This window comes from Lacinutrix sp. C3R15, assembly GCF_018860825.1.
Classification (GTDB): Bacteria; Bacteroidota; Bacteroidia; order Flavobacteriales; family Flavobacteriaceae; genus Oceanihabitans.
This window is the reverse complement of the sequence record NZ_JAHKPZ010000004.1, coordinates 57,672-115,342: the sequence shown is the minus strand read 5'-3', so window position 1 is coordinate 115,342 and position 57,671 is coordinate 57,672. Positions and strand designations below refer to the sequence as shown.

Below are 57,671 nucleotides of genomic sequence, written 5' to 3'. Positions count from 1 at the left end.
TTTTGAACAATTTTTAATAAATCAGGCCATTGATAGTGAAGGAACGCTTGACGGACAAGTATTAACAAGCGATGTAGCTATTGTTAATAGCTTAGATGTTTCTTATACCGATATATCGGATATGACGGGAATTCGAGATTTTACAACCTTAACTTCTTTAAGCTCTGTAAATAATACCAACTTAATACATTTAGATGTAAGCGGTTTAACTGCTTTACAAAATTTAGATCTCGCTTTAAATTATACTTTAGAAAGCTTAAATGTTACTGGTTGTAGCGGATTAGTAGATCTCGATATTAAAATTTCCGGACTGAATAGTTTAGATTTAAGTACTTGTACTTCCTTAGAAAACATAGATATGTATAAAAGTTATTTACCACATTTAGATGTTAGTGGTTTAACTTCCTTAACTACTATTAGAGCAAATGAATCTTATTTACAAACCTTAAATGTTGCGGGTTGTACTTCTTTAAGTAATATTAATATTAATGAAACTTTTATTCATAGTTTAGATTTAAGTAATAATCCAGCATTAATAAATTTTGGTGTATTTGATAGTAATCTACAAGATTTAAATGTAAGCAATTGTATCAATTTAGAAAGATTAACTTTTAGGTGGATTAGTAATTTAAATACTATTAATTTAACTAATTGTACTAAAATTAATACTATTATTTCCTATGATGGGAATACATTAACAAATTTAGACACAAGCAATTTAATAGATATAGAAAGTTTCTATTTAGAAGGTATTTCTGTTGATCATCTAGATCTTTCTAATAGTACCAATTTAACTACTGTTGCTTTTAATAATTCTACTATTGGTAGCCTAGATTTAAGAAATGGAAACAATACTAATATTACTAGTTTTAGTTTGTATAATGTAGATATAGATTGTGCTAGTGTAGATGATGAAGTATTTTCTACTGCTAATTGGACAAATTTTAATTATTCTTCTGTGGTTTTTAGTACGGATTGTGAAACTTTAAGTACTACTGAAAACCAATTGAATACCATTAGTATGTATCCAAATCCAGTGGTTAATAACTTGCATATTGGTTTAAAAAGCAATCAAATTTTACAAGAGGTTACTATTGTAAATCTGCAAGGAAAGCAGTTGTTAACAACTACAAATACTACTATTAATTTATCTAATCTTAGCGCTGGTTATTATTTTGCATTAGTATATACCGATCACGGAAAAACTATAAAAAAGATTATGAAAAAGTAAACGAAGCTATCCCATAAATTTTTTAAAAGTCTTGTTTCATTTTATAACAAGGCTTTTTTAATTTTAGTACCTTTATGCTGTTAAAAAAGAAACCCATTTAATTACTACAAAAATGACTATCTCCATAGGAAACGATCACGCAGGAACCGATTATAAATTTGCAATAATTAAACATTTAGAAGCAAAAGGACATACAGTAAAAAATTACGGTACAGATAGTAGTGAAAGTGTAGATTATCCAGATTTTGTACATCCAGTAGCAGAAGATGTAGAAAGTAAAAAAGCAGATTTTGGTATTTTAATTTGTGGAAGCGCAAATGGTGTAGCAATGACTGCTAATAAACATCAAAAAATACGCGCTGGTATTTGTTGGACCAAAGAAATTACTGTATTAACCAGACAACATAATAATGCTAATATTATTTGTATTCCTGCACGTTACACAGCAGTACAACAAGCTATTGCTATGGTAGATACTTTTTTAGAAACTCCTTTTGAAGGTGGTCGTCATCAAAACAGAGTAGATAAAATACCAGTTAGTTGTTAAAATGAACCATGCACATAACCACACACATAATCACAAAGACGTAAAAGGTCAAAAACTGTTAATTACTATATTTTTAAATATACTAATTACTACAGCCCAAGTGATTGGTGGTTTAATTTCTGGAAGTTTATCGTTACTAAGTGATGCTTTACATAATTTTAGCGATGTAATTTCTTTAATAGTAAGTTATGTTGCTGCAAAATTAGCCAAACAAAAAGCTTCTATTAATAGAACTTTTGGTTATAAAAGAGCAGAAATTCTTGCCGCTTTTATTAATGCTTCAACCTTAGTAATAGTAGCAATTTTATTAATTATTGAGGCTGTTAAACGTTTTCAAAATCCGCAAGAAGTAGCATCAGGATTAGTAATTTGGTTATCTATTATTGCTATTGTTGGTAACGGATTTAGTGTTTTATTACTTAAAAACGATTCCAAAAATAGTATCAATATGCGTTCTGCATATTTGCATTTACTTACAGATATGTTGGCTAGCGTTGCTGTGTTAATAGGTGGTTTGTTAATGAAATACTACCAAATTTTTTGGGTAGATAGTCTATTAACTTTATTAATTGCTTTGTATTTAATTTGGGTAGGTTATGATTTATTAAAAACATCTACCAGAATGTTGATGCTTTTTACTCCAGATGATATTAATATAAAAGAAGTAGTTCGTGTTGTTAATAAACTACCAAAAGTAAAAAAAATACACCATGTTCATATCTGGAACTTAAGTGATGATGAACTACATTTAGAAGCCCATTTAGACCTAAAAGAAGATATATCAACAACTGCATTTAATACTTTACTTTTAGATATAGAAAAGATATTACAGGAGAACTTTAATATAAACCATGTAACCATACAACCAGAATATAATAAAGAAGATCCTAAAGAAGTAATTGTGCAGGATTAATCTATTTTTTAAACTACCATTTAAAATTATGCTTAACATAGTAACTAAAACCTTTAATGAATTAACAATACAAGAGCTTTATAGTATTTTACAACTACGAAGCGAAGTTTTTGTGGTAGAACAAGATTGTGTATATCAGGATATTGATGGAAAAGATCAAAAAGCCTTACATGTTATAGGTTTTAAAGCAGATAAAATAGTTGCTTATACACGTATTTTTAAACCAGGATTATATTTTAAAGAAGCTAGTATTGGTAGAGTAGTAGTTGCAGAAAACCAAAGAAAACATAAATATGGTTTTGCTATTATGAAAGCTTCTATAGCAGCTATAAAAGAATATTATGGTGAAGAAACCATTAAAATTTCAGCGCAATGTTATTTAAAAAAATTCTATAATAGTTTAGGTTTTAAAGAAATAGGAGAGGAGTACCTTGAAGATGGTATACCACATATAGGTATGTTGAAAAACTAGCGTTTTTCGGCAACGTGAGTTATTAAAATTTCTACACGTCTATCATATTTAGGATCACCACCAAGCGGAAACTTTCTACGCATACCAATATAGCGCATACGTCTTTTACTTACTCCTTTTTTTAATAAATAGTCATAAATAAATTTGGCTCTGGCTAAAGATAAATCGCGCTTGTTTGTTTTTCTATTTACGGCATCTCTAGAGTTTTGTGTGCAACATACATGCCCTTCAATAGAAAAGTAAACATTGTCTTGTTCTACTAATATAGCAGCTATTTCTTTAAGGGTATTATTAGAGTCTTTTACAAGCGTTGGATAGCCTGTTTTAAAGTAAATATTATCTAATCGTATTTTATCTCCTTCTTGTACATTACCATTAGCAATATCTTGCGTAGTTTTTTCGTTTTTTGCTCTAGGTATGGTGTCTTTAGGCTTTTCTTCAATTTTCTTTTTTGGTAGTTGTTTGGTTACAATAATTTCTACTTTACGGTTTAAGCCTCTAATTTTATCTATCTGGTCTTCTTTTATTATTTTTAGTAAAACTTCTCCTTTACCATCTACATTACTTATTAAAGATTCGTCTATTTCGTTATTAGAAAACACTGTTTTTATGGCGTTTGCTCTTTTTTGTGATAAGGATAAATTATAATTTTGGCTTCCTCTATCATCACAAAAACCATAAATAGATATCTTTTCAATAGCAATACCATCTAATCCAGAAATGAATAATAACAATCTATTTTCTTCGGTAGATAAAACGTGAAAATCATCGGTTTCAAAATACACTTCATGTTTTAGTTTTTCTTGAGCCAAAGCACAAAAAGAACCTAAAAAAAGGAATAGGTAAATAACTGTTTTTTTCATTATAATATAAAGTTTCTAGAAGCTTTCTAGAAAATTGAGGTTTAAATATACAAGTTTTTATTTTAAATAACTTGCGTATTTTGAAGGGTTTGCTAAAATTTCAGTTGCTTTTTCAATTTCTAGATTATGTGTTTTATAGTATTCATATAATCCTTCTCTGTAAGTATAACGTTTTACAATTTCGTCTGTTAATAAGCCAAGAATTTGGTCTTTATTTTGGTCTATTGCTTTGCTTTTAGATTTGTTTAAATTAGTTAACAAGGTGTTGTAATCTTTACTAATAGCAGTATCTAATTCTTCTTTTTCTGCCTGCATTAAAACTTCAGAAAGGGCTTTTTCGGTTTCGGTTTCAAAATTAAAATTATTAGAATTTAAAAAGTTTTTAAAGCTTGAAAAATCTGCATCTGTTAATTTAAAACTTTGAATATCTTCAATATTATTTTTGTAATAATAGTCTGTTGCAAAATCAAAAATTAAAAATTCATTATTAACAGCTTTGGTTATTGGAGAGGTTTTAGTGAAAGCTAAATCTTCATCTGGAAAAACACCACCACCATCAAAAACCTTTCTACCATTTTTGGTTTTAAAGGCATGATAATTTTCTTGTTTTACACGTACTGCATTGCCATCTTCATCTCTATTCCAATAGTCTAAAGCTTGTATACATCTACCAGAAGGTGTATAATATCTAGAAATAGTTACCTTTAATTGGGTACCATAGGTTAAGCTTTTTGGTCTTTGTACCAAACCTTTACCAAAACTTCTGGAACCAACAATAACAGCTCTGTCTAAATCTTGTAAAGAACCAGAAACAATTTCACTTGCAGAAGCGCTAGAACCGTTTATTAAAACTACTAAAGGTATATCTGTATCTAAAGGATCATTTTTAGTATAATAGGTTTTGTTGTATTTTTTTACTTTAGATTTTGTGGTAACTACCAATTGGCCTTTTGGTACAAAAAGGTTAACAACACCTATAGCTTCACGTAGTAAACCTCCAGGATTGTTTCTTAAATCTAAAATAATGCGTTCTGCTCCTTGGGCTTTTAAATCTTTTAAAGCATAAGCCGTTTGGCTAGTTGTTTTGGTATTAAACTTACTTAATACAATATAGCCTGTTTTAGCATCAATCATAGAAAAATGAGGTACAGCATTAATTTCTATTTCAGAGCGCTTAATAGTTGCTGTATTTTCTTTTCCTTGGCGTAAATAGGTTACAGTTACAGTAGAGTTTGCTGCACCTTTTAATAAGTCTCCAGCTTCTTCTTTATAGTCTGTAATAGCTACATTGTTAATTTTTATTATTTGGTCACCAGCTTTTAAACCAGCCTTGTCTGCAGGATAGTCTTTATAAGGTTCTATAATAATTAATTTATCTTTTAATGTTCTAACATTTGCACCAATGCCTGTATAATCACCTGTACGTTTTATACGTTCTGCTTCTACATCTTGCTCATTGTAAAAACGTGTATAAGGGTCTAAATTAGTAAGCATACTTTTAATGGCAGCATCCATTAAATCTCCAGGATTGGTTTCATCTACATAATTCATGTTTATTTCTTTAAACAAGGTTGTAAAAATTTCAATCTGCTTAGCAATTTCAAAAAAATCATTTTTAAATGCAGATCCTGTAAAAAGTATGGTTGCTGCAAAAACAGGAATAAGTATTCTTTTTTTAAGTAATGTTTTCATGTGCATTATTTTTTGTTTTTCTTATTAAGCCATCTTTTAAAGAAAAATAGAGCAAAACCTAAAATAAGTAAAAAAGGCCAAATATGTAAAAGTCCTAGAAAAAATAAGGATATACTATTAAATCCAGATGTAATAGCATTACCCATTTTTGTTCCGTAAGAAACCCTTACACCACTTTCTGCGGTTTGTTTGTAAAATTCAATATTTAAAGTGCTTAATGCTACTTTATTTTGTAGGTATTTTAATCTTCCTTGTTTGGCTTCAATTTCTTCTCTAATGGAAGCGAGTTGGCGTTCAATTTCTAAAATTTCTTTTACATTTTTAGCTTGAGAAAGTAACTCTAAATATCTTGTTTCTAATGTTCTTTTTGCTTTTAAACGCGCTTCTATATCTATAAATTCTTCGGTTACATCTTTTGAAGAAATGCGTTTAGCATCAAAAAAAGCAACATGATTACTTATAGAATCTATGGTTTTTTGAAAACCATCAGCAGGCATTCTTATAATTAAATTTCTAGTGATTGTATTGTAAGATTTACTAGAGTTATCATCTTGTATAAACCCTTTATTTTGTTTTACAATTCCAATAATTTGTTGGTAGGTTTTATTTAAATCTTGGGTTTGAAAACGTAAATAAGATTCTTTTATAAGCTTTTGGTCTATGCTTTCTGGTACAGATTCAAAGCTTTGTGTTGGTGCTTTCATCTCTTCTAAAATCACTTCAGAAGATTCTATATAGTCATAATTAGCATCGCTACTTTTACTAGAATTAGAACATGCTAAAGGTAGTATAAGCAGTAAAAGCGATGTTAAAAATTTCATGATTTCTATATTTATTTGTTTTCCGTATGTTTAGCTAAAAACTTGTTGAACGCCTTTTTTGTAGCACTTTCTACCTGATTGTAAGAAGGTTTTTCTTTACCAATGTACAAAATCATAAACGCAAATTGTGTTGTAATGTTGTTAAAAACATTTTGTTTGTTAAGTCGGTATGCTTCACGCATGACACGTTTTATTCTAATTCTGTCTACTGCTTTTTTAAAATTTCTTTTAGGTACAGAAACACCAGTTTTTGCAGAAACGGCTTCTGTAAATGTAGTTTCTAAATATACAAGACGTAAAGGATATGCCGAAACCGATTTTCCTTCAGTAAAAAGTTTGGTAATCAGCTTTTCGCTTTTTAGTTTTTCAGATTTGTTATAGGTACATTTCATATAAGCTAGTAAGTATACAAAAATACCAATTACTAACCATAATACACCATAAATTAAAGTATGATATTACTCATATTTTTTATCTAGTATTTTTTGTAACTTAATGAATAATAAAGTTTTAAGTTACATATTATGGGAAATTTACACGTTACTAGATTAACTACAAAAAAAGATAAAGCAAATTACATTCATCAACTCACTAAAGATTTAGAAGCTTTAGACCTTATGATTTCTAGTGGTATGATTGAAAAATCACCTATTAGAATAGGAGCAGAGCAAGAGTTTTGTATTGTAGATAATGAATATTTACCCAAAGGAAATGCTTTAGCGTTATTAAAAGATATTAATGATGCACATTTTACTACCGAAATTGGCAACTTTAACTTAGAAATTAATTTAGATCCTTTTGAGTTAAAAGACAATTGTTTTTCTGCATTACACACGCAATTAAAAATGCTATTAAAAAAAGCAAAGACTGTTGCAGATAAACACAAGGCTAAAATTGTATTAACAGGTATTTTACCTACTCTTTCAACAAAACATATTGGTATAGAAAATATGACGCCAATACAGCGATATATGGTATTAAATGAAGCGGTTAAAGAATCTAGAAAACAAGATTTTCATATTCATATTAAAGGTGTAGATGAGTTAAATTTACTCCATGATTCTGTAATGTTAGAAGGCTGTAACACTAGTTTTCAAGCGCATCTACAAATTAATCCAGATGAATTTATAGACAGTTATAATTGGGCACAAGCCATTTCTGGACCTATTTTAAGTATTTGTACCAATGCTCCTCTTTTATTTGGAAAAGAATTATGGAGCGAAACTAGAATAGCCCTATTTACGCAAAGTGTAGATACTAGAGCAAATTCTTTTTTATTACATGAAAAACAATCTAGAGTAAGTTTTGGTAACCATTGGGAAACAGGAACAATTACAGATATTTTTAAAGATAATATTTCGCGATTTAGGAGTTTGGTTACCTGTACTTTTGAAAAAGATAGTGTAGAAATGTTGCAACATGGTGAAATTCCTAAACTAAAAGCATTAAGCCTGCATAACGGAACTGTGTATAGATGGAACAGGGTTTGTTATGGCGTTGGCGACGAAAAACCACACCTAAGAATTGAAAATAGATATATTCCTTCTGGTCCTACGACTACAGATGAAATTGCAAACATGATGTTTTGGGTTGGTGTTATGACTGGCAAACCTAAAAAGTATGAAAATATTCATGAAACTATGGATTTTAAAGATGCTAAAGCTAATTTTTTTAGTGCTGCTAGATACGGAATGGCCACGCAATTTAAATGGAATGGTAACATTATTTCTTGTCAAGATTTACTGTTAAATGAACTATTACCAATGGCTTATAAAGGACTTTATAGCATGGGAGTTTTACCTAAAGATGTAGAATATTACCTAACTATTATTGAAAATAGAATACAGTCTTTAAATGGATCTGATTGGATTACAAAAAGCTACAGAAACCTTTTACAGACTAAAAAACGTGCAGAAGCGCTTCAAATACTAACAGAAAACATGTACTTAAAACAAGAAAAAGAGTATCCTATTTCAACTTGGAATGTTTTAAATAAAGACATAAATGCTTCCTTTTCTATAAAACAACAAGTATCTCATATCATGAATACCGATATTTTTTCAGTAGATAAAAAAGATAGTTTAGAGCTAGTATTGCATATGATGCAATGGAAAAATATTCACCACATGCCAGTTATTAACAATCAAAAAGATTTAGTAGGATTGTTGAGTTGGTCTGATGTAAAAACACACTTAGATGAAATTGAAGAAAGTACCAAATCGGTTCAAAATTTTATGAAAGAAAATGTTATTACAACAACAAAAGATACAAGCATAGAAGAGGCTAAAAAGCTAATGCAAAAACATAATATAAGTTGCCTACCAGTAGTTTCAAACAAAACATTAATAGGCATTATAACCACAAAAGATTTTACTACTAATGACCCTAATTAAAAATAAATCAATAACAAAAACAACAATAATTAATAGAATTATTGGAAAAATTCAAGGTGTAAAAAAGGGACCAACTATTGTTTTTTTTGCTGGCATTCATGGTAATGAAAAAGCAGGTGTTATAGCGCTTAAAAAAGTGTTTAAAGAATTTTCAGAAGAAACTATTAACGGAACCGTCTATGGCATATTAGGAAACCTAAAAGCCTTAGAAAAAAACCAAAGATATTTAGACGAAGATTTAAATAGAATTTGGACAAGCGAACAACTTAAAAACATACCACATAAGGCAACTTTAAATGCCGAAGAAAAAGAACAAAAAGAATTGTTTGCAGTATTACATCGTATTATTGAAAATGATTCAGGACCATTTTATTTTATAGATTTTCATACAACCTCCAGTAAAACATTACCTTTTATAACCATTAATGATGCTATAATAAACAGAAAATTCTCCTCTCAATTTCCTGTTCCTATTGTGTTAGGTATTGAAGAGTATCTTAATGGTCCTATGTTAAGTTATATTAATGAACTAGGTTATGTTTCTTTAGGTTTTGAGTCTGGACAGCATGAAGAAAAAGAAGCTATCGTAAATTGTATTTCTTTTATTTATTTAACCTTGGCTTTTACAAATGCCATAGATAGTAGTAATAGTAAAGATTACACAAAATACTATAACCAACTAAAAGTTGTATCTAAAAAACAGGATAAGGTTTTTGAAATTGTTTATTTACATACTATAAAGCAAGATGAAATTTTTAAAATGAAAGAAGGTTTTAAAAGCTTTGAAGATATTAAAAAGAAAACCGTTTTAGCAACAAGTAATAACCAACTCATTTTTTCAAAATACAATGCAAAGATTTTCATGCCTTTATATCAAAAAAAAGGTAAGGAGGGTTATTTTATAATAAAAGAAATTGCGCCATTTTTTTTAAAACTATCTACAGTATTAAGAAGCATTAAAGCAGATAATGTATTAGTAATACTTCCTGGTATTTTTTGGGAAAACACAAACAAAAATGCGCTTATTGTAAATTTAAAAGTTACTCGTTTTTTTGCAAAATCTATATTTCATTTACTAGGTTACAGAAACAAACAAGCAGATGCAACACACTTAAAGCTTTATAACAGAGAGCGTGTTAGTAAAACAGAAATGTATAAAGATCAACAATGGTATTAAAAAAACCACTTAATAAAGTATTAAGTGGTTTTTTAAAAAAGGAAATAAAGATATAATTTACTTTTTATTATTTTCTTTATTAATATCTGCCATCATTTCTTTTGGGTCTATTTGTACGCTACTTACTTCTTTAGAAGTTTCAAAAGTATAGGTAGGATATGCCCAAGCCCAATCTGCTTTAATGGTAGCTGTTGTTGGTTTTTCACCACGCATCATTTGTAATGGTATATACATAGCTTCTGTAGTACCATCTGTATAAGTAACAGTAACATCTAAAGGCATTGGTATTAAACCAATTCTTTCAAGTGTTACTTTATTTCCTTCAATAGTACTCACAGCGTAATCTATGGTGTTTGTAGTTTGTGTCCAATCCATTAAATACCAGTCTAATTCTAACCCAGAAATCTTTTCTGCAGAACGAATAATATCTATAGGTCTTGGGTGTTTAAATGCAAAATCATTAAAATATTTTTTAATGGTTTTTTTTAAGTTTTCTTCACCAATAATATAGCCTAATTGCGCCATAAAAACTTCCCCTTTACTATATGCAGAAGCTCCGTAAGCAGCATTATAATTGTAACGGTCTGCATGTGTACTTTGTGGTTGTTCTTTACCAGACAAAGCCAAACCAAAATAGCTTCTATACGCTCCAGAAGCAGGGTTTTCTTTATTTGCATTCATAATAGCATTCATAGCATGATCACTAATATAGCTAGTAAAACCTTCGTCCATCCATTCGTGTTTAGACTCGTTTGAAGCTAATAAAAACTGAAACCACGTATGAGCTAATTCGTGCGCTGTTACACCAACAAGACTTCCAAAACTACGTTTACCAGTAATTAGTGTTGACATAGCATACTCCATACCTCCATCTCCACCTTGTATTACAGAGTATTGATCATAAGGGTATGTACCAATGTTTTCAGAAAAATACTGCATTAGCTCTACTGTTTTTGGCTGTAAATCTTTCCAAGATTGTAAGTTTTCTGCAGGTAAATCTTTTTTGTAATAGAAATTTAATAATGGTCCGTTAGGCACTTGCATAGTATCGTGAATATAATCAGGATCTGCAGCCCAAGTAAAATCATGTACATTTGGTGCTTTAAAACGAAGTGTTTTTTTGTTTCCTTTTATTTCTGGGTTTCCTTGTAAATACCCAGTACCACCAACTACATAATCTTTATCAATGGTTAGGTTTACATTAAAATTTCCCCAAACACCATGAAATTCTCTACCAATATAAGGGTCTGCATGCCAACCTTCAAAATCATATTCTGCAAGCTTTGGGTACCATTGTGTCATAGAAAGAGCAACACCTTCGGCATTATTTCTTCCAGAACGACGAATTTGAACAGGAACTTGTGCATTAAAAACCATGTCAAAAGTTACTTTTTCTCCTGGCTGAATAGGTTTTGCTAGATCTACTTCTAAAACTGTACCCACCGTTTGGTAGTTTAAAGCGGTTCCGTTTTGTGTTAATGATGAAACTTTAATATAACCAATTTCATCAGGGCTTAATTTGCTAATTCTGTCTCCAACTCTTCTATCAGGATCAGGAATAGTACGTGAGCGTACATCCATTTCACTTCCTGGTTGAAAGGCGTTAAAGAATAAGTGATAGTATACTCTTGTTAAAACATCTGGTGAGTTATTGGTGTATACTAAATTTTGAGTTCCTTGGTATTGATACTTGTTAACATCCATATCAATATCCATATTATAATCTACATGTTGTTGCCAATAGGTAGAATTAGAAACCGTATTAACAGGAGTTGTTGGTGTTTCTGGAGTAGATGAAACACTATTTGTAGAACCACAAGAAACAAGTGTGATACCTAGTGCAACAAGAAAAATCTTTTTCATTTGTATAAATATTAAATAAAAAAGGCATCAAGTAATTTGATGCCTTTTTATGTTTGTTAGTATTATTTAGATAATTGCTGTGCCATAATTAAAGCATTGTATGCATTTACCATTTTTCCTGATTTTGTTAAAGTATTAAAATTTCTTATGTCACTAGAATCACCACCAACTACAACTTTTTGGTTAACAGGTAATCCAGAATCCATTAAAATTTGTTTTACTTGTTCTGCAGATAATTTAGGATAGTAAGAACGAATTAAAGCAGCAACACCTGCAACAGCAGGAGCAGCCATAGAAGTTCCTCCTTTAGTATCATATTCATTTTCTGGTGTTGTAGAGTATATTTTTGCACCAGGAGCAAAAACATCTACATTAATTTTTCCGTAGTTAGAAAAACCAGCTACCATACTAGAACCATATTTAGGAGCTAAAGCACCAACAGTTACAAATGTATTTGAAACTTCTGGTCCGTTAGCAACTTGATCATTTGGGTATACTGCTACTGCATCTAAATCTGCACCTTCATTTCCAGCAGCATTAACAAATAATACATCGTTTTCTCCTGCATAAGCAATAGCATCTCTAACCCAGTCACTATGTGGAGAGTAGTATTTACCAAAACTTCCGTTTATTACAGTTGCACCATTATCTACAGCATATCTAATAGCTAAAGCAATATCTTTATCATACTCATCTCCATTAGGGACAGCACGTAAGCTCATAATTTTTACATTATTAGCAACACCATTTGCACCTTTACCATTATTGCGTTCTGCAGCAATAATACCAGCTACGTGTGTACCATGACTTTCGCTTTTCTTTACAGGTTTAACGTTTCCGTTACCATAGCCAGGTTTATCGTTTAAAACGTCTGGATTATCTCCTGTTAATCTACCATTAAACTCTTTGTTTAAATTGTAGTTAAGCATATCATTAATACTTTCTAAAGCACCACTTAATTCTTTTTTAGCAGCAGCAGTATTTTCAAAACCAAAACCATACACTTGTTTTAAAACAGTTATATGATTTGTTAAGGTTTCATCTGTTGTAGTAATAGAATTTAAATCTTTAGAAGTATAGTCTTTGTTATTTAAATGTTCAGCAACAGCTTCGTCTGCAGCTATTAAGCTTTGGTAAATTTGCTCATATTGCATTTTATAACCAGAATATTTTTGATAATCTGCATCATAATCTGCTTGTACTTCTGCATTACCATTACCAGAAGCAATAATTCTGGTTTTTTCTAATTGTTCATTGTAAGCGTCTCCAAGAAAATTCCAACCATGTATATCATCTACATAACCGTTTTTATCATCATCAATACCGTTTCCTGCAATTTCTTTGGTGTTGGTCCATACTACACCATCTAAATCTTCATGATCTATATCAATACCAGAATCTATAACTGCAACAATTACGGTTTTACCGGTTTTTCCGTTTAATAATTCAGTGTACGCTTTATCAACACTCATTCCTGGTATTGTATCTGCTACAATATCTAAATGTCCCCAGGTGTGTTTTTCGTTTTCTGTTAAATCTGCTACTTTTAAAGCAACATTATCAATATTTTCTGTTGGTGTAGATAAAATTTCTGCTCCACCACCACAGCTAGCTAAAACAAGCGCTAAGCTACCTGCTAGTAAATAAGGTTTAATAATTTTCATAAATAAGTTTTAGTTTTTAAAAAATATCATTACTGGTAAAAACACGATCTAGTCTTACGCCTTTTTCGGTATGTTTTACGGTAATGATTTCATTGTTTGCATCGTGTTCCAAAAATAAGTAATAATTATTATCTGCTGCTAGGTTAAGGAAATTTTCTTTTTCGTCTAAAGTTAACAAAGGTCTTGTGTCATAACCCATAACAAAAGGTATTGGTAAATGGCCAACAGTAGGTAATAAATCTGCCATAAAACAAATGGTTTTTCCTTTGTAATTAATCATAGGAATCATTTGTTTATCGGTATGTCCGTTTGCGAAAAAAATATCGAAACCTAAAGCAGAATTTTTTAAAATAACATCTTCAGGTAACTCTGTAAATTTTAGATGACCGCTTTCTTCCATAGGAAGAATGTTTTCTTTTAAAAAGGAAGCTTTTTCTCTTTTATTAGGTTGTGTTGCCCACTGCCAATGGTTTTTATTACTCCAAAAATGCGCATTTTTAAAAGCAGGTTCATAGCCTGTTTTGTCTTTATTCCATTGTATGCTTCCGCCGCAATGGTCAAAGTGTAAATGCGTCATAAAAACATCTGTAATATCATCGCGATGAAAACCATGTGTTTTTAGTGATTTATCAATAGAGTCATTTCCCCAAAGGTGGTAATAACCGTAAAATTTTTCGCTTTGTTTGTTACCCATTCCAGTATCAATGAGTATTAGGCGATTTCCGTCTTCAATTAATAAGCATCTAGCTGCAATATCAATCATATTGTTGGCGTCTGCAGGGTTGGTTCTGGTCCATAAAGATTTTGGTACCACTCCAAACATGGCTCCTCCATCTAATTTAAAATTTCCTGCGTTTATAGGATATAGTTTCATAAGCATGCAAATTACTAAATAGCTAGCAAATGATGCAAAGTGTTAAGAATTTATTAAGAAATAACTTTTCATAAAATAAATTCATAATATAGTTGCTTTAATTTTTTTAAATTTTTAATCTTTTAGCTAGTCAATTTTGATAAATAATAATGCATTTTAAAGCAGTAAAAGCAATACAAAGTGTTTTTTTGAGTACAAAAAGGATGTAATACCGAGACTTTTTAATACCTAATTACAATTTTAGTAATAGAGCAATTTAAAAAAAGCTAAAAGCTATATTACAAATAGATGACTCTTTTAATTGATTATTTAGTATTTTCACAAACAAAAATTAGTGCATGTTAGAATTAGCAGGAATTATTATTTTAGGAATATTAGCCCAATGGTTTGCTTGGAAATTTAAAATACCAGCTATTTTACCCTTAATTTTAATAGGTTTATTGGTAGGTCCTATCGCAGCAGAATTTTTAAGCGATGATGGTACAAAATGGATTGAACCTATTTGGAATGGTACAAAAGGCTTATTTCCTGGTGAAGGGTTGTACTATTTTGTGTCTTTAGCTATAAGTATCATTCTTTTTGAAGGAGGTTTAACCTTAAAAAGGTCTGAAATTAAAAATGTAGGACCTGTAATAACCAAGCTAATTACCTTAGGCTCTGCGGTTACTTTTTTTGGAGCAGGAATTGTTGCACATTTAGTTTTTGAGTTAAGTTGGGAATTGTCTTTTTTATTTTCAGGGTTAATTATAGTTACTGGTCCAACGGTAATAACGCCAATTTTAAGAAACATTCCGTTAAAAAAAGATGTTTCGGCAGTATTAAAATGGGAAGGTATTCTTATAGACCCAATAGGAGCTTTGGTTGCCGTTTTAGTATTTGAGTTTATTAGTGTAGGTGGCGAAGCAGGATTTACTAAAAATGCACTTTTAGAATTTGGTAAAATTATTCTTTTTGGTACTACCTTCGGGTTTACTTTTGCACACGCATTAGCATTTGCTATTAATAAAAAATTTATTCCGCATTATCTTCTTAATGTGGTTTCTCTTTCAACCGTTTTACTTGTTTTTGTAGAGTCTGAAGTATTTGCACATGAGTCTGGATTACTAGCTGTAGTTGTAATGGGAATGGTTTTAGGAAACGGTAAACTTGAAAACATAAAAGAGCTTCTTTACTTTAAAGAATCTTTAAGTGTATTGCTAATTTCTATCTTGTTTATACTTTTAGCAGCCAATATAAATATAGCCGATTTATTATTGTTATATAGCTGGAATACTGCTGTTCTTTTTGCTGTTGTAGTGTTTATTATTAGGCCTATAGCCGTTTTTTTAAGTACGGCAGGATCGAAACTAAAATTTAATGAAAAACTTTTTATTAGTTGGGTAGGGCCACGTGGTATTGTTGCTGCGGGTATTGCTTCTTTATTTGGAAGTAAATTGATAAGACAAGGGGTAGAAGGAGCAGAGTATATTACGCCTCTAGTGTTTATGATTGTTTTAGGTACGGTGTTATTAAATGCCACTACAGCAAGAATATTTGCTCGTTTAGTAGGTGTATTTCTAAAAAAATCGAATGGTATTTTAATTGTGGGCGCTTCTAAATTACCACGATTATTAGGGCATTATTTGGTAAATAATGGAAGACATGTTGTACTTATAGATAGTAATCAAAATAATTTAGACAAAGCAGAAGAATTAGGTTTAGAAGCCTTAAATAGTAATATCTATTCAGATACGCTTTCTGATAATATTGAGTTGAATGATGTGGGCTATATAATGGCGATGACTGGAAATTCGGATATTAATGCCTATGTAATTGAAAAGTTTAGTAAAGAATTTGGTGAAAATGGGTCCTACCGTTTGGTAACTTCAGATGAAATGAATTCTCCAGAGAAAAGCCCTAAAGAAGGCTTGTTCTCTCCTACAGATGATTATATTAATCTTACCGAGGTAACACGTAAATATCCAGCAATACAAGAGCTAGAAATAGAGGATGCTAAGCATTACGCGAACCTTATAGAGTTGGCAAGTAAGGATAAATATAAAATTCCGTTATTTTTGAAAGATGACGAAGGAGAGCTTCATATTATTTCTGTTTATGATACAAAGGCAGAAGATATAGGAGAAGGCTATAAGTTAGTGTATCTAGGAAAACCTTATGATGTAGAGAAGGTTTCTAATGAGGAATAATTGTTTGTTAAAACAACAATAAGTATTGGCTTATGTATTGCTAATATAAGTAACCCAAAAAGATTCCTGTTGCAGGAATCTTTTTGGGTTTAATAATAAAATAAAATGTTTTGATTATTTTAAAACGCTTAGGAACGTTTTTTCATACTGGTTTGCGCAAGACATAAAAAAAGCAGTTACTTTTAAAATAACTGCTTCTATTAGGATTTAAATAGGTATATACTATTTAGTTTTTAATAAACTTGCTAGTATGCGTATAACCGTTTTTATTTGTTAAATGGACGATATATGTACCAGTGGTTAGTGCAGAGGTGTAAATAGTTGCATTGTTGTATTCTACATCTATTTTCTTTCCTAAAAGTGTAAAAACTTCAACTTTTTCTATATCTGTATCTTTTACATATAAATTATCTAAAGTAGGGTTAGGGTATAAAGCTATTCTTTCTGTTTCAGTAAAATCTGTTATAGATAGCGCTTGATCAGTTATCTTAATATTATCTACAAATACATTTGTAGCATTAGTAGTTACATTTCCTTCATATGCCCAAAATACAATTTGTACTTCATCAACAAAGTAAGAGTTATCAGATAATTCTATAGAGAATGTCTCTCCTCCATCTTGTATAACAGAATTACTATCAAAATAAGCTAATGAGCTAAATGTGTTTCCACCATCTACTGAGATAAGTAATCTAATTTCATCTCCTGCGTTTAGTTCTTGAAATGTTGTTCCATTGTTGTTATTTGCAAATGCCATGTCCCACTCAATAACATAACTCCCGGTTGTAGGTGTGGTAGATAAATCTATATATGGTGAAATTAACCAATCACGTTTTACATTATTAGTCATGTTAATTCTAATCGCTCCTGTGGTTCCATTATTATTAAAACCATCTCTTAGCCAAGCGCCACCATCATCTACCGAATATCCATTTGCAAAATCAGCACTTGTGTTTCTTGTTTGATTCCATCCATCTAAAGAAAAATTGTTTCCAGTACTAGTGCTTGTAAGACCGGAAAAGTCTTCAGAAAATACTTGACCACTCATAACATTAAATGCAAAAAAAGCCAAGCAACAGTGTAAAATTTTAATCATAATTAATATTTTTATAGTTTTCACAAAAGTATTAAATGATTGTTATAAAAAAAACCTATATACTATTAATAGTTTAATAAATATCACTATAGTATAAATTATTATCAAATACGCAGTAAGTTTTAGAAGTTTTGGTTTTTTTAAAATAAAAAAGATTAATATTAAGAATAACTCAATGTATTTCAATAGAGTCTTTGTTATTGTTCTAAATGCAAGGTTTTAGAGGTTTTTAATTCTTTTTTAAAGTAAGTACTATGGCAAATTAGGTTATTAAAAAAAACAAAATTATAGCTTTGTTTTTTCTAATCATTAAGTTTTAAAACAGCCATAAATGCTTGTTGAGGTATTTCTACATTACCAGCTTGACGCATACATTTTTTACCTTTTTTCTAGAAGCTTACGTTTAAGTGAAATATCTCCACCATAACATTTAGCAGTTACATATTTATGTAGTGCTTTTACGGTTTCTCTAGCAATAATTTTTGCTTCTATTGCTGCTTGAATAGGAATATGAAATTGTTGTCTAGGAATAAGTTCTTTTAATTTTTTGCACAATTTTTTACCAATATTATGAGCGTTATCTGTGTGTATTAATGTAGAAAGGGCATTTACTGGTTGTGCGTTTAATAATACATCTAAACGTACTAATTTAGATACTTTCATTCCTATTGAGAGGTAATCAAAAGAAGCATATCCTTTCAAAAGGTTTTTAATCTATCATAAAAATCAAATATAATCTCTACCAAAGGCATTTCAAAAGTTAATTCAACACGTTCTGGTGTTAAATAGGTCTAGTAAAATAAATCAATCCACATTAGTAGTATTTTATATTTTTTAATATTTAAGTTATATAAAAGTGTTAACTCTATTATATATAAATATAAAAGCAGTTATTTCGATTGAAATAACTGCTTTACTTTTAATTTAAAGTTATCTAAAAAGAGAACTTATTTTTTAATAAACTTACTTGTATAAGTGTATCCCTTTTCATTAGTTAATTGAAGAATATAAGTTCCTGCAGCTAATGCTGATGTATAAATAGTTGAGCCACTATAGTCAACAGATACTTTTCTTCCTATTACTGTAAATAATTGCACATCAGAAAATTCTAAATCTTTTACATTTAAATTACCAGATGTAGGGTTTGGATATAAACTGAACCCTTCAGAGATTGTTAAATCTGTTGTAGATAGCGATTCAGGAACTGTTATACAAATATCAAAAGTAGTTGCTAAAGTCTCATCACTGTAAACCTGAATGAAATAAATATCACCTTCTGTTAATGATGTAAAAGTAGTAAACTCATCTGGATCTGAAGTAGGTGTTGCTTCTCCACAACCAATAGGATCTACAAGATTATCGCAACCATCTTGTCCTTCGTATAGGGCATAGTACACAATACTTGCTCCACTCAAATTTGAAATTGAAATAGCTTGGTTAACATCTGAAGCTACAAATGAATACCACACATCATCTGTAGCTGAACCTGTACAAACACCTGAGCCAATACCTGAGTCTGTAGCTCCTTCTAATGTTCCTTCTATTAAATCGATACATTCGTGATCATCTGATGCTATTAATTCTTCTGCATCTTCACACTCATCATTGTCTGGAGTAGGTGCAGCGGGAGTTGTGATACATACCTCTATAGTTTTAGTAGATTCTACTTCAGTAGGGCCTGTAGCATAAATACTCATGTAATAGGTATTACCAACTGTTAAGCCTGTTAAAGTAACGTCAGAAGAAGTACTACCACATGAAATTTCGTCAGTATCTAAACCAGCACAATCGTTATCAGATGTAGAGAATATAGCATATCTAATGGCATTAGGTCCCGTTCCATCTGTCTTGTCAACAGCAATTATATGAGATGTTGATATTGCCTCAAACTTATACCATACGTTAGCATTAACGTATGTACCTGTTTGACAAGATCCAACACCAGACCCGGAATACGTTGCACCTACAAAAGTTCCTGCAGTAACTGATACGCAATTTTCACCAGTATTTACAGTTACTGATATTGCATCCGTACATTCGTCATTTGGAATACATGTGTAGCTTACTTCCTCTGATATTTCACAATCTTCTTCATCTCCTGTTATAGTAATGGTATATGTATCTCCACTCATATAAGGTCCAAAAGTATAAGTACCTGTAGCATCTACATTTTCATTGCTAGTACCATCACTTATAACTAAGTCAGTAGCTGAACCTAAATCTGTAATTACAATTTCAACACTATATGCTGAATTATCACAATCAGCGATTTCTGTAATGCTGTAAGTTGGTGCTGTACAAGTAGGAGGAGTTATTAATTCATCTTTTATCATAAAATTATCTACAAATACATTTGTTGCATTAGTAGTTACACTTCCTTCATATGCCCAAAAAGCAAATTGTACATCACTTGAATAATAAGAAGCATCTAGTGCAACAGAGAATGTTTCTCCTCCAGCAGCTATAACAGTAGCACTATCATATAAAGCTAAAGATTGATATGTGCTTCCATTATCAGTAGATACAATTAATCTAATTTCATCTCCATCATTAAGCGCTTGAAATGTGCTTCCGTTGTTTGGAGTAAAAGCCATATCCCAAGAAACGGTATACATGCCAGAGCTTGGTGTTGTTGATAAATCTATTGAAGGTGCAAGTAACCAATCACGTTTTACGTTATTTGTCATGTTAATTCTAACAGCATCTGCGGTTCCATTATTGTTAAAACCATCTTTAGCCCACGCACCACCATTATCTACAGAATAACCATCTGCAAAAGAAGCGTCTGTGTCTCTTGTTTGATTCCATCCTGTTAAAGAAAAGCTGTTTCCAACGCCAGAAACGCCTGTAAAGTCTTCTGAAAATACTTGACCACTCATAACATTAAAGGCAAAGAAAACTAAGCAACATTGTAAAATTTTAATCATAATTATTTTTTTTAATTTTCATAAAAGTATTGAATGATTGTTATATAAAAAACCTATTCGTTATTAATAATTTAATAAATATCATAATAGTGTGAATTATTATCAAATACGCAGTAGGTTTTAGAAGTTTTGGTTTTTTATAATTAAAAAAGATTAATATTGAGAATAACTCAATGAATAACTTAATGTATTTCAATAGAGTCTTGGTTATTATTGTAAAAGCGTGGAGTTTTAGAGGTTTTTAATTTTTTTAAAATAAAAAAGCCATCTATAATTTAATTAAATTATAGATGGCTTTTAAAATAAGTACTATGGCAAATTAGGTTATTAAAAAAAACAAAATTATAGCTTTGTTTTTTCTAATCATTAAGTTTTAAAACAGCCATAAATGCTTGTTGAGGTATTTCTACATTACCAACTTGACGCATACGTTTTTTACCTTTTTTCTGTTTTTCTAGAAGCTTACGTTTACGTGAAATATCTCCACCATAACATTTAGCAGTTACATCTTTACGTAGTGCTTTTACGGTTTCTCTAGCAATAATTTTTGCTCCTATTGCTGCTTGAATAGGAATATCAAATTGTTGTCTAGGAATAAGTTCTTTTAATTTTTCGCACATTTTTTTACCAATATTATGCGCGTTATCTGTGTGTATTAATGCAGAAAGGGCATCTACTGGTTGTGCGTTTAATAACACATCTAAACGTACTAATTTAGATACTTTCATTCCTATTGGGTGGTAATCAAAAGAAGCATATCCTTTTGAAACGGTTTTTAATCTATCATAAAAATCAAATACAATCTCTGCCAAAGGCATTTCAAAAGTTAATTCAACACGTTCTGGTGTTAAATAGGTTTGATTAATAATCATACCACGTTTTTCAATACATAAAGACATTACATTACCAACAAAGTCAGATTTAGTAATTATTGTTGCTTTAATGTATGGTTCTTCAACACGATTTACGGTAGAAGGGTCTGGTAAATCAGACGGGTTATTTACAATAAAAGGAGTATCTGGGTTTTTGTTTGTAAAGGCATTGTAAGATACATTGGGAACCGTTGTAATAACCGTCATATCAAATTCACGCTCTAGACGTTCTTGAATAATTTCCATGTGAAGCATACCTAAAAAACCACAACGGAAACCAAAACCTAAGGCCGCAGAACTTTCTGGCGCAAAAACTAAGGAAGCATCATTTAACTGCAGCTTTTCCATAGAGCTTCTAAGTTCTTCGTAATCTTCTGTATCTACAGGATAAATTCCTGCAAATACCATTGGCTTTACATCTTCAAAACCTTCTACTATATTGGTAGTTGGGTTTGCAAAATCGGTAATAGTATCACCTACTTTTACCTCTTTTGCTGTTTTGATACCAGTAATTAAATAGCCAACATCACCAGTTTTTACACTTTGTTTAGCTATTTGTGTTAGTTTTAAGGTACCAACTTCATCTGCAAAATAGTCTTTATCTGTGGCAACAAATTTTATTTTTTGCCCTTTTTTAATTTCGCCATTAAAAACTCTAAAATAGGTTTCAATGCCTCTAAAGGTGTTGTAAACCGAATCAAAAATTAATGCTTGTAAAGGTGCATCAGGATCTCCTTTAGGAGCAGGTACACGTTCTATAATGGCTTTTAAAATATTTTCTACACCAAAACCAGTTTTACCACTGGCATGAATAACATCTTCAGGTTCGCAACCTAAAAGATCTACAATATCATCGGTAACTTCTTCTGGGTTTGCACTTGGTAAATCTACTTTGTTAAGTACAGGAATAATTTCTAAATCATTTTCAAGCGCTAAATATAAATTAGAAATGGTTTGTGCCTGAATACTTTGTGCTGCATCTACAATTAGTAAAGCTCCTTCACAAGCAGCAATAGATCTAGATACTTCATAAGAGAAATCTACATGACCAGGAGTATCAATTAAGTTTAAAACATATTGTTCTCCTTCATAAGTATAATCCATTTGTATGGCATGCGATTTAATGGTAATACCACGTTCGCGTTCTAAATCCATACTATCTAAAAGTTGCGCCTGTTGTTCACGAGCGGTTACAGATCCTGTAAAGTCTAACAAACGATCTGCTAGTGTACTTTTACCATGATCAATATGTGCAATAATGCAAAAATTTCTAATGTGCTTCATAATCCTGTTATCTTCTCTATAGAGATTTAGCAAATATAGTGCAAATATTGTGCTTTTACACACTTTTATTTTGTAGGAAAAATAGAGCAAAATTTACGGAATAACCGTAAATAATTGTGCGAAACTATTGGTATATTGCGTTTTAAATTATTTATTATTTTGAAAATAAAAAGCAGCATTAAATTATTTTTCGTTTTAATTCCTTTAGGAATGTTTAGTCAAGAGTTTTCTGTTAGTGGAAAAGTGTATGATATACAGAATACACCTATTTCTTATGCAAATATTGTTTTATTAAAAAAGCAAGACTCTACCATTGTTTCAGGTACTAGTAGTGATGATTTTGGAGCATTTACTTTACATAATATTAAGACTAATAATTACATTTTAAAAGTTTCTTTTATAGGTTATAATGAATTTATAAAAGAAGTTGTACTAGATAAAAACACAGAACTAGCTACTATTATTTTAAATGAATCTACCCAAAATTTAGAAGAAATAGCTATAGTAGTAAAAAAACCAACCGTAAAAAGGGAAGCAGATCGTTTAATTTTTAATGTAGAAAATACAGCGTTAAGTGAAGGGAATATGATGGAGTTATTAAGAAGTACTCCTGGAGTTTTGGTAACAGACACTAATATTTCTATTAAAAACACAACACCAACGGTTTATATAAATGATAAAAAAGTACATCTTACAGGAGATGAGCTGGCACAACTGCTAGAAGGTTCTCCTGCTAATAGTATAAAATCTATTGAAGTAATTACAAATCCACCAGCAAAATATGATGCTGCTAGTGGTGCCGTTTTAAATATTGTAATGGCTAAAAACTTAATTATAGGATATCGAGGTTCTGTTGCTGGTAACTATACACAAGGGGTTTTTCCTAAAACTAATATAGGGTCTACACACTTTTATAAAGATGATAAAATTAATTTTTTTGGTAATTATAGTTTTACACAAAGTAAGATAAATAGAAAGAATGAGGATAAAATTATTTACATAGAAAACGATGCTGCATCTCAAGAATGGAACTCTAATACAGATAGAAATACATGGTCTAAGACACATAATATTAACTTTAATCTAGATTATTTTTTTGATGATAATAATACCTTAAGTCTTTCTTCTAACTTATTATTTCTACCATATTATAAATATAAAATTAATAGTGCATCAGCAATTGAAGACAATACCAATGATACAGCTTATAATCTTCAAACGAATAACTTATCTAGAGATAATAAACACAATCTAGGATTTGATTTAGATTATGTTCATGTTTTTAACCCTGCATCAAAACTAACTTTTAATACACATTATACGGTTTATGATTACCATAGAGAACAAAATGTATTAAGTAGTTATTTTTATGAAGATGCAGCAAATGATAACAATGCCTTTAATACCAATGCAAATCAAGATACAGGTATTTACACTTCGCAACTAGATTATAATACAGCAATAAACGAAACTTCATCATTCTCTGCAGGAATAAAATCTTCTTTTATAAAAACCGAAAGTGATATACAACATTTTGATGTTGTTGCAGATGTAGAAACCTTAAGCCAAGAAAACACAGACGCTTTTAATTATGACGAAGATATTTTTGCTGCCTATTTTAGTTATGAAAAAACTTGGGAAAAATGGAGCTTATTTACCGGTTTTAGAATAGAGCAAACAAATATTGAAGGGAACTCTCCTATTACTAATGTAGAAAATAAACAAGACTATTTTAAAGGATTTCCTACGTTTAATTTAAGCCATCAACTCACAGGTAATGTAAATTTATACGTTAATTACAAACGCAGTGTAGAGCGACCAAGTTACCAAGATTTAAATCCGTTTAAATATTATTTAAATGATAATACTATTGTTACAGGAAACCCAAACTTACAACCAGCATTTATAGATCATATGGTTTTAGGAACAACCATAAAAGATATATACACTTTTGAAGCTTATTATAAGCACACAGATGCTAGTTTTATAGAATTACCTATTCAAAATAACGAAGAAAATCAATTAATATTTACACCATTCAACCTTAGTAATACTATAGAATATGGTTTTGATTTTACCACGTATTTTAATGTTACCAGAAATTGGTTTGTTTACTTTGTTACTTCTTTTTATAATGTTCAAGACGAAGCAATATTTAATAATACGCTTTTAAAAAGAGATATGTGGTCTAATTATTCTGTACTAAGTAATGATTTTTCATTTTTAAGAGACAAAAGCTTATCTGCTAACTTTACGCTTGTTTATATAGGTAAAAACCAACAAGGTTTTCAGGAAGTAGATTCTAGATTATCTTCAGATTTGGCTATTAAAAAAACTGTTTTAAAAAATAAAGGGATTATATCTTTATCTTTTTCAGATATATTTAATAAACAAGACTTTAGTGTAACCAATAGATATTTAAACCAAAATAGCACTAGTTATACCAATCAAGATAATCGATATGTAAAATTAGGTTTTAGTTATAAGTTTGGTAATACTGCATTACAAACCAATGAGCGTACTAAATCACGAAAAGAAAGAGATCGTTTAGAAAAATAAAAAACTCCTGCTTTTGCAGGAGTTTTAGTATAAGTATGCTGAAAATTATATTGTTTTAATCTTCATTATAATAGCAATAGTATTGCTTTAACAGAAATGGGTTAATCTTGCCATTCTGCAATAAACAAGTTAGTATCATGTCCTCCGCCATTATTTCTATTTGATGAGAAGATTAAGTGTTTACCATCATTTGAAAACACAGGAAAAGCATCAAAAGTAGTACTATGAGTCACGCGTTCTAAGTTTTTCCCGTCTATATCAATTAGGTATAAATTAAAAGGGAAACCGCGTTCTGATTCAAAATTAGAAGAGAATAAAATTTTCTTTCCGCTTGGGTGAAAAAACGGACTCCAATTGGCGTTTCCTAAATCGGTTAATTGTTTTAAATCGCTTCCGTCTGCATTACATATATACAGTTCCATTTCTGTGGGTTGTACTAAACCTTCGGCCAACAAATCTTTATATTCTTTAATCTCTTCTTCTGTTTTTGGTCTAGAGGAACGAAAGATAATTTTTGTTCCGTCTGGCGAAAAGAAAGCACCACCATCATAACCCAATTCAAAAGTAATTTGTTTTACATCACTACCATCTAAATTCATGGTGTATAAATCTATATCGCCATTTCTTGTAGATGTAAATACAATTTTATCGCCTTTTGGTGAAACCGTTGGTTCTGCATCATAACCAGTTTCATTAGTTAATTGTGCGGTTATGTTTCCTTCTAAATCAGCCACAAAAATATCATAGGTATCATAAATAGGCCAAATGTATTTTCCGTTTTTACGCAAAGGTGTTTCAGGGCATTCCTCAGCACCTAAATGTGTAGAAGCATAAATAATATGCTCATTATCTGGTAAAAAATAGGCACAAGTGGTTCTTCCTTTTCCTGTGCTAATCATTGGTGGTATGTTGTCTTTAAAAGTTTCGTCTACATGCATTAAAAACATTTGATCACAGTTAACGTTCCAATCTTTATTATTGGATTGAAAAACCAATTGCTTGTCATCAAAGCTCCAATATGCTTCTGCATTATCACCACCAAAGGTAATTTGACGTATGTTTTTAAAATGCGTTTCTTCTGGATAAATTAAAGAATCTACCCATTTGGTTGCTCCTGTTGTAGCGTCTTCTTTTTTAGAAGTGTTTTGTTTACAAGAAACTATAAGTAAAATAAATAAAATATAAAGCGAGGTGTTTTTAATCATGATTTTTTACATTAATGGCATTTAATACCTAATTTTGTGTAAAATTAATATTTATCATTATGAAATATAGTATTCTTATTCTTTTTTTAATGCTATTAACTTCTTGTAAAAAAGAAGTTGTTATTCCAGAAGTATCAATAAAAGAAGATGTAACTTTTTTAGCAGATGATGCTTTAGAAGGAAGACAAACAGGAACAGAAGGAGAGCAAAAAGCAGCAGCATATATTGCCAAGCGTTTTCAGGATTTAGGGTTGCAAGCAAAGGGAACAGATGGTTTTTTTCAACCTTTTTCTTTTAAACCAAAAACCAATCCACACCAAAAGGTAAACTATACAGTAAAAGATGGTGATAGTACTATTACAGGAACCAATGTGGTTGCATATATAGACAACAAAGCTGAAAATACAGTCATTATTGGTGCACATTATGACCATTTAGGCTATGGTGCAGAAGGCTCTTTATATAGAGGTGAAAAAGCAATACATAATGGCGCAGATGATAATGCAAGTGGCGTAGCAGTATTACTAAACTTGGCAAAACGATTAATGAAAGGAAACATTAATAACAATTATTTGTTTATTACTTTTTCTGGTGAAGAAATGGGTTTATTAGGTTCTAATTACTTTGTTAAAAACCCAACTATAGATACTAATAAAGCAAACTATATGATTAATATGGATATGGTTGGTAGACTAAAAAAAGATAGTACACTTGCTGTATATGGAGTAGGAACTTCCCCTATTTTTAAGCAAACTTTAAAAGCAAATAATAACAGATTTAAATTAGTACAAAAAGAATCTGGTGTTGGGCCAAGTGACCATACTTCGTTTTACAACGCAGATATTCCTGTTTTACACTTTTTTACAGGACAACATGAAGATTACCACAAACCATCTGATGATACAGAGCTTTTACATGTTGATGGTATGCAAGTAATTTCAGATTATATTTATGAAATTGTTACCGATTTAGATAATAACGGAAAACTTCCTTTTAGAAAAACCAAAAACGAAAGCGAAGATGTGCCAAGATTTAAAGTTGGTTTAGGAGTTATACCAGATTATTTATATGACGGAAAAGGGATGCGTATTGATGGTATTAGCGAAGACAAACCTGCACAAAAAGCAGGATTACAAAAAGGAGATGTTGTTATAAAACTTGGTGATATTGATGTTGTAGATATGCAAACGTATATGCTTGCATTGTCTAAATTTGAAAAAGGAAACACCACCAAAGTTGTAGTAACAAGAGCAGGCAAAACAGTAGAAGCAGAAATTAACTTTTAAACGACTACTAAAGTAGCATAAATAGTAAGCTATTTTATAAAATAAAAACAGCAGCAAGAATAATTAAATTTTTGCTGCTGTTTCTATATATAGAATAAATAAGAAAGAATTAAACGCCTAAAATTTCAGCATCTACTCTAAATTTTGTGTCTATAATAATATCGTACGTTTCGCTAATAGTTTCATCTGTTATTGTTTGAATTCTCAGATTAAAACGGTCTTTTTTAATATATTCTTTAAGCTCTTGATCATTAATATCTAAATCAAGTGTTTGAGAATTGGTGTTTTCTAAATCGTAAATATTAGCAATTTCAACTTCTTCAATATCTTCAGCATCTATGTAAACATGTACTTCTTTTAAAAAGTTAAAATTACCAGATTCTGGAGTATCAATAGTAAGTTTAATAGTTTTTAGCTTAATACTTTCAATTAAATCTTTACGTGTATCATTGTTTTCAAAAGAAGACTCAGATTCTGTTGTAACATCAGGAGTAAGTATATTAAAAGGAGAATTAATTAAAGTAGTAGGAGGTATAGAGTAATTAGTTTGATAGTCTAAATCAAACTTTGTTAAATCATCTACTACATTACAACTAAAAAGAAGTGCAAATGCACAGCAAAGCACAAGTAGGTTCTTTTTCATAATATCTTTTTTTTAAGCAAAGATACATATTTATAGAGAACCCCTTTTTTAGTTTATTTTTAGAAACCAATTATAAAAGACTTATTTTTGCACAAAAAATATATTACTTGGTAAAAATAGGCAACATAGAACTACCTGACTTTCCGTTATTATTAGCACCAATGGAAGATGTTAGTGATCCTCCTTTTAGAGCGTTATGCAAAGAACAAGGAGCAGATGTGGTATACACAGAATTTATTTCTAGTGAAGGCTTAATTAGAGATGCTGCAAAAAGCGTGATGAAGCTAGATATCTACGAAAAGGAACGCCCTGTTGGTATTCAAATATTTGGTGCAAACATGGAAAGCATGTTGCAAACTATTGATATTGTAGAAAAATCAAATCCAGATATTATTGATATTAATTTTGGTTGTCCTGTAAAAAAAGTAGTGAGTAAAGGTGCTGGAGCAGGAATTTTAAAAGATGTATGTTTAATGGAAAGCCTTACGGCTGAAATGGTAAAACGCACCAATTTACCAGTAACTGTAAAAACGCGTTTGGGTTGGGACCATGACTCTATTAAAATTGTTGAGGTTGCAGAACGTTTACAAGATGTTGGTTGTGCAGCTATTTCTATTCATGGCAGAACCAGAGCACAAATGTATAAAGGTGAAGCTGATTGGAAACCTATTGCAGCTGTAAAAAATAATCCAAGAATGCATATTCCTGTTTTTGGAAATGGCGATGTAGATTCTCCAGAAAAGGCTATGCTTATGCGTGATGAATATGGTTTAGATGGTTGTATGATTGGTAGAGCATCTATAGGAAATCCTTGGTTTTTTAAACAAGTGAAGCATTTTTTTGAAACAGGAGAACACTTAGCGCCAATAAGTTTAGAAGAACGTGTAGAAGCAGCTAGAAGACATTTACAAATGGCTATTGACTGGAAAGGAGAAACGCTTGGTGTTTTTGAAACTAGAAGGCATTACACTAATTATTTTAAAGGCATTCCGCATTTTAAAGAATACCGAATGAAAATGGTTACCAGTGATGCTGCTAAGGATGTTTTTGCTGCTTTTGATGAAGTACAAAATAAATTTGCTGGCTATCAATTTACAGAATAGATTTACCTCATTATATAGTACTAATACTTATCCTCTCTTTATTTTAAGAGAGGATTTTTTTATTGTAATTAAAAGGAGAAGTCTTTTTTAAAACCATTTTTTTTAAATAGAGATATTATTAGCAGTACAAAAGAACACAGCAAGTGCGTGCAAGAAGGATTGAGCAATTTGTTTGAGCTCCTTGAAAAGAGCGAGTTGTAAAAGCCTGTTTGCCTTTTTTAGGCAACTTGCCCAAAAATTAATTAGAAACTAAATTTTTAGTAATTCTGGTAGAAGCAATTTTAGATGCGAATACGCCTAAAACCGTTATGGTTAAAAATACAATTATTACGTTTATTGCTTTTAACGAAACAGGATAAGGTAGTGATGGTGTTATCATAACCAATGAAAACGTTTGTTGAAGTAGTATTAACACTAAACCTATTATTAAACCTACAATACCTCCTATAACAGTCATTAAAATGCCTTGATAAAAGAATATTTTACGAATATCTTTTTGGGTTGCTCCTAAATTAAATAAAGTATTTAGGTTTTTCTTTTTGTCTAGAATCATCATGATTATAGAGCCAATAACATTAAAAAGTGCAATGATTAAAACTAGGGTAAAGATGAGGTATACAGCTAGATACTCTGTGTTTAGCATTTTGTAAAGCGCATCATTAAGTTGGGCTCTGTTTTTTAAAATGACCTTGTTACCTAAAATATTTTGAATACTTGTGCGTACTTCTTCTTCGTTAAAATTATCTTTTAATTTAAATTCTATGGCAGAAATTTGATTTTCTTGATAGCCTAATAGGTCTTTTGCAAAGGCAAAAGGAGCATAAACATATTTGTCGTTTAACTCTTCGTTTATATCAAAAATTCCAACATTTACCGCTTGAAACGTATTGTATATTTGGTTGGTAGCTGTAATTTGTCCTTTTCCTGGTTTTGGTACATACAAGCTTACGCGCTTGCCATAATCTAAAACGCCAAAAGAAAGATTGCTAGAAATTCCCCAGCCTACTACAATTTGGTTAGTGTCTTGCGTAAGCCAGCTACCTAAAGGGATTACAGAGTCTATGATGTTTACTTTTTTGTAATTTTCATCTACTCCTTTTATATATGCATTAGGGTAGTTTTTATTATCAAAAGCCAGAAAAACACGATCTTCAATAATCTTAGAATACGAAATAATATCGTCTAGATTATCCAGTTTTTTTAGTTCTTCATTAGTTACTAAAAAAGACTTACCTTGTGCGGTTTCTGCTTTTAAGTCTGGATCTACAATAGAGGTAAACTGAAGGGTAAAATCTTTTAAACCAGCAAAACCAGAAAGTACTACAAATAAAGATGCTGCGCCAAGAACGATTCCTATTGCAGCAATTATGGTAATAAAATTAATAGCATTGTTACTGCTTTTAGAATGCAGATACCGTTTAGCTATGTATAGTGCAAAATTCACTATGATTTTTTACGGTTTCCTAATAAGTCAGGATCATTAATTGGGTCTTCTTCTCCTTTTAAAGACTGCTCAATCTTGTCTATATACTCTAATGAGTCGTCTATAAAAAACTCTAAATTAGGCATACGTCTTAATTGGTGTCTGGTACGTTGTGCCAGCTCATGCCTTATTAAAGGCGTGTTAGATTTAATACCATCTAATAATTCTTTTCCTTTATCGTTAGGAAAAATACTTAAATATACTTTAGCCACAGATAAATCTACAGTTACTTTTACTTTACTAACAGATATTAATATGCCTCGCATGCCACCTTGAGATGCTGCTTTTTGTAGTACGTCTACTATATCACGTTGTAATACAGATCCTATTTTTTTTTGTCTTTGACTTTCTTCCACTTTAAATCTATTTTAAGCCTATGTTAACCTTAGGTCTTATTTTTAAATAAAAGATAAAAAATATCTTTTACAATGCAAAAATAGTCGATATTTAAAGATTATCTTACTTTTATAAGTAAAATTCGTATACTTATAAATCGTTTAGAGGTAAAACAATAGATTTTTTTATTTAATTAAGAAGAAAATAATTTTAAATGAATAAAATAGAACATATAGGTATTGCAGTTAAAGACCTAGAAAAAGCGAATAAACTGTATGCGCAACTTTTTGGTGAATCGCATTATAAAGTAGAAGAAGTTGCAAGCGAAGGCGTAAACACTTCTTTTTTTAAAGTAGGAGAAAATAAAATAGAATTGCTAGAAGCTACTAATGCAGATAGCGCCATTGCTAAGTTTATTGATAAGAAAGGAGAAGGTATTCACCATATAGCTTTTGATGTTACAGATATTGAAAAAGAAATTTTTCGCTTAAAAAACGAAGGTTTTAAAATAATTAATGAAAAACCTAAACAAGGGGCAGACAACAAGTTAGTAGCTTTTTTACATCCAAAAAGTACCAACGGAGTGCTTATTGAGCTGTGCCAGGAAATTATTTAAAAAAAATATCTTGTAGAGTTTTAAAAATAATATTAAGTTTGCACTCTAAAATTTTGGTCCCATAGCTCAGTTGGTTAGAGCACCTGACTCATAATCAGGTGGTCCTTGGTTCGAGCCCAAGTGGGACCACTTTTTTTATTAAAAATAGAAAAAGATTCAAATTTTGCAGTTCATCGATGTTTTTTTGCTATTAAAAGGTGTTTTTTTTAATTAAAAATAATTTAATTCTTTTTGTTAATTCCCTTTTTTTTATACATTTACAACAGAATGATACAAAACAAAAAAATAATTGCCTCAATCTTATTTTTATTAATAAGTTTTGTTAGTACAGCCCAAACAAGTGATATGGTGCCACCACCAGCACCACCACCACCACCAGGACTTCCAGTGGATGCAGGAGTGTATGTGTTATTAGTAATAGGTTTAGTTTACGGTGTTGCAAAAACAGTAAGAACTAAAGCTTAGATTTTATTTAAGTCTACTAATCTAGCTACATATTTTCCTATTACATCAAATTCTAAATTAACTTCCGTTCCAATTTTAAAGTGTTTAAAGTTTGTGTGCTCAAAAGTAAACGGAATTATTGCTACACTAAAAGCATCTTTTTTAGAATTTACAACAGTTAAACTTACACCATTTATAGTTATAGAACCTTTTTCAATAGTTATATTGTTTAAAGCGCTATTGTATTTAAAAGTAAAAAGCCAGCTTCCTGAAGTGTTTTCAATATGCGTACAAATAGCTGTTTGGTCTACATGACCTTGAACAATATGACCATCTAACCTCTCGCCTAGTTGCATTGCTCTTTCTAAATTTACAACATCACCAACATGAATTTTTTTTAAATTGGTCTTTTCTAGTGTTTCTTTAATAGCTGTAACTTTATACTCTTTATTGTTAATTGCAACTACTGTTAAACATACGCCATTATGCGCTACGCTTTGATCTATTTGTAATTCTTGAGTAAAATTACTTTCTATGGTAAGGTGCAAATTATCAAGCTCTTGATCTAGTTGTTTAACAATTCCTAATTCCTCAATGATTCCAGTAAACATTATTGTCGATTATTTAGTTAAATTTGTAGCAGTAAAATTACAAACAAAAGTTAGCATTATTAATGAAGAAAGAAGAAAATATAATTGTAGGTATATCTATAGGAGATTTAAATGGTATAGGAGCAGAGATAGTACTTAAAACTTTTGAAGACCCTAGAGTATTAGAGTTTTGTACTCCAGTGATATTTGCATCTGTAAAAACAATCAACTTTATAAAAAATCATTTTAAAATAGATGTTAATTTAAACGGAATAAATAATGTAAATCAAATACTTCCTAAAAAAATTAATGTTTTTAATGTTTGGAACGAACATGTTAAAATAGAATTTGGTAAAGAAGACTTTAAAATAGGCGAGTATGCTATAAAATCTTTAGAAGCTGCTACTAATGCGTTAAAAAACGGAAATGTTAATGTGTTGGTAACTGCGCCAATAAATAAACACAACATTCAATCAGAAACTTTTAAATTTCCTGGTCACACAGATTATTTAGAGCAAGAGTTAGAAGGTAACAGTTTAATGTTAATGGTAGCTAATTCTTTACGCGTTGGTTTGTTAACAGATCATGTACCTGTAAAAGACATTGCTAAACATATTACACCACAACGTATTAAAGAAAAAATAGAAACTATTTACAATTCGCTTCAAAAAGACTTTAAAATTAGAAAACCTAAAATAGCTGTTTTAGGTATAAATCCGCATACAGGTGATAATGGTGTAATTGGCACCGAAGATGATAAAGTTTTAAGACCAACCCTTGAAGCAATAAAAAAAACAGGTAAATTAGTTTATGGTCCTTATGCAGCAGATAGTTTCTTTGGTTCAAACAATTATCAAAACTTTGATGCTATAATTGCATCTTATCACGATCAAGGTTTAATTCCTTTTAAAACACTTTCTTTTGGGCAAGGCGTTAATTACACCGCAGGATTAAATAAAATAAGAACCTCTCCAGATCATGGTACAGCTTTTGAAATTGCAGGAAAAAACCTAGCAGACAACAGTTCTTTTAAAGAAGCTGTATTTAAAGCTATTGAAATATATAAGAATCGATTAGAGTTTTTAGAGATTAGTAAAAACCCTTTAAAATTCAATCAAAAAAAGATATAAACAAAAAAATGTTTATAACTGTGCTTTGTAAATAAAAAGTTATATATTTGCAGGCTCAAAATAGATGTGAAAATGAAGGCTTTAAAAGCATTTACAATACCTTTTGTAGGTTTAAAAGAAGGAGAACACCATTTTGAGTATGATATTAAACAATCGTTCTTTGAACATTTTGAGTATGAAGAATTTAATGATTCAAACCTTAAAGTAGATCTTATTTTAAATAAAAAGTCCACTTTATTAGAATTAAATTTTAAAATCTCAGGAACTATAAATGTAAATTGTGACTTAACCAATGAGCCTTACAATCAAGAAATTGAAAATAATTTTGATCTGGTTGTTAAGTTTGGTGAAGAGTACAATGATGAAAACATTGACATATTAATCATTCCGCATGGTGAATATGAAATAAATATACAACAGTATATTTATGAACTTATTGTTTTAGCTGTTCCTAATAAATTAATCCATCCAGGAGTTGAAGATGGTACGTTAGATTCTGAAATACTAAAAAAACTAGAAGAATTAAGCCCTAAAACGGCAGAATATAAAGAAAACCAAGAGGAAATTGATCCTCGTTGGAATACATTAAAGAAACTATTAACGGATAAATAACATAAAAAATGGCACATCCTAAAAGAAAAATCTCAAAAACAAGAAGAGATAAAAGAAGAACTCATTACAAAGCAACTGCGCCACAAATTGCTACTTGCCCTACAACAGGTGAAGCTCACCTTTACCACAGAGCACATTGGCATGAAGGAAAATTATACTACAGAGGTCAAGTATTAATTGATAACTCAGTGGAAGAAAACGTAGCATAGTTATTATGCGCGCATACAATAAAACGCTCCTATGTGAGCGTTTTTTTTGTTATAAATTTTTCTTTACGTTAAAAACAACTTAATTTGCATCAAAATTAGGCAAAACACCTCAAGTTTTTAAAACTTGAGTTCGTTTATGCAATTTTTTAACGATTTTAGGTCAAATTAACATCTAAATTATGAGCAAAATCTCAGCAGCAATAACAGCTGTAGGTAAATATGTTCCTGAGTATGTATTAACTAACCAAATATTGGAAACTTTAGTTGATACTAATGACGAATGGATAACTTCTAGAACAGGAATAAAGGAACGTAGAATATTAAAAGAAAAAGGAAAAGGAACTTCTTTTCTTGCAGCAGAAGCAGCAAAAGATTTGATTAAAAAATCAAATCTCGATCCCAAAAAAATAGAACTAGTAATTGTTGCAACTGCAACAAGAGATATGCAAGCATCTGCAACAGCTGTATTTGTAGCTTCTCAAATAGGAGCAACTAATGCTTTTGCATATGATCTAGATGCCGCGTGTTCTAGTTTCTTGTATGGTGTTTCAACCGCTTCTAGCTTTATTGAGTCTGGTAGATACAAAAAAGTATTAGTAATAGGAGCAGACATGAACTCTTCTATGATTAATTATAAAGACAGAGCAACCTGTATTATTTTTGGTGATGGAGCAGGAGCTGTACTTTTTGAACCTAATACAGAAGGCTTAGGGGTACAAGACGAATATTTAAGAAGTGATGGTACAGGAAGAGAATTTCTTCAAGTACCAGCTGGTGGTTCTATTGAGCCAGCCACTCTAGAAACGGTAAAAGCCAATAAGCACTTTGTATTTCAAGACGGTAAAACAGTATTTAAATGGGCTGTTTCAAACATGGCAGATGCATGTGTGAAAATTTTAGAAAGAAACAATCTTACTAATGATGACGTTAACTGGTTAGCAGCACACCAAGCAAATAAAAGAATTATTGATGCTACTGCTAACAGAATGAACTTAAACGCAGATAAAGTAATGATGAATATTGAAAAATATGGAAACACTACTTCTGCAACTATACCTTTACTATTAAACGATTATGAATCTAAACTAAAAAAAGGAGACAAAGTAATACTTGCTGCTTTTGGAGGTGGATTTACTTGGGGCTCCATTTATTTAAAATGGGCTTATAATTCTTAAACTAACTAACAATCATAATTAAAATCTGAATATTATGGATTTAAAAGACATTCAAAACCTAATTAAATTTGTAGCTAAATCTGGCGCAAGTGAAGTAAAATTAGAAACCGATGATGTTAAGATCACCATAAAAACTGGTGGCGATGACAAAGAAACTCAAACCATAGTGCAACAAATACCAATGGGTGCTATGGCACCAGCACCAGTTGCTGCTGCTCCTCAACCTGTTGCTGCTGCAGTTCCTGCACAACCAGTAGCAGAAGAAGATAACTCAAAATATATCACTATTAAATCTCCAATAATTGGTACCTTATATAGAAAACCTTCTCCAGACAAACCTGTTTTTGTTGAAGTAGGACAAACTATTAAAGAAGGAGATGTGTTATGTATCATTGAAGCGATGAAACTTTTTAATGAAATTGAATCAGAAGTTTCTGGTAAAATTGTAAAAGTTTTAGTAGATGATGCTTCTCCAGTAGAATTTGATCAACCATTATTTTTAGTTGATCCATCATAATCTGAAGTTTAAAGTTTACAATTTAAAGTTCCTGGTTTTTTAACTAGAACAATAAACGTATAAACCCATAAACTTATAAACTCTAAAGAATTATGTTCAAAAAAATATTAATAGCCAATAGAGGGGAAATTGCACTTCGTGTAATTAGAACCTGTAAAGAAATGGGCATTAAAACTGTAGCAGTATACTCTACCGCAGACGCAGAAAGCCTTCACGTAAAATTTGCAGATGAAGCCGTATGTATCGGTCCAGCTGCAAGTAGTGAATCTTATTTAAAGATGTCTAGCGTAATTGCTGCAGCAGAAATTACTAATGCAGATGCCATACATCCAGGATATGGATTCTTATCAGAAAACGCTAAGTTTTCTAAAATTTGCGAAGAACACCAAATAAAATTTATTGGTGCATCTGAAGAAATGATTGATAGAATGGGAGACAAGGCTAACGCCAAAGCAACCATGATAGAAGCTGGTGTACCATGTGTACCAGGAAGCGAAGGCGTTATAGAAAACTTTGAAGATTGCCAAAAAGTAGCCAAAGAAACCGGTTATCCAGTTATGCTTAAAGCATCTGCTGGAGGTGGTGGTAAAGGTATGCGTGCAGTCTGGAAAGAAGAAGACCTTAAAGAAGCTTGGGATTCTGCAAGACAAGAATCTAAAGCCGCATTTGGTAATGATGATATGTATATGGAAAAGCTTATTGAAGAGCCACGCCATATCGAAATTCAAATTGTAGGAGACTCTACAGGAAAAGCATGTCACTTATCCGAAAGAGATTGCTCTATACAACGTCGTCACCAAAAATTAACAGAAGAAGTACCTTCTCCGTTTATGACCACAGCTTTACGTAAAAAAATGGGTGAAGCAGCTGTAAAAGCAGCAGAATACATTAAATACGAAGGAGCAGGAACTATAGAATTTCTAGTAGATAAACACAGAAACTTCTACTTCATGGAAATGAATACGCGTATACAAGTAGAACACCCAATCACAGAACAAGTAATCGATTTCGATCTTATTCGTGAGCAAATACTTGTAGCAGCAGGAGTGCCAATTTCTGGTAAAAACTATACGCCAAACTTACACTCTATAGAATGTCGTATTAATGCAGAAGATCCGTTTAACAACTTCAGACCTTCACCAGGAAAAATAACAACCTTACACGCTCCAGGAGGACATGGAGTACGTTTAGATACACACGTGTATGCAGGTTATAGCATTCCACCAAACTATGACTCTATGATTGCTAAGTTAATTACAACAGCGCAAACCAGAGAAGAAGCCATTAACAAAATGAAACGCGCTTTAGACGAGTTCGTTATTGAAGGAATAAAAACAACCATTCCTTTTCATAGACAATTAATGGATCATCCAGACTATTTAGCAGGAAATTATACCACTAAATTCATGGAAGATTTTGAAATGAAAGAAGTAACAGAAGATTAAATTGAAAAAACACGCTTCTAGACAATAAGGCTAGAAGTTTCAAATAAATATTTCATTCCCATGAAAATGGGAAACATATTACTCCGAAAGCAATTTCGGAGTTTTTTTTTGGGTGTTACTTTTGCTTTTTTTAGTAAAGCAAAAGTCAGGCTATCGCAAGTCGCTATCATAGATGAGCTCCAACAATTGCTCTATCCTTAACACAAAGGCCAGACTACTTTAATAACTGTCAGTGTTTTCTTAAATTTTGTCTTGCTAGAATGGTATAGCCTCTTGTCATTCCTGCAAAAGCAGAAATCCACAAACCAACTACCAAACCCAAAACGCATTCCTTAATTTTATTCCTACCAAAAAAGCAATTCACTACTCGCAACAAACCCTTAAAACCTCAAAATAAAACCCTAACTTTATGCTATGAATTTAAGTTATTGGGAAATAAAAACATGGCTTACCAACGTAGACTTTACAGTAGTTGGTAGTGGTATTGTAGGTCTTAATTGTGCATTACAACTAAAAGAAAAATTTCCTAAAGCTAAGATTCTAATCCTTGAAAAAGGAACCTTACCACAAGGAGCAAGTACCAAAAACGCAGGATTTGCATGTTTTGGTAGTTTAAGCGAAATTCTAGACGATTTAAACACACATACCCAACAAGAAGTTATAAGTCTCATTAAAAAAAGAGTAGAGGGCTTACAACTATTAAGAAACACCTTAGGAGACAAAACCATCAACTACCAACAGCTAGGAGGTTATGAGTTGTTTACAAAAAAAGACTCTAGTTTGTTTCAAGAATGTCTTGCCAAAAAAGAAACGATAAACAAGCTGCTAAAGCCCATTTTTGGTGAAGCTGTTTTTAGCTTAAAAGACAATAGTTTCCGCTTTAATAACATACAAGAACAATATATTTTTAACCAGTATGAAGGACAAATAGATACGGGAAAAATGATGGATGCCTTGCTTCAAAAAGTACTTTCTAAAGGAGTGAAAATTTTAAATAATGTTTCGGTAAATACGTTTTCAGAAGCAAATAATTCTGTAAAAATAGAAACCAACCTATTTGATTTTACCACTTCAAAATTACTAATAGCTACTAATGGCTTTGCCTCACAGTTACATATTGCAGAAGTAAAACCAGCACGAGCACAAGTGTTAATTACAAAACCAATAAAAAATTTACACATAAAAGGTACTTTTCATCTAGATAAAGGCTATTATTATTTTCGTAATATTGATGATCGTATTTTATTTGGAGGAGGACGTAATCTCGATTTTAAAACCGAAGAAACTACAGTGTTAGCACAAACTGCTATAATTCAAAACCAACTAGAAACGCTTTTAAAAACTACTATTTTGCCAAATACAAGCTTTGAAATCGAGCATAGATGGAGTGGTATTATGGGAGTTGGTTCCCAAAAAAAAGCCATTGTAAAACCATTAAGTAATAATGTGTTTTGTGGTGTACGTCTTGGCGGAATGGGAGTTGCTATTGGTAGTCTAGTAGGTAAAGAATTAGCAAACTTAATTCCTGTACAGACAGAAATCTAACATCAATAGACAAATTTTAAACATGTTAAAACGCTTTTTTAGGTTTCTTTTAAAAACCATTTTTTGGTTAGTGGTACTTTCTGTAGCCTTGGTTTTTTTGTACAAAAAAGTTTCTGTTCCAGTTACACCACTAATGGTTATTCGTGGTGTAGCGCAATATCAAGAAGGAAAGAATATGTCTTGGCAACACGACTGGGTTGCCATAGATAAAATTTCTAAAAATCTACAGGTAGCAGTACTTTGTAGTGAAGATCAAAACTTTTTAAACCATACAGGCTTTGATTTTAAAGCCATTGAAAAAGCTTATGAAAACAATAAAAAAGGAAAACGTATAAAAGGAGGAAGTACTATTAGCCAACAGACAGCAAAAAATGTTTTTTTATGGCCTAATCGTAGTTGGTTGCGTAAAGGCTTAGAAACTTATTTTACGTTTTTAATAGAAAAAATTTGGACCAAAGAGCGCATACTAGAAGTGTATTTAAATAGCATTGAAATGGGAAATGGTATTTATGGTGCCGAAGCTGCATCACAATATTGGTTTAATAAATCGGCTTCCAGATTATCACAACAAGAAGCAGCTGCCATTGCTGCTATTTTGCCAAACCCAAGAAAATATAAAGCCAATCCTGCGACCAAGTATATAAGTTCAAGAAAAAACTGGATTGTAAAACAAATGGTTTATTTTGGAACCTTAGATTTTAAAAAGAATGAGTAGTATTTTAAAAATTAAGCAAAAGCTATATGATGCTTGTTTTCAGTTTATAGAAAACAGGTTGATAACGGTTCAAAAAACCATAAACGAAATTCAAGAATCTTTAACTAGCGAAACCAAAAGTAGTGCAGGAGATAAGCATGAAACAGGTCGTGCCATGTTGCAGTTAGAACGTGAAAAGGCAGGAAACCAATTGGCTGAAATTATGAAAGTAAAAGAAGCTTTTTCTAAAATAGATATTTCAAAAACCAATAAAACAGTAGGTTTAGGTAGTGTTGTGTATACTTCACAAAACAATTATTTTATTGCTATAAGTGCAGGACAGTTAGCTATTGACAAAGATATATTTTATGCAATTTCACCAAATACACCAATTGGTAAATTGTTGGTTGGCAAAACGATTAAAGAAACGTTTTTGTTTCGAGATATTGAGGTTTTGATTGAAGAAGTTGTGTGATTTATTGTTAGCTTTATATCCTAGCAGTTCCATTATTAACCTTCAATTGTACTTCTACAAATCTTTTTTTAAAGAGGGTATTTTTTAGAAGGGTAAAAACCAAGAACAACAAATGTTTTTTGTAACCTTTTACAACTAGTTCGATAAATACAGCTGTTATTCTGAAATTTCTAGATACATTTCTGCGCCAATAGAAAGTAAATTTTTAGATTCAAATAAAAGAGTTTTTTCATTTAAAATAGCTTCAATTAGATAATAGCTTCCTTTAAAGTAACATTTTTTTACGATTACTTTTAAATCAGACCTCTCAACTATTTGTAATTGATGCGCATAAATAATTTCATTATTTATAACATTAAATTCACCAAAAAACGAAGCAATTAAAGGTGTTTTTGGGCTTTTATATAAATTTTCAGGAGTATTGTTAACTGCTATTTCATGGTTGTTTAAAACGATCATTTTATCTGCATAACCTAAAACATCTTCTTTGTCATGCGTTGCAACAATGCAAGCAATGTTTTTTTCTTTTAAATATTTAAAAACACTTCTGCGAAGCGATTGCTTTTTAAAATTATCAATATGACTAAAAGGCTCATCTAGTAGTATAATTTCTGGTTGTTTTGCTAAGGCTCTAGCTAGTGCAACGCGTTGCTTTTGTCCGCCACTTAGCAATTTCACTTTTGTTTTTGCAACGTTTTCTAACTCTACTACTTTTATTAATTCGGCTATGCGTTTTTGTTTTTCTTCGGGATAAAAATTAGAAAGGAATTTACCTATATTTTCTTCTACAGAAATAAATGGCATCAAATCGAATTCTTGGGCTACGTATTTCATGAAGCTATACCCAATAACTAAGTTGTGTTTGGGACCTAAAATTTCTTCTTCTTTCCAGAAAATTGTTCCTTTAAGGGAATCATATTCACCATATAAAACCTTTAATAAGGTGCTTTTTCCAGAGCCACTTTCGCCAATAATAGAAAGGTGTTCTCCTGGTTTTACCTGAAAAGAAAGGTCTTTTAAAACAGGCGTATCATTATAAGAAAATGTAAGTTTTTTTACTTGAAGCATGCTACAAAAATAACATAAAAAAACCGCTCAACTTTTAAGAAGAACGGTTTTTAAATTTAATGGAAGACATTATTAATTCCAACCACCACCTAATGCTTGGTACAGTTTTACATTAGCTAATAATTGATCTCTTTTGGTTTCCACAATTTCAATTTTAGCGTCTAATGCTTCTCTTTGTGTTAATAAAACTTCGGTATATTCTGCTCTAGCAGATTTAAAAAGTTTTAATGAAAGCGCTATAGACTCCGTAAGTGCTTGTACTTGTTTTTCTTTAAGTAGATAACTTGTATTTAAGTTTTTTACGTTAGATAGTTGGTTTTCTACTTCTATATAAGCATTTAATATGGTTTTTTCATATTCAAAAATAGTCTGCAATTGTTTGTTGTTTGCAGTTTTATATTCTGCTTTTATAGCATTTCTATTAATTAAAGGAGCTACCATATCTCCAACTAAAGAATAGGCTAAAGATTCTGGAGTGCTAGTTAAAAACTTAGGTTTAAAGGCTTCAAAACCAACACCAGCTTGTACACCAATAGAAGGATAAAAATTGGCTTTAGCAATACTTACATTAAGCTTTGCTGCAGATAATTCAAGTTCTGCTTTTTTAATATCTGGACGATTAGCCAGAAGTTGAGAAGGAACTCCTACATGCATAGCATCAATAGGTTTTTCTATAAAATTAGTAGAACTTCTGGTTATCTTTTGAGGATATCTACCAACTAGAAAATTTATTAAATTTTCTGTTTCTACTATTTTTTGCTGGATTTGATATTTATTACTTTGGTTTTTAAATACCTCTGCATCAAAACGGCTTACTGCTAATTGTGTGGCTCTTGCTGCTTCTTTTTGCAGTTTTACCATTTTTAGCGCATTTTGTTGAATCTCTAGATTTTGTTCTATAATAGCTAATTGGTTGTCTAAAGCCATAAGTTCATAATACGAACTTGCTATTTCTGAAACCAATTGCGTTATCATAAAATTCTTTCCTTCAATAGAGGCTAAATATTCTAAAACAGCAGCTTTTTTACCGTTTCTAAGTTTTTTCCATACATCAAGTTCCCAAGAAGCAGTTAAGCCTAATGAAAAGTTAGTTAATGGCTCTGGAAATTCTTCGCCTTCACGAACATCTAAGTGCTTTTCTACAGCACCATTTCTGGTATATTCTCCAACTTTTTCTACTTCGGCTCCAGCGTAAGCAGCTACAAATGGTAGGTATTCTCCTTTTTTAGCTTTTATTTCATTTTTAGCCATATCTACTTGCTGTAGCATCATATTAAGCTCTTGATTATTAGCTAAAGCAGTATCTATTAAGTCTACTAAATTAGGATCAGAAAAAAAGTCTTTCCATTTAATATTTGCTGTATTTGTAGTGTCTTTTGCATCACTTAAATATTGTTCAGGTACTGTTTTGTCTGCTTCTCTAATTTGTTTGATTGGCACACAAGAATACAAGGATATTAACGCAAGTAGACCTACAATAAATAGTTTATTAAACTTGCTATGTGTTTTTATATTATTCATTGTTCTTTTTTTTACTTAGTTTTTTAAGTATACTTTTAAGTTTGCTAATCTGTTTTGTGTTTTCCTTGGTTTGATTGCCAGCGTTTTCACTGTTTCTTATCATTTCTTCAGATAAAGGTTCGTTAGACTCGTCTTTAATCAGGCTTTTACCTTCTGCCATTTTAGCAAAAATGTAGTATAAACCAGGAATAATTAATACACCACCAAGAGTACCAATTAACATACCTCCTAATGCTGAGCTACCAATGGTTCTATTAGCAATGGCACCAGCTCCTGAAGCTACAATTAATGGAATTAATCCTGCAATAAAGGCAAACGATGTCATTAAAATAGGTCTAAATCTAGCTTTAGAACCTTCAATAGCTGCTTGAAGTATTGTTGCGCCTTCACGTTGTTTTTGTACGGCAAACTCTACAATTAACACGGCATTTTTACCAAGCAGACCAACCAGCATGATAACACCAATTTGTGCATACACATCATTAGCTAATCCCATAGATTTTAATAATAGGAAGGAGCCAAAAACACCAACAGGTAATGAAAGTATTACTGCAAATGGCAATAAGAAACTTTCGTATTGCGCAGCTAAAACAAAATAAACAAACACAAGTACTATTATAAAAATGTAAGCAGATTCATTACCTCTACTGGCTTCATCATAAGATAATCCTTCCCAAGCAATATCATACCCTCTTGGTAGTTGTTCTGCGGCAACTTCTTTTATTGCTTTTATAGCGTCACCACTAGTATATCCTGCAGCAGGTAAACCTCTAATAGAAGCAGAATTATAAAGGTTATATCTTGTAATTTCATTAGGACCTAACTTTTTATCAATAGTCATAAAAGCAGAATATGGTACCATTTCCCCTTCTTCGTTTTTAACAAAAAGTTTTTCAAGATCTGATGGTAAACGTCTGTATTCTGGTCCTGCTTGTGTATAAACTTTAAAGAATCTACCAAAACGAATAAATCCTTGTTCATAGGTACTACCAATTAAAATGTTTAGGTTTTCCATTGCTTTGCTAATAGAAACTCCTTTTTGCATGGCAATTTTGTTGTTTATTTTTAATTGATATTGCGGATAATTTGCTGAGAAGAATGTAAAAATTCCTGTAAGCTCTTTACGTTTAGATAAAGCTTCTATAAAATTATTATTAATCTCTTCAAAATGATGATAATCTGTAGAGTTGGTTTTATCTAATAAACGCATTGCAAATCCACCAGAAGACCCAAAACCTGGAACAGCAGGTGGTTCAAAATACTCAATAACTGCACCTAAATCTCTGGTTTCTTCTTCCAGCTCTTCCATGATTTCATGTACAGAGTGGTGACGTTCAGACCAAGGTTTAAGGTTAATTAAACAGGTACCAGCATTAGATCCTCTACCTTCTGTCATTATCTCATAACCTGCTAAAGAAGAAACCGATTCAACACCTTCTGTTTCTTCACAAATTTTTTGAAGTTTTTTAGCAACTTCATTAGTACGCTCTAAGGTTGCTCCTGGAGGAGTTTGAATTATGGCATAAATCATTCCTTGATCTTCATTAGGAATAAATCCAGCAGGAAGCACCTTATTAGTTACAAAAATACCAACACAAAAAGCTATTAATATACCAAAGGTAATAATGCGTCTTGCTACAATTTTGTTAAGGATTTTCACATATTTTCCGGTGAGTTTTTCAAAACCATTATTAAACCAATTAATAAACTTGTCTATTGGCGATTTTTTAGTTTTTCCGTGGTTATTTTTAAGCAGCATAGCACATAAGACAGGAGTTAGTGTTAATGCAACAATTGCTGAAATAACAATAGAACCAGCCATAGTGATAGAAAATTGGCGATAGAATACACCAACAGGACCAGACATAAATGAAATAGGAATAAATACCGATACCATAACTAAAGTAATAGCTATAATGGCTCCTCCAATTTCACCTAAAACTTCATAAGATGCTTTGTAAGGTGAGAGGTGTTCTTCTTCCATTTTAACATGCACAGCTTCTACAACTACAATGGCGTTATCTACAACAATACCAATGGCAAGTACTAATGCAAATAAGGTGATTAAGTTTATAGACAAGCCAAACAATTGCATGATAAAAAAGGCTCCGATTAAAGATACAGGTACTGCAATAATTGGGATTAAGGTAGAACGCCAATCTCCTAAAAATAGAAATACTACAATAGCTACTAAGATAAAGGCATCTCTAAGAGTATGTAAAACCTGTTCTATAGATGCATCTAAAAAGTTAGAAACGTCATAACTAATTTGAAAATCTACATCTGGTGGAAGTTCTACTTTTAACTCTGCTAATTTTTCTTTTACAGCGTCTATAACATCACTACCATTACTACCAAAGGTTTGTTTTAATACAATGGAAGCAGAAGGTTTTCCGTCTAAATTAGAGTAGATATCAAAAAATTCACTACCCAGTTTTACATCTGCAATATCTTTTAATTGAATAATTTCTCCTTCGCTATTGGCGCGAATAATAATTTCTTCGTATTGCTCAGGTTCGTTATACCTATTTTCATAGGTTAATACATACTCTAAAGCTTGTGAAGTCATACCAGAACTTCTACCTAAACGTCCTGGTCTAGCTAAAATACTTTGCTCTTCCATGGCTTCTAAAACTTCTTCTGCAGAAATATTATATGCTCGCATACGATCTGGTTTTAACCAAACACGCATAGCATATTTTCGGCTTCCTAAAATTTTTGCACTTGCTATTCCTTTTATACGTTGAATTTCAGGAATAATTTTAGTGTAAGCATAGTTGTATAAAAACTTTTCGTCATTGTTTTTATCTGTACTAGAAAGGTTCACGTACATTAACATACTAGGTTGTACAGGAGTAATAATAACCCCTTCACGTTGTACCAGTTCGGGTAAAAGCGGCATTACTTGGTCTACACGAGTTTTTACCCTTACTACTGCTTCATTTGGGTCTGTACCTGGTTCAAAAATTACACGAACGGTTGCCTCTCCAGCACTTGTAGCATCAGATGCAATGTAACGCATATCTTGTACACCATTTATGGCTGTTTCTAACGGAATTAAAGTAGAGTTAACTAATACCTCTGAGCTGGATCCTGGATACGCTATAAAGATATTTACCGTTGTAGGTGCTATTTGTGGAAACTGTGATATAGGTAGTTGCTTGATAGCAAGTCCACCTATAAATAAGATTATTACCGAAATGACTATAGCCAGAACGGGTCTTTTTATAAATTGTTTAAACATGTCTTTTGTAGATTAAATTCTAAAATTATTCAGCGTATAAGTCTAGCTCAGACAATACTTTGTTTGGCTCTAAAAATTTGGTTTCTATTTTCTCATTGTTTTTAACCATTCTAATACCTTCTAGTAAAATAGTGTCTTTTTCAGACAGTCCTTTACTAACAATGAAAAGATGAGGTAACTCTGCGCCAATAGTAATTTCTTTTTGTTTTACGATATGGTTTTTATCTACTACAAAAACATAGGTTTTATCTAAAATTTGAAACGTTGCTTTTTGAGGAATAATAATTACGTCTTTAAAAGGAACAGCCATTAATACACTTCCTGTTTCGCCATGTCTTAAAATACCATCTGGATTAGGAAACGTAGCTCTAAATGCAATGTTTCCGGTTTCACTATTAAATTCTCCTTCAATAGTTTCAACAATTCCTTTTTGGTTGAACAGTTTATTATTAGCCATTAGTAAGCTAACTTCTTTTTTAGTGTCTTTCTCTGTGCTCGTGATATAATCTAGATACTCTGTTTCAGGCACATTAAAATACACCCACATTTTACTATTGTCTGAAAGTGTGGTTAGCAATTCACCTTCGTCTAAAAGGCTACCTTCTCTTGCTTCTAAATGGTCCATAATACCATCAAAAGGAGCTGTAATTTTAGTAAAACCTAAATGTGTTTGTGCTAAAGTAACTTCGGCTTTTGCTTTGTCTAAATTAGCATTTGCCATAGCTAATTCATTTTGCGAAACCACATTACCATCTGCTAAAAGTTGTGTGTTTTTTAGTTCAATTTCGGCAGTGTTAGCTTCGGCTTTTGCTTTTTGTAATTCGGCTTGATAAATATTTGGCATGATTTGGAACATGGTTTGTCCCTTTTTAACGTGTTGTCCTTCGTCTACAGATATATGTTGTAAGTAGCCTCTTTCTAGAGCTCTTAATTCTATATGTTTAATAGAGTGAATTTGACTAACATAATCTTTAGATATAGTGGTGTCTTTTTTAATTGGATTGGTAATAAGAAAAGCAACATGTTCTTTCTTTTCTTCTTTTTTAGTTTCGCAACTTGTGTGAAATAGACAGGCGAATAAACCTATGAAAAGGAAGGTTTTTTTCATAATTTTTTATTTGAATTAAAATTTGTAAAATAAAATGTGATTACAACAAGTCAATGCCAATAAGGCACAAGACTGGCTGTTTGTGTTATATTAAAAGGTTGAAATAAATAATAAACCAATAGGAATACTGGTTTATAAGAAAGAATATCAGATTATAAAGACTTCTAATCTAATGTGAAGTTTTGTCGAGGGTTGACAAACTATATAGTTGAAACTGTTAACCTCTTTTTGAAGTTTAGAGGATAAATTATTTAGTTGTTGTGCATGAGAAAAAGCAGAGATATAACTTTGTAAAGAGTTAATTGTACTGCTAGTAATAGATTCTTCATTTTCTGTTTCTTCAGCTTCTGTATAATCAAAAAACAATTCAATGTCTTTGTTATGTTGAATAGAAAAGTGAAGGTTGCTGCTTTGTTTGTTACTAAAAGAAGCGTTAGTTTCTTGAATATTAACTAAAGAATAGTCTGCATCAACCGAAGTATTTGCATACATATTTATGGCTCCTGAAAGAAGCAAGAGCACGATTAACGATAAATATTTAGAGACTATTTTATTCATATTCGCAGGCAAAACTATTGCAATAAATGGTTACTTCCAAAAGATAATAATATTTTAAGCTTTTTTTAAATAAGAAATAGCGTGTAAAAAAAAGCCTGTTTGGTTTTATTCACTAAACAGGCTAGGTAATTGTGGTGTTTTTAATCTTTAAATTCTTTTGTTTTTTCTGGTAGTACGTCAAATCCCATATTGTAAAGTGTAAAACCAAAAATATCTGCATATTGCTCTATGGTTTTGCTAACAGGAGTTCCTGCACCATGTCCTGCATCTGTTTCAATACGTATAAGTGTTGGGTTGTTTCCCGTTTGTTTGTCTTGTAACTCTGCAGCAAACTTAAAACTGTGTGCAGGAACAACACGATCATCATGGTCACCTGTAGTTACTAAGGTTGCAGGATATTGCACGCCTTCTTTTACGTTATGTACAGGCGAGTATGCTTTAAGATATTCAAACACTTCTTTATTGTCTTCTGCGGTTCCGTAGTCATAAGCCCAACCAGCTCCAGCGGTAAATGTGTGGTAGCGTAACATGTCTAAAACACCAACTGCTGGTAAGGCTACTTTCATTAATTCTGGACGTTGCGTCATGGTTGCACCAACAAGTAAACCTCCATTAGAGCCTCCTCTAATTGCTAAATAATCACTAGAAGTATATTTGTTTGCTATTAAGTATTCTGCAGCAGCAATAAAATCATCAAACACATTTTGTTTTTGTAATTGCGTTCCTGCTTTATGCCATTTTTTACCATATTCACCACCACCACGAAGATTAGGCACAGCGTAAATTCCGCCTTGCTCCATCCAAACGGCATTTGCAATACTAAAAGAAGGGTTTAAACTTATGTTAAATCCTCCATAACCATAAAGTATGGTTGGGTTTTTTCCGTTTAGTTCTACCCCTTTTTTGTGGGTGATTATCATTGGTATTTTTGTACCATCTTTAGAGTTGTAAAATACTTGTTTACTAGTATAATCTTCTGGGTTGAAATCGATGTTTGGTTTCCAGTATAATTCAGAGGTACCAGTTTCCATATCGTATTTATAAATACTAGAAGGAGTATTGTAATTGGTAAAAGAATAGTAATCTATTTTTTCTTCTTTTTTTCCGCCAAAGCCACCAGCATTACCAACGCCTGGAAGTTCTATATCTCTAATAAATTTTCCGTCATAATCATATTGTTTTATTTTTGAAATGGCGTCTACCATGTATTCTGTAAAGAAATAACCACCTCCTTTAGAAGGGCTTAAAACATACTCGGTTTCTGGAATAAAATCTACCCAGTTTTCTGGAGTAGGATTTGCTGCGTCTACAGTTACTATTTTTTGATTAGGAGCATTTAAGTTTGTTACTAAATACAATTTGCTGTCTACATTATCAATAACGTAAGTGTCACTTTCTGTATGGTCTAAAATAGTTACTAAAGGATTATTTGGGTTTGATAAATCTTTAATATAAAGTTTGTTTCCAGAGGTAGAAACCTTTGGTGATATTAACAAATACTTGTTGTCTTCGGTAACGTTTGCGTAAATATATCTATGCTTTTGGGCTTCTGTACCACCAAAAATAAGTTGGTCTTCTTTTTGAGGTGTGCCAAGTTTATGGTAGTATACTTTGTGTTGGTCTGTTTTTGCAGAAAGTTCACTTCCTTTAGGTTTATCATAACTAGAATAATAGAATCCTTCGTTTTTATACCAAGACATGCCACTAAATTTAATGTCAACCAAAGTATCTTCCATAATTTCTTTGGTTTCGGTATTCATTATTAAAATCTTTCTCCAATCACTACCTCCTTCAGAAATAGCGTAGGCTAATATTTTTCCGTCTTTTGTAAAACTTGTTCCACCTAAAGAAGTGGTACCATCTTCAGAAAATTTATTAGGATCTAGAAAAACTTCTGCTGTATCTGGATTGCTTCCTTTTTTATATCTATAAATTACATATTGGTTTTGTAAGCCATCGTTTTTATAAAAATAGGTATAATCGCCTTGGTTAAAAGGAGCTCCTACTTTTTCATAATTCCATAGTTTTTCAAGGCGTTCTTTTAGTTCTTTTCTATAAGGAATATTGTCTAAATAACTAAAGGTAGCCTGGTTTTGATTTTTTACCCAGTTTTCTGTTTCCGTGCTTCTGTCATCTTCAAGCCATCTAAAAGGATCTTTAATAGTTACACCAAAATAGTTGGTTGCTGTGTCTACTTTTTTTGTTTTAGGGTAGTTAACAGAAATGTTTCTTTCTACTTGTTTTTGTTCTTCTTTACAAGCCATTATAGTTATTAGTGTAATTAAACTAAGTGTTATCTTTTTCATTTTAAAAAAATTAATTGGTATAAAAATAGTATAAAAAAAGCTCTAATAAATGACTATTAGAGCTTTTAAGAAACTTTTAAGGTTTATTGTTTTACTAATTTTTGTGTTTTTTGTTTTCCGTCTGCCATGATTTTTAATACATATATTCCTGTGCTTAATTTAGAAACATCAATAGTATTAGCAATTAGGTTTGCATTTAAAACTTGTTTTCCGGTAATATCATAAATGCTAAACGTAGCATGGTTTAAGGCTACAGAAGAAGTGATATGTACCATATTTTTTGTTGGGTTAGGATAGATTGCTATATCTGCTTCAAGTGTATTGTTAGCAATACTTAAAGGGTTTTCGCCTTCTATAGCTGTAATGGTTTCATTAATTGCTGGGTTAAATATTACATCTACAATACCAGAAGGCCAAGTAATGGTTAGGCTAGTAATTTCTGTGTCTGTACCAATACCAAAATGTGCATTTAGTGTGCTCATAAATTCAAAACCTTCACCACTTCTTACATCTCTAATTTGATTTCCTGAAGGCGTTACTATTTCAATTCTTGCTCCTATACCATTTGTATTACTCGTGGTTCCTTGTGTTCTTATTTTAATCCAATTATTTTCGTTGGGATTGTTTAGATATAAGCTTCCTTTAAAAACATCTAAAAAACCATCGTTATTAAGGTCACCAATAGCTCCACTAGGAGGCATATTACTGCTTGTAACTGTAAAAGAGTTATCTCCATTATTAAGTAAAATTTGTCCGTTTGATAAAATATCTACGTAACCATCATTATTAAAATCTGCTGGTGCATTTTCAATTCCGTAAGGAGCACTATCAATGTTTGCAGTAGCTGTAGCATCCGTAAAAGTTCCGTCACCATTGTTTAGCATGTACTTATGGCCACCATCAGAACTTGAACTTGCTCCAATATAGGCATCCATATCGCCATCGTTATCAAAATCTGCCCAAGCAGAAGACCAAGTTTGTACAGGATCTGCAAGGTTTACTCCTGTATCACCAGCAACATTAACAAATACGCCATTACCATCATTACGCCAAAGCTCGTTTATTTTATGGGTAACATTACCACCTCTACATTTTGCAATAAACATATCTGCATCGCCATCATTATCATAATCTACCCAAACGGTTCCGTAATTTCCACCGTTTGGATGTACCCCTAAACCGTTTGGTACACTAGTAGAAGCTCCTTGATAATAAGATAATCCGCCAGTACCATCATTAATAAAGTATACATTTGGTTCTACATCATGACAAACAAAAGCATCTAAATCTCCATCATTATTAATATCAATAAAATTAGAACGTTGAGAAAAAACGTAATCAGAAGTATTATAGGTTTGTGAATATGCAGTACCATCAGCATTGGCTAACATAAAGGATACACCACTACTTGCAGCATATAATAAATCATTGTACCCATTACCATCTAAATCTCCAGCGGCAATGCTCCATCCAGGACCATAGTTTGCTAAAGCGTCATAAACAGTTTCATTAAAGCAACCATTTATAGATTGGTATGTAATTATAAGGTTTGTTGCTGTAGCTGCAATCATGTCGTCTAATCCATCATTATTCATATCTACTACAGCATAACTTGTTCCGTTCATGGATATTCTATTGTTTTGAGTAAACGCAAATACACCAGATGCAGGAGGTGTGCTGTTTGTTGTAAAAGATAACATTACCCAGGAACTAAAACCGCTTCCGTCAAGGCATTGTGTTCTAATATAAATATCGTAGTTAGAATTTGCAGATAATCCTGAAACCATATAGCTGTTTGTGCTTGTAGATGAACCAGAAGTTGGTGCTCCAGAGCCTTGTGCTTGTACTGCAATTTGCCATGAAACTTCATTACTTCCTGGAGACCAATAAATATCTGCAGAATCATGGGTTAGATTACAAATATTTATATCTGTAATGTTAGGGCAGTTAGGAGGAGCGATGGATTGTATGTTTGGAGAGTCAAAACAAATTCCCCAACCATAAGAACCGTTATCATTATAGTAAATGCGATATCTAAAATTTTGTAATTGGTTGCTAGAGAAACTAGCAATAGCTAACTCACCACTATTAAATATAGCTCTAGTGCCATTACAAAAATCTACATTAGGTGCGTTGGGTGTAGTGGTAGTATATGTTGGTCCCCAATTTACCCAAGAGCTGGCATCTGCATCCCAATATTGAAGGTTTAAAGATTCATTTTGGTATACATTAAGTACGTAAGTAGAAGTTACAACTAAAGAGTTTTCACCAGCATTAAAAGCATTGGTTAAATTAATAGTAGGAGACTGTATGCCTATATTATTAATAGAAGAACCACCTGCTTCATCTTCATCAAAAGAAAAACTTGAGGCACCTCCTGTTACCGTTGGGTTTCCAGTAAAAATAGTTGCATCTGTTTCATAAGACCCATCTAAGTCCCAACTAGTATTAGGCCAATTTGCATCTTGATTTAGTACTTGCCCTGTAGTATAGTAACTACATAATAGTAGAGAAAGTAAAAGTGTAATTTTTTTCATTTTTTTTTGGTTTTAGTTGCACTGTATTGTTAAGGAGTTTATCCAAGCTTCTATTAGTTGTATGCCTTCAACATGTTTTAGAGTTCTGCCTAAAAGCGGCATTCTAATAGATTCTTCTGTTTCGTTTATTCTGTAAAATAGTACAGAATTTCTGGTGTTTTGTGGTTCTACAATATGTGTTAATCCTACGCCAAGGTCTGTGTCAGGAACCACACATACTCCTAAGTTTTCTGGGTTTGAGGTAGCATCAAAATTAAAGCGAACAGGTCTATAAGCACAATGAGCTTCTTCAGAATGGCAATGTGCACAATTAATATCTAAGTATGCTCTAGCTCTTGCATTAAGAGAAAGGGATTGGTCTTGCCAGTTAGGAAGTGTTTCTATATTGGAAGGGTTTTCATTTAAATAACCAAAATTCACCCATTTTTGTAATTGGTTTATAGATTCGGTTCCATAATTTATAGAAATATTTAAATTTCTTGGTTTAGGCCCAATAGGTATGGAGGTGTCTCCAGATTTATGGCAAGTATGACATTGGGATTCACTAGGAATTCTATAGGCTACTTGTTTTGTTTCTGTTGCTTCGTTCCAGTTTAAATTAACAACACTTCCCGCAAGATCAAAATAAGCTTCGGTTTGTGTATCATTCCAAATATAATTTGCAAAAATCCAACCTTCCGCTTTATGAATCATTAGTCTGGTTTCTATTTGTTTTGTTTCATTATTAGGTAGTACATTATTGTAATAAAAGTTTTTAATTAAGATAGTGCCAATGGGAAATTGAAGTATTTGGTGCTCGCCATTGTAATTGGCTTTTACATTTTGAGGCATCCAGATAAAGCGTTTCTTTTTTGCGTAATCTGAAAAAAGCGCAGCACTTAAATCGTAAGGTAATACGCCATAAACAGGGTTTAGATTTTTTAGATCCCCTTCAAAAAAATGGTATTCGGAAAGCGTGGCATAAGGAACTTGCGTAATATCAAAAACTACAGGTGAAGTTTCTGTTGTTTCATTTGCTACATAGTTGTCATCTGTGTTACAAGAAATAAATAGTGTGCACAGAAAAAAAGAAGAGACAATATAAAAAACCTTATTAACCATATATCAAAATATAAGGCTAATAAGGTAATGATTTTTTATAAATTAACTGTAAAAATAGTTGTGTTACAGCAATTTAAGTGTTAAAATAAGTTGAAATATTTAAACCAATTGGTTGTTTACTAAATATTCTGCAATTTGCACAGCATTGGTTGCAGCTCCTTTTCTTAAATTATCTGCAACAATCCACATGTTTAATGTATTTGGTTGTGTTTCATCTCTTCTAATTCTTCCCACAAAAACTTCGTCTTTACCATTTGCTAAAATAGGCATTGGATATTCGTTTTTTGCAGTATTATCTTGAACAACAACACCAGAGGTTTCGCTTAATAGTTGTCTAACGTCTTTTAAATCAAAATCGTTTTCAAACTCTACATTTACAGATTCAGAGTGACCTCCAGCTGTTGGTATTCTAACAGCAGTTGCAGTTACAGAAAATGTTTTGTCATTAAATATTTTTTGAGGTTCTCTAGCAAGTTTCATTTCCTCTTTAGTGTATCCGTTTTCTTCAAAAACATCACAATGAGGTAAAGCGTTTCTGCTAATTGGGTAAGGATAGGCCATTTCACCTTCTATTCCTTTGATTTCGTTTTCTAATTGTTGAACAGCTTTAACTCCTGTACCAGAAACAGATTGATAAGTGGAAATAACCACGCGTTTCATTTTATATTTTTCATGAAGCGGAGATAATGCTAAAACTAATTGTATAGTAGAACAATTAGGGTTTGCTATAATTTTATCTTCTTTAGTAAGTTCTTTTGCATTAATTTCTGGAACTACAAGTTTTTTGGTAGGATCCATTCTCCATGCCGAAGAATTATCTATAACTACTGTTCCTACTTCTGCAAATTTAGGAGCCCACTCTAAAGAAGTACTTCCTCCTGCAGAAAATATTGCAATATCTGGTTTCATGTCTACAGCTGTTTGTAAACCTACTACCTTAAATGTTTTATTATTGAATTCAATTTCTTTACCTACAGATCTTTCTGAAGCAACAGGAATAAACTCTGTTACAGGAAAATTACGTTCTACAAGTACTTGTCTCATAACTTCGCCAACCATTCCAGTGGCACCAACTACAGCTACTTTCATTTTTTATAAAATTTAGTCTACAAAATTATAGCATTTAAACATGCAAACCATTACTACATAACCTTTTTTTTTGTTAAAAATAAAGCATAAAAAAAGCCTTATTTTAAATAAAATAAGGCTTTTAAGCTAATTGGTTGAATTTTATGTAATTAAAGTGATTTAATTAATAAATTACTTTTTTAATAAATCTCTAATTTCTGCAAGTAATTCTTCTTGAGATGGTCCTTTTGGTGCTGCTGGAGCTGGAGCTGGAGGAGTTTTTGTTTTGTTGTAAGCTTTTACAATCATGAATAAAACAAATCCAACAATAATTAAGTTGATGATTGAGTTTATCCATTTACCATACATGATAGCGTTTTCTGGTTTAGTTACTGCACCATCAGCTCCTACAGTTGCAGGGGAAAGCACGTATTTTAAATCAGCAAAATCTACACCACCTGCAAAATTACCAACAATTGGCATCATAATATCTGAAACAAAACCGTTAACTACCATTCCTACTGCTCCTGCAAGTATAACTGCTACGGCTAAATCTATGACATTTCCTGTCATAATAAAATCTTTAAATTCTTTTAACATGTTCTTTTGTTTTATTAGTTAATTGTAAAGCAAATTACTTAAAATTTTAATAAAAAGTAAGAATTTAATTATTGAAAACAACTATTTTAACGACAAAACGACCTTTTTATACGTTGAGATATACAACAGAGCAGCTCATAAGAAATAGAATTTGTTGTATTTGCTAAATTTTCAGCGGTTTGATGTTCTGCATCAAAAATAATTACTTCATCTCCTTCTTTGCAGTCAATATTTGTAACATCTACCATAATCATATCCATACAAACATTACCAACAATAGGTGCTTTTTTACTATTTATATAAACAAAACCTACAGCGTTGCCATATTGTCTGCCAATTCCATCGGCATGACCAATAGGTATGGTTGCTGTTTGTGTTGTTTGTGTTGCTATAAAGGCTCTATTGTACCCTAAAGATTCACCTTTATCTATAGTGTGAATTTGTGAAATAATTGATTTTAGTGTAGAAATAGGTTTAAAGTTTAGGTTCTCTTTTTCAGAATTACCAAAGCCATATAAACCAATACCACTTCTAACCATATCAAAATGTGCTTCAGGATAATTTAATATTCCAGAGGTGTTACACATATGAAGTATGGGTTGGTACCCTATTTTTTCAGAAAATACTTTAGCAATATTTTTAAATTTATTTATCTGATTTAAAGAAAATTCCTTTTCATTTAAATCTTCACTAGCTGCTAGATGCGAAAATATAGAGGTAGCTTTAATAGCAGTATTATTTTTTAATAACGAGATAATTGCATCTACTTCTTTAGCATTAAAGCCTAATCTATTTAATCCTGTATTAAATTTTATATGAATAGGGTAGTTTTGTTGTTTTTCTTTAGTAGCAATAGCTATAAACTCTTTTAATATTTTTAGACTATAAATGCTTGGTTCTAAGCAGCGTTCTATTAATGTTTTAAAATTTACTGGTACTGGATGCAGTACTAGAATAGGTTTTGTAATTCCTGCATCTCTTAGTGCAATCCCTTCATTAATATACGCAACAGCAAAATAGTCTACCTCTAAATGTTGCAGGTGTTTTGCAATTTCTGAAGCATCACTACCATAAGCAAATGCTTTAACAACCGCTAAAAACTTTGTTTTGGGTTGCAGTCTAGATTTAAGGTGTTTATAATTGTGTGTAAGCGCTTTTAAATCTATTTCAAGTGTTGTTTCTTGAGTTTTAGACATTGGGTTTATTTTGTTTTGAAGAAATATCTTCTGCACCTTTTACTTTCATCGCTCTTATTTTTTCACGCATGGTGGCTTTGTAATATGCGGCACGACTTAAGGGTTCGTACTCTTCTGTTTCACCAAGTAAAACAAGATTGTCATTCTGTGATTTTCTAAAACTATATTGTGCCAAATTACCAGTTCTTGTACATACTGCATGTACTTTAGTAACATATTCTGCAGTAGCCATAAGGTTTGGCATTGGCCCAAAAGGATTTCCTTTAAAGTCCATATCTAGTCCTGCAACAATTACACGAATGCCTTTGTTGGCCAAATCGTTACAAACGCGTACTATTTCATCATCAAAAAATTGTGCTTCGTCAATACCAACTACATCGCAGCCGTCTGCTAAAATAGGAATATTAGCAGCTGCAGGAACA

General features: G+C 31.5%; 48 protein-coding genes, 1 tRNA gene and 1 pseudogene (2 of these 50 cut by a window edge). 22 read left to right on the top strand and 28 right to left on the bottom strand.

Features of this window, described 5'->3' with window-relative positions:
* The 4 genes from KO494_RS00530 to KO494_RS00515 form a co-directional block, all read left to right on the top strand.
* Positions 1-1,231 carry the 3' portion of a T9SS type A sorting domain-containing protein gene (locus KO494_RS00530; protein WP_215965630.1) on the top strand. The gene continues 83 nt to the left of window position 1, outside the view, so the window shows 1,231 of its 1,314 coding nt (coding positions 84-1,314); its start codon lies beyond the left edge, outside the window; it ends in the stop codon at positions 1,229-1,231.
* A gap of 112 nt (positions 1,232-1,343) precedes the next feature.
* Positions 1,344-1,778, top strand: a complete 435-nt coding sequence (gene rpiB / locus KO494_RS00525; protein WP_215965629.1) for a ribose 5-phosphate isomerase B — start codon at positions 1,344-1,346, stop codon at positions 1,776-1,778.
* Position 1,779: 1 nt separating this feature from the next.
* The gene (locus KO494_RS00520) at positions 1,780-2,691 is read left to right on the top strand and encodes a cation diffusion facilitator family transporter (protein WP_215965628.1); all 912 of its coding nucleotides are present in this window, start codon (positions 1,780-1,782) and stop codon (positions 2,689-2,691) included.
* Positions 2,692-2,719: 28 nt separating this feature from the next.
* A complete protein-coding gene (locus tag KO494_RS00515) occupies positions 2,720-3,163 on the top strand; it encodes a GNAT family N-acetyltransferase (protein ID WP_215965627.1) in 444 nt (147 codons plus the stop codon).
* Here KO494_RS00515 and KO494_RS00510 read toward each other — a convergent pair.
* Genes KO494_RS00510 through KO494_RS00495 form a run of 4 tightly spaced genes read right to left on the bottom strand, consistent with a single transcriptional unit; the run spans position 3,160 to position 6,931 of the window.
* Positions 3,160-4,026 (bottom strand): OmpA family protein, encoded by an 867-nt coding sequence (locus tag KO494_RS00510; protein ID WP_215965626.1) that lies wholly within the window; start codon positions 4,024-4,026, stop codon positions 3,160-3,162. The genes KO494_RS00515 and KO494_RS00510 overlap by 4 nt on opposite strands.
* Before the next feature lie 57 nt (positions 4,027-4,083).
* A complete protein-coding gene (locus tag KO494_RS00505) occupies positions 4,084-5,718 on the bottom strand; it encodes a S41 family peptidase (protein WP_215965625.1) in 1,635 nt (544 codons plus the stop codon).
* A gap of 5 nt (positions 5,719-5,723) precedes the next feature.
* Positions 5,724-6,539, bottom strand: coding sequence for a DUF4349 domain-containing protein (locus KO494_RS00500; RefSeq protein WP_215965624.1), 816 nt, complete (start codon positions 6,537-6,539; stop codon positions 5,724-5,726).
* Positions 6,540-6,550: 11 nt separating this feature from the next.
* Complete coding sequence (locus tag KO494_RS00495; protein WP_215965623.1) at positions 6,551-6,931, bottom strand: ribonuclease P protein component; 381 nt, start codon at positions 6,929-6,931, stop codon at positions 6,551-6,553.
* A 132-nt stretch (positions 6,932-7,063) separates the two neighbouring features.
* Here KO494_RS00495 and KO494_RS00490 point away from each other — a divergent pair, with 132 nt between their 5' ends.
* Both KO494_RS00490 and KO494_RS00485 read left to right on the top strand, forming a co-directional pair.
* Positions 7,064-8,932: a CBS domain-containing protein gene (locus KO494_RS00490; RefSeq protein ID WP_215965622.1), complete on the top strand. Its 1,869-nt coding sequence runs from the start codon at positions 7,064-7,066 to the stop codon at positions 8,930-8,932.
* The gene (locus KO494_RS00485) at positions 8,919-10,109 is read left to right on the top strand and encodes a succinylglutamate desuccinylase/aspartoacylase family protein (protein WP_215965621.1); all 1,191 of its coding nucleotides are present in this window, start codon (positions 8,919-8,921) and stop codon (positions 10,107-10,109) included. The genes KO494_RS00490 and KO494_RS00485 overlap by 14 nt, the downstream gene beginning before the upstream one ends.
* A 57-nt stretch (positions 10,110-10,166) precedes the next feature.
* On the opposite strand, the gene KO494_RS00480 is transcribed toward KO494_RS00485, so the two are convergent.
* The 3 genes from KO494_RS00480 to KO494_RS00470 form a co-directional block, all read right to left on the bottom strand.
* A complete protein-coding gene (locus KO494_RS00480; protein WP_215965620.1) occupies positions 10,167-11,972 on the bottom strand; it encodes a M1 family metallopeptidase in 1,806 nt (601 codons plus the stop codon).
* A 62-nt stretch (positions 11,973-12,034) separates the two neighbouring features.
* Positions 12,035-13,636 (bottom strand): S8 family serine peptidase, encoded by a 1,602-nt coding sequence (locus tag KO494_RS00475; RefSeq protein ID WP_215965619.1) that lies wholly within the window; start codon positions 13,634-13,636, stop codon positions 12,035-12,037.
* A 16-nt stretch (positions 13,637-13,652) separates the two neighbouring features.
* A complete protein-coding gene (locus KO494_RS00470; protein ID WP_215965618.1) occupies positions 13,653-14,510 on the bottom strand; it encodes an MBL fold metallo-hydrolase in 858 nt (285 codons plus the stop codon).
* Between the two features lie 338 nt (positions 14,511-14,848).
* On the opposite strand from KO494_RS00470, the gene KO494_RS00465 reads away from it, so the two are divergent.
* A complete protein-coding gene (locus KO494_RS00465; RefSeq protein WP_215965617.1) occupies positions 14,849-16,696 on the top strand; it encodes a sodium:proton antiporter in 1,848 nt (615 codons plus the stop codon).
* A 226-nt stretch (positions 16,697-16,922) separates the two neighbouring features.
* Here KO494_RS00465 and KO494_RS00460 read toward each other — a convergent pair whose 3' ends face one another.
* The 4 genes and pseudogenes from KO494_RS00460 to lepA all read right to left on the bottom strand — a co-directional run bounded on the left by KO494_RS00460 (position 16,923) and on the right by lepA (position 22,875).
* Positions 16,923-17,792, bottom strand: a complete 870-nt coding sequence (locus tag KO494_RS00460; protein ID WP_215965616.1) for a T9SS type A sorting domain-containing protein — start codon at positions 17,790-17,792, stop codon at positions 16,923-16,925.
* Positions 17,793-18,094: 302 nt separating this feature from the next.
* Positions 18,095-18,583, bottom strand: a pseudogene (locus tag KO494_RS00455) (elongation factor 4); the annotation flags it as partial.
* 156 nt (positions 18,584-18,739) lie between these two features.
* Positions 18,740-20,719, bottom strand: coding sequence for a T9SS type A sorting domain-containing protein (locus KO494_RS00450; RefSeq protein ID WP_215965615.1), 1,980 nt, complete (start codon positions 20,717-20,719; stop codon positions 18,740-18,742).
* A gap of 359 nt (positions 20,720-21,078) precedes the next feature.
* Positions 21,079-22,875 carry a translation elongation factor 4 gene (gene lepA, locus KO494_RS00445; protein WP_215965614.1) on the bottom strand — a complete coding sequence of 599 codons (1,797 nt, stop codon included), beginning with the start codon at positions 22,873-22,875 and terminating at the stop codon, positions 21,079-21,081.
* 159 nt (positions 22,876-23,034) lie between these two features.
* Between lepA and KO494_RS00440 the strand changes: the two genes are divergently transcribed.
* The gene (locus KO494_RS00440) at positions 23,035-25,434 is read left to right on the top strand and encodes an outer membrane beta-barrel family protein (protein ID WP_252730203.1); all 2,400 of its coding nucleotides are present in this window, start codon (positions 23,035-23,037) and stop codon (positions 25,432-25,434) included.
* A 101-nt stretch (positions 25,435-25,535) separates the two neighbouring features.
* Here the strand turns inward: KO494_RS00440 and KO494_RS00435 are convergent, their stop codons facing one another.
* Positions 25,536-26,639, bottom strand: coding sequence for a hypothetical protein (locus KO494_RS00435; protein WP_215965613.1), 1,104 nt, complete (start codon positions 26,637-26,639; stop codon positions 25,536-25,538).
* Positions 26,640-26,698: 59 nt separating this feature from the next.
* Between KO494_RS00435 and KO494_RS00430 the strand changes: the two genes are divergently transcribed.
* On the top strand, positions 26,699-27,925 hold the full coding sequence (locus tag KO494_RS00430; RefSeq protein ID WP_215965612.1) for a M28 family peptidase: 1,227 nt from the start codon (positions 26,699-26,701) through the stop codon (positions 27,923-27,925).
* A gap of 109 nt (positions 27,926-28,034) precedes the next feature.
* Here the strand turns inward: KO494_RS00430 and KO494_RS00425 are convergent, their stop codons facing one another.
* The gene (locus tag KO494_RS00425) at positions 28,035-28,568 is read right to left on the bottom strand and encodes a hypothetical protein (RefSeq protein ID WP_215965611.1); all 534 of its coding nucleotides are present in this window, start codon (positions 28,566-28,568) and stop codon (positions 28,035-28,037) included.
* A 107-nt stretch (positions 28,569-28,675) separates the two neighbouring features.
* Here KO494_RS00425 and dusB point away from each other — a divergent pair, with 107 nt between their 5' ends.
* Positions 28,676-29,671 (top strand): tRNA dihydrouridine synthase DusB, encoded by a 996-nt coding sequence (dusB, locus tag KO494_RS00420; protein ID WP_215965610.1) that lies wholly within the window; start codon positions 28,676-28,678, stop codon positions 29,669-29,671.
* Between the two features lie 238 nt (positions 29,672-29,909).
* On the opposite strand, the gene KO494_RS00415 is transcribed toward dusB, so the two are convergent.
* Both KO494_RS00415 and rbfA read right to left on the bottom strand, forming a co-directional pair.
* Positions 29,910-31,115 carry an FtsX-like permease family protein gene (locus KO494_RS00415; RefSeq protein ID WP_215965609.1) on the bottom strand — a complete coding sequence of 402 codons (1,206 nt, stop codon included), beginning with the start codon at positions 31,113-31,115 and terminating at the stop codon, positions 29,910-29,912.
* Positions 31,115-31,510, bottom strand: coding sequence for a 30S ribosome-binding factor RbfA (rbfA, locus tag KO494_RS00410; protein ID WP_215965608.1), 396 nt, complete (start codon positions 31,508-31,510; stop codon positions 31,115-31,117). Before rbfA ends, KO494_RS00415 begins: the two co-directional genes overlap by 1 nt.
* 194 nt (positions 31,511-31,704) lie before the next feature.
* Between rbfA and mce the strand changes: the two genes are divergently transcribed.
* The 3 genes from mce to KO494_RS00395 all read left to right on the top strand — a co-directional run bounded on the left by mce (position 31,705) and on the right by KO494_RS00395 (position 32,571).
* Entirely contained in the window at positions 31,705-32,106 is a 402-nt protein-coding gene (gene mce / locus KO494_RS00405) for a methylmalonyl-CoA epimerase (protein WP_215965607.1), read from the top strand.
* Positions 32,107-32,161: 55 nt separating this feature from the next.
* Positions 32,162-32,235 (top strand) — tRNA-Ile (locus KO494_RS00400).
* A gap of 138 nt (positions 32,236-32,373) precedes the next feature.
* Positions 32,374-32,571: a hypothetical protein gene (locus KO494_RS00395; protein WP_215965606.1), complete on the top strand. Its 198-nt coding sequence runs from the start codon at positions 32,374-32,376 to the stop codon at positions 32,569-32,571.
* Here the strand turns inward: KO494_RS00395 and KO494_RS00390 are convergent.
* Positions 32,568-33,161 carry a riboflavin synthase gene (locus KO494_RS00390; RefSeq protein ID WP_215965605.1) on the bottom strand — a complete coding sequence of 198 codons (594 nt, stop codon included), beginning with the start codon at positions 33,159-33,161 and terminating at the stop codon, positions 32,568-32,570. The genes KO494_RS00395 and KO494_RS00390 overlap by 4 nt on opposite strands.
* 62 nt (positions 33,162-33,223) lie before the next feature.
* On the opposite strand from KO494_RS00390, the gene pdxA reads away from it, so the two are divergent.
* The 9 genes from pdxA to KO494_RS00345 all read left to right on the top strand — a co-directional run bounded on the left by pdxA (position 33,224) and on the right by KO494_RS00345 (position 40,942).
* Complete coding sequence (pdxA, locus tag KO494_RS00385; protein ID WP_215965604.1) at positions 33,224-34,270, top strand: 4-hydroxythreonine-4-phosphate dehydrogenase PdxA; 1,047 nt, start codon at positions 33,224-33,226, stop codon at positions 34,268-34,270.
* 72 nt (positions 34,271-34,342) lie between these two features.
* Positions 34,343-34,882 carry a DUF177 domain-containing protein gene (locus KO494_RS00380; RefSeq protein ID WP_215965603.1) on the top strand — a complete coding sequence of 180 codons (540 nt, stop codon included), beginning with the start codon at positions 34,343-34,345 and terminating at the stop codon, positions 34,880-34,882.
* A gap of 8 nt (positions 34,883-34,890) precedes the next feature.
* Entirely contained in the window at positions 34,891-35,091 is a 201-nt protein-coding gene (gene rpmF / locus KO494_RS00375; RefSeq protein WP_215965602.1) for a 50S ribosomal protein L32, read from the top strand.
* Between the two features lie 179 nt (positions 35,092-35,270).
* A complete protein-coding gene (locus KO494_RS00370; protein ID WP_215965601.1) occupies positions 35,271-36,266 on the top strand; it encodes a beta-ketoacyl-ACP synthase III in 996 nt (331 codons plus the stop codon).
* 34 nt (positions 36,267-36,300) lie between these two features.
* Positions 36,301-36,783, top strand: a complete 483-nt coding sequence (accB, locus tag KO494_RS00365) for an acetyl-CoA carboxylase biotin carboxyl carrier protein (protein WP_215965600.1) — start codon at positions 36,301-36,303, stop codon at positions 36,781-36,783.
* 92 nt (positions 36,784-36,875) lie between these two features.
* Positions 36,876-38,228, top strand: coding sequence for an acetyl-CoA carboxylase biotin carboxylase subunit (gene accC / locus KO494_RS00360; protein ID WP_215965599.1), 1,353 nt, complete (start codon positions 36,876-36,878; stop codon positions 38,226-38,228).
* Positions 38,229-38,642: 414 nt separating this feature from the next.
* Positions 38,643-39,773: an FAD-binding oxidoreductase gene (locus tag KO494_RS00355; protein WP_215965598.1), complete on the top strand. Its 1,131-nt coding sequence runs from the start codon at positions 38,643-38,645 to the stop codon at positions 39,771-39,773.
* 22 nt (positions 39,774-39,795) lie between these two features.
* Positions 39,796-40,488 (top strand): monofunctional biosynthetic peptidoglycan transglycosylase, encoded by a 693-nt coding sequence (gene mtgA / locus KO494_RS00350; RefSeq protein ID WP_215965597.1) that lies wholly within the window; start codon positions 39,796-39,798, stop codon positions 40,486-40,488.
* A complete protein-coding gene (locus KO494_RS00345) occupies positions 40,481-40,942 on the top strand; it encodes a 3-oxoacyl-ACP synthase (protein ID WP_215965596.1) in 462 nt (153 codons plus the stop codon). The genes mtgA and KO494_RS00345 overlap by 8 nt, the downstream gene beginning before the upstream one ends.
* A gap of 156 nt (positions 40,943-41,098) precedes the next feature.
* Here KO494_RS00345 and KO494_RS00340 read toward each other — a convergent pair whose 3' ends face one another.
* From KO494_RS00340 to KO494_RS00285, 12 genes are all read right to left on the bottom strand, one after another.
* The gene (locus tag KO494_RS00340) at positions 41,099-42,010 is read right to left on the bottom strand and encodes an ABC transporter ATP-binding protein (protein WP_215965595.1); all 912 of its coding nucleotides are present in this window, start codon (positions 42,008-42,010) and stop codon (positions 41,099-41,101) included.
* A gap of 72 nt (positions 42,011-42,082) precedes the next feature.
* Complete coding sequence (locus tag KO494_RS00335; protein ID WP_215965594.1) at positions 42,083-43,531, bottom strand: TolC family protein; 1,449 nt, start codon at positions 43,529-43,531, stop codon at positions 42,083-42,085.
* The gene (locus tag KO494_RS00330; RefSeq protein WP_215965593.1) at positions 43,524-46,775 is read right to left on the bottom strand and encodes an efflux RND transporter permease subunit; all 3,252 of its coding nucleotides are present in this window, start codon (positions 46,773-46,775) and stop codon (positions 43,524-43,526) included. The genes KO494_RS00335 and KO494_RS00330 overlap by 8 nt, the downstream gene beginning before the upstream one ends.
* A gap of 25 nt (positions 46,776-46,800) precedes the next feature.
* A complete protein-coding gene (locus KO494_RS00325) occupies positions 46,801-47,883 on the bottom strand; it encodes an efflux RND transporter periplasmic adaptor subunit (RefSeq protein WP_215965592.1) in 1,083 nt (360 codons plus the stop codon).
* 147 nt (positions 47,884-48,030) lie between these two features.
* Positions 48,031-48,441 carry a hypothetical protein gene (locus tag KO494_RS00320; protein ID WP_215965591.1) on the bottom strand — a complete coding sequence of 137 codons (411 nt, stop codon included), beginning with the start codon at positions 48,439-48,441 and terminating at the stop codon, positions 48,031-48,033.
* Positions 48,442-48,581: 140 nt separating this feature from the next.
* A complete protein-coding gene (locus tag KO494_RS00315; protein ID WP_215965590.1) occupies positions 48,582-50,747 on the bottom strand; it encodes a prolyl oligopeptidase family protein in 2,166 nt (721 codons plus the stop codon).
* Positions 50,748-50,830: 83 nt separating this feature from the next.
* Positions 50,831-53,284 carry an FG-GAP-like repeat-containing protein gene (locus KO494_RS00310; RefSeq protein WP_215965589.1) on the bottom strand — a complete coding sequence of 818 codons (2,454 nt, stop codon included), beginning with the start codon at positions 53,282-53,284 and terminating at the stop codon, positions 50,831-50,833.
* 12 nt (positions 53,285-53,296) lie between these two features.
* Complete coding sequence (locus KO494_RS00305) at positions 53,297-54,385, bottom strand: hypothetical protein (RefSeq protein ID WP_215965588.1); 1,089 nt, start codon at positions 54,383-54,385, stop codon at positions 53,297-53,299.
* A gap of 99 nt (positions 54,386-54,484) precedes the next feature.
* On the bottom strand, positions 54,485-55,474 hold the full coding sequence (locus tag KO494_RS00300; protein ID WP_215965587.1) for an aspartate-semialdehyde dehydrogenase: 990 nt from the start codon (positions 55,472-55,474) through the stop codon (positions 54,485-54,487).
* A 171-nt stretch (positions 55,475-55,645) separates the two neighbouring features.
* Positions 55,646-56,053, bottom strand: a complete 408-nt coding sequence (gene mscL, locus KO494_RS00295) for a large conductance mechanosensitive channel protein MscL (protein ID WP_215965586.1) — start codon at positions 56,051-56,053, stop codon at positions 55,646-55,648.
* Between the two features lie 86 nt (positions 56,054-56,139).
* The gene (gene alr / locus KO494_RS00290) at positions 56,140-57,249 is read right to left on the bottom strand and encodes an alanine racemase (RefSeq protein ID WP_215965585.1); all 1,110 of its coding nucleotides are present in this window, start codon (positions 57,247-57,249) and stop codon (positions 56,140-56,142) included.
* On the bottom strand, positions 57,242-57,671 hold the 3' portion of the coding sequence (locus KO494_RS00285) for a thymidine kinase (RefSeq protein WP_215965584.1). 218 nt of this gene lie beyond the right edge of the window; the window shows 430 of its 648 coding nt (coding positions 219-648); its start codon lies beyond the right edge, outside the window; the stop codon is at positions 57,242-57,244. The genes alr and KO494_RS00285 overlap by 8 nt, the downstream gene beginning before the upstream one ends.

Excerpts from the sequence above, each read along its gene's own strand:
- KO494_RS00475 (WP_215965619.1), bottom strand. The coding sequence starts at position 13,636 with ATGAAAATTATTAAACCTTATTTACTAGCAGGTAGCTTAGCGCTTGTT.
- accB (WP_215965600.1), top strand. The coding sequence starts at position 36,301 with ATGGATTTAAAAGACATTCAAAACCTAATTAAATTTGTAGCTAAATCT.
- KO494_RS00505 (WP_215965625.1), bottom strand. The coding sequence starts at position 5,718 with ATGAAAACATTACTTAAAAAAAGAATACTTATTCCTGTTTTTGCAGCA.
- mtgA (WP_215965597.1), top strand. The coding sequence starts at position 39,796 with ATGTTAAAACGCTTTTTTAGGTTTCTTTTAAAAACCATTTTTTGGTTA.
- KO494_RS00330 (WP_215965593.1), bottom strand. The coding sequence starts at position 46,775 with ATGTTTAAACAATTTATAAAAAGACCCGTTCTGGCTATAGTCATTTCG.
- KO494_RS00515 (WP_215965627.1), top strand. The coding sequence starts at position 2,720 with ATGCTTAACATAGTAACTAAAACCTTTAATGAATTAACAATACAAGAG.
- KO494_RS00480 (WP_215965620.1), bottom strand. The coding sequence starts at position 11,972 with ATGAAAAAGATTTTTCTTGTTGCACTAGGTATCACACTTGTTTCTTGT.
- KO494_RS00510 (WP_215965626.1), bottom strand. The coding sequence starts at position 4,026 with ATGAAAAAAACAGTTATTTACCTATTCCTTTTTTTAGGTTCTTTTTGT.
- KO494_RS00390 (WP_215965605.1), bottom strand. The coding sequence starts at position 33,161 with ATGTTTACTGGAATCATTGAGGAATTAGGAATTGTTAAACAACTAGAT.
- KO494_RS00500 (WP_215965624.1), bottom strand. The coding sequence starts at position 6,539 with ATGAAATTTTTAACATCGCTTTTACTGCTTATACTACCTTTAGCATGT.
- pdxA (WP_215965604.1), top strand. The coding sequence starts at position 33,224 with ATGAAGAAAGAAGAAAATATAATTGTAGGTATATCTATAGGAGATTTA.
- KO494_RS00465 (WP_215965617.1), top strand. The coding sequence starts at position 14,849 with ATGTTAGAATTAGCAGGAATTATTATTTTAGGAATATTAGCCCAATGG.
- KO494_RS00320 (WP_215965591.1), bottom strand. The coding sequence starts at position 48,441 with ATGAATAAAATAGTCTCTAAATATTTATCGTTAATCGTGCTCTTGCTT.
- KO494_RS00380 (WP_215965603.1), top strand. The coding sequence starts at position 34,343 with ATGAAGGCTTTAAAAGCATTTACAATACCTTTTGTAGGTTTAAAAGAA.
- KO494_RS00425 (WP_215965611.1), bottom strand. The coding sequence starts at position 28,568 with ATGAAAAAGAACCTACTTGTGCTTTGCTGTGCATTTGCACTTCTTTTT.
- KO494_RS00300 (WP_215965587.1), bottom strand. The coding sequence starts at position 55,474 with ATGAAAGTAGCTGTAGTTGGTGCCACTGGAATGGTTGGCGAAGTTATG.
- KO494_RS00325 (WP_215965592.1), bottom strand. The coding sequence starts at position 47,883 with ATGAAAAAAACCTTCCTTTTCATAGGTTTATTCGCCTGTCTATTTCAC.
- KO494_RS00315 (WP_215965590.1), bottom strand. The coding sequence starts at position 50,747 with ATGAAAAAGATAACACTTAGTTTAATTACACTAATAACTATAATGGCT.
- alr (WP_215965585.1), bottom strand. The coding sequence starts at position 57,249 with ATGTCTAAAACTCAAGAAACAACACTTGAAATAGATTTAAAAGCGCTT.
- accC (WP_215965599.1), top strand. The coding sequence starts at position 36,876 with ATGTTCAAAAAAATATTAATAGCCAATAGAGGGGAAATTGCACTTCGT.
- rpiB (WP_215965629.1), top strand. The coding sequence starts at position 1,344 with ATGACTATCTCCATAGGAAACGATCACGCAGGAACCGATTATAAATTT.
- KO494_RS00450 (WP_215965615.1), bottom strand. The coding sequence starts at position 20,719 with ATGATTAAAATTTTACAATGTTGCTTAGTTTTCTTTGCCTTTAATGTT.
- KO494_RS00340 (WP_215965595.1), bottom strand. The coding sequence starts at position 42,010 with ATGCTTCAAGTAAAAAAACTTACATTTTCTTATAATGATACGCCTGTT.
- KO494_RS00395 (WP_215965606.1), top strand. The coding sequence starts at position 32,374 with ATGATACAAAACAAAAAAATAATTGCCTCAATCTTATTTTTATTAATA.
- lepA (WP_215965614.1), bottom strand. The coding sequence starts at position 22,875 with ATGAAGCACATTAGAAATTTTTGCATTATTGCACATATTGATCATGGT.
- KO494_RS00460 (WP_215965616.1), bottom strand. The coding sequence starts at position 17,792 with ATGATTAAAATTTTACACTGTTGCTTGGCTTTTTTTGCATTTAATGTT.
- rpmF (WP_215965602.1), top strand. The coding sequence starts at position 34,891 with ATGGCACATCCTAAAAGAAAAATCTCAAAAACAAGAAGAGATAAAAGA.
- mce (WP_215965607.1), top strand. The coding sequence starts at position 31,705 with ATGAATAAAATAGAACATATAGGTATTGCAGTTAAAGACCTAGAAAAA.
- KO494_RS00485 (WP_215965621.1), top strand. The coding sequence starts at position 8,919 with ATGACCCTAATTAAAAATAAATCAATAACAAAAACAACAATAATTAAT.
- KO494_RS00355 (WP_215965598.1), top strand. The coding sequence starts at position 38,643 with ATGAATTTAAGTTATTGGGAAATAAAAACATGGCTTACCAACGTAGAC.
- KO494_RS00520 (WP_215965628.1), top strand. The coding sequence starts at position 1,780 with ATGAACCATGCACATAACCACACACATAATCACAAAGACGTAAAAGGT.
- KO494_RS00435 (WP_215965613.1), bottom strand. The coding sequence starts at position 26,639 with ATGATTAAAAACACCTCGCTTTATATTTTATTTATTTTACTTATAGTT.
- KO494_RS00470 (WP_215965618.1), bottom strand. The coding sequence starts at position 14,510 with ATGAAACTATATCCTATAAACGCAGGAAATTTTAAATTAGATGGAGGA.
- KO494_RS00495 (WP_215965623.1), bottom strand. The coding sequence starts at position 6,931 with ATGAAATGTACCTATAACAAATCTGAAAAACTAAAAAGCGAAAAGCTG.
- KO494_RS00310 (WP_215965589.1), bottom strand. The coding sequence starts at position 53,284 with ATGAAAAAAATTACACTTTTACTTTCTCTACTATTATGTAGTTACTAT.
- mscL (WP_215965586.1), bottom strand. The coding sequence starts at position 56,053 with ATGTTAAAAGAATTTAAAGATTTTATTATGACAGGAAATGTCATAGAT.
- KO494_RS00430 (WP_215965612.1), top strand. The coding sequence starts at position 26,699 with ATGAAATATAGTATTCTTATTCTTTTTTTAATGCTATTAACTTCTTGT.
- KO494_RS00335 (WP_215965594.1), bottom strand. The coding sequence starts at position 43,531 with ATGAATAATATAAAAACACATAGCAAGTTTAATAAACTATTTATTGTA.
- KO494_RS00345 (WP_215965596.1), top strand. The coding sequence starts at position 40,481 with ATGAGTAGTATTTTAAAAATTAAGCAAAAGCTATATGATGCTTGTTTT.
- KO494_RS00490 (WP_215965622.1), top strand. The coding sequence starts at position 7,064 with ATGGGAAATTTACACGTTACTAGATTAACTACAAAAAAAGATAAAGCA.
- KO494_RS00305 (WP_215965588.1), bottom strand. The coding sequence starts at position 54,385 with ATGGTTAATAAGGTTTTTTATATTGTCTCTTCTTTTTTTCTGTGCACA.
- KO494_RS00370 (WP_215965601.1), top strand. The coding sequence starts at position 35,271 with ATGAGCAAAATCTCAGCAGCAATAACAGCTGTAGGTAAATATGTTCCT.